The organism is Actinomadura harenae (assembly GCF_003696215.1).
Lineage (GTDB): Bacteria > Actinomycetota > Actinomycetes > Streptosporangiales > Streptosporangiaceae > Spirillospora > Spirillospora harenae.
In genome coordinates, this window is record NZ_RFFG01000025.1 from 1 (window position 1) to 54391 (window position 54391).

Annotated in this window: 58 protein-coding genes and 2 pseudogenes (1 of these 60 cut by a window edge); 33 read left to right on the top strand and 27 right to left on the bottom strand. The window is 73.5% G+C overall.

Features of this window, described 5'->3' with window-relative positions; translation table 11 throughout:
- Positions 1 to 253: pseudogene (locus EBO15_RS45285) on the bottom strand (serine/threonine-protein kinase); the annotation flags it as partial.
- Positions 254 to 653: 400 nt separating this feature from the next.
- On the opposite strand from EBO15_RS45285, the gene EBO15_RS15890 reads away from it, so the two are divergent.
- The 4 genes and pseudogenes from EBO15_RS15890 (at position 654) to EBO15_RS46050 (ending at position 3885) form a co-directional block, all read left to right on the top strand.
- Entirely contained in the window at positions 654 to 1904 is a 1251-nt protein-coding gene (locus tag EBO15_RS15890; protein WP_122195179.1) for a MurT ligase domain-containing protein, read from the top strand.
- Entirely contained in the window at positions 1894 to 2622 is a 729-nt protein-coding gene (locus EBO15_RS15895; RefSeq protein WP_122195180.1) for a type 1 glutamine amidotransferase, read from the top strand. Before EBO15_RS15890 ends, EBO15_RS15895 begins: the two co-directional genes overlap by 11 nt.
- Positions 2623 to 2713: 91 nt before the next feature.
- Positions 2714 to 3076 (top strand): annotated as a pseudogene (locus tag EBO15_RS46045) (fibronectin type III domain-containing protein); the annotation flags it as partial.
- Between the two features lie 26 nt (positions 3077 to 3102).
- Entirely contained in the window at positions 3103 to 3885 is a 783-nt protein-coding gene (locus EBO15_RS46050; protein ID WP_233616235.1) for a metallophosphoesterase family protein, read from the top strand.
- Positions 3886 to 3891: 6 nt separating this feature from the next.
- Here EBO15_RS46050 and EBO15_RS15905 read toward each other — a convergent pair whose 3' ends face one another.
- Complete coding sequence (locus EBO15_RS15905; RefSeq protein WP_122195181.1) at positions 3892 to 4254, bottom strand: DsrE family protein; 363 nt, start codon at positions 4252 to 4254, stop codon at positions 3892 to 3894.
- Positions 4255 to 4537: 283 nt separating this feature from the next.
- Between EBO15_RS15905 and EBO15_RS15910 the strand changes: the two genes are divergently transcribed.
- From EBO15_RS15910 to EBO15_RS15930, 4 genes are all read left to right on the top strand, one after another.
- Positions 4538 to 5038, top strand: a complete 501-nt coding sequence (locus EBO15_RS15910; RefSeq protein WP_122195182.1) for an FABP family protein — start codon at positions 4538 to 4540, stop codon at positions 5036 to 5038.
- A 360-nt stretch (positions 5039 to 5398) separates the two neighbouring features.
- Positions 5399 to 5815: a Fur family transcriptional regulator gene (locus EBO15_RS15915; RefSeq protein WP_122195183.1), complete on the top strand. Its 417-nt coding sequence runs from the start codon at positions 5399 to 5401 to the stop codon at positions 5813 to 5815.
- 121 nt (positions 5816 to 5936) lie between these two features.
- Positions 5937 to 6941 (top strand): CAF17-like 4Fe-4S cluster assembly/insertion protein YgfZ, encoded by a 1005-nt coding sequence (gene ygfZ, locus EBO15_RS15920; protein WP_122195184.1) that lies wholly within the window; start codon positions 5937 to 5939, stop codon positions 6939 to 6941.
- Between the two features lie 402 nt (positions 6942 to 7343).
- The gene (locus tag EBO15_RS15930; protein WP_199744568.1) at positions 7344 to 7799 is read left to right on the top strand and encodes a hypothetical protein; all 456 of its coding nucleotides are present in this window, start codon (positions 7344 to 7346) and stop codon (positions 7797 to 7799) included.
- A gap of 15 nt (positions 7800 to 7814) precedes the next feature.
- On the opposite strand, the gene dtd is transcribed toward EBO15_RS15930, so the two are convergent.
- Entirely contained in the window at positions 7815 to 8240 is a 426-nt protein-coding gene (dtd, locus tag EBO15_RS15935) for a D-aminoacyl-tRNA deacylase (RefSeq protein WP_122195185.1), read from the bottom strand.
- Positions 8241 to 8259: 19 nt separating this feature from the next.
- Between dtd and EBO15_RS15940 the strand changes: the two genes are divergently transcribed.
- A complete protein-coding gene (locus tag EBO15_RS15940) occupies positions 8260 to 9102 on the top strand; it encodes a BKACE family enzyme (protein ID WP_122195186.1) in 843 nt (280 codons plus the stop codon).
- 217 nt (positions 9103 to 9319) lie between these two features.
- Entirely contained in the window at positions 9320 to 10279 is a 960-nt protein-coding gene (locus tag EBO15_RS15945) for an asparaginase (protein ID WP_199744569.1), read from the top strand.
- A 99-nt stretch (positions 10280 to 10378) separates the two neighbouring features.
- On the opposite strand, the gene EBO15_RS15950 is transcribed toward EBO15_RS15945, so the two are convergent.
- The 3 genes from EBO15_RS15950 to EBO15_RS15960 all read right to left on the bottom strand — a co-directional run bounded on the left by EBO15_RS15950 (position 10379) and on the right by EBO15_RS15960 (position 14256).
- A complete protein-coding gene (locus EBO15_RS15950; protein ID WP_233616224.1) occupies positions 10379 to 11647 on the bottom strand; it encodes a CynX/NimT family MFS transporter in 1269 nt (422 codons plus the stop codon).
- Positions 11644 to 12345: a FadR/GntR family transcriptional regulator gene (locus EBO15_RS15955; RefSeq protein ID WP_199744570.1), complete on the bottom strand. Its 702-nt coding sequence runs from the start codon at positions 12343 to 12345 to the stop codon at positions 11644 to 11646. The genes EBO15_RS15950 and EBO15_RS15955 overlap by 4 nt, the downstream gene beginning before the upstream one ends.
- A 192-nt stretch (positions 12346 to 12537) precedes the next feature.
- Positions 12538 to 14256 carry a DUF2207 domain-containing protein gene (locus EBO15_RS15960; RefSeq protein ID WP_122195188.1) on the bottom strand — a complete coding sequence of 573 codons (1719 nt, stop codon included), beginning with the start codon at positions 14254 to 14256 and terminating at the stop codon, positions 12538 to 12540.
- Positions 14257 to 14297: 41 nt separating this feature from the next.
- On the opposite strand from EBO15_RS15960, the gene EBO15_RS15965 reads away from it, so the two are divergent.
- On the top strand, positions 14298 to 15509 hold the full coding sequence (locus EBO15_RS15965; RefSeq protein ID WP_233616225.1) for a neutral zinc metallopeptidase: 1212 nt from the start codon (positions 14298 to 14300) through the stop codon (positions 15507 to 15509).
- A 121-nt stretch (positions 15510 to 15630) separates the two neighbouring features.
- Here the strand turns inward: EBO15_RS15965 and EBO15_RS15970 are convergent, their stop codons facing one another.
- Complete coding sequence (locus tag EBO15_RS15970) at positions 15631 to 16392, bottom strand: SDR family NAD(P)-dependent oxidoreductase (RefSeq protein WP_122195189.1); 762 nt, start codon at positions 16390 to 16392, stop codon at positions 15631 to 15633.
- An 87-nt stretch (positions 16393 to 16479) separates the two neighbouring features.
- On the opposite strand from EBO15_RS15970, the gene EBO15_RS15975 reads away from it, so the two are divergent.
- From EBO15_RS15975 to EBO15_RS15995, 5 genes are all read left to right on the top strand, one after another.
- A complete protein-coding gene (locus tag EBO15_RS15975) occupies positions 16480 to 17091 on the top strand; it encodes a TetR/AcrR family transcriptional regulator (RefSeq protein WP_122195190.1) in 612 nt (203 codons plus the stop codon).
- Positions 17092 to 17189: 98 nt separating this feature from the next.
- On the top strand, positions 17190 to 17621 hold the full coding sequence (locus EBO15_RS15980) for a helix-turn-helix domain-containing protein (RefSeq protein WP_233616226.1): 432 nt from the start codon (positions 17190 to 17192) through the stop codon (positions 17619 to 17621).
- On the top strand, positions 17621 to 18193 hold the full coding sequence (locus EBO15_RS15985; RefSeq protein WP_122195191.1) for a hypothetical protein: 573 nt from the start codon (positions 17621 to 17623) through the stop codon (positions 18191 to 18193). Before EBO15_RS15980 ends, EBO15_RS15985 begins: the two co-directional genes overlap by 1 nt.
- Positions 18194 to 18378: 185 nt before the next feature.
- Positions 18379 to 18735 carry a DUF2516 family protein gene (locus EBO15_RS15990; RefSeq protein WP_233616227.1) on the top strand — a complete coding sequence of 119 codons (357 nt, stop codon included), beginning with the start codon at positions 18379 to 18381 and terminating at the stop codon, positions 18733 to 18735.
- A gap of 148 nt (positions 18736 to 18883) precedes the next feature.
- Positions 18884 to 19780, top strand: coding sequence for an oxygenase MpaB family protein (locus EBO15_RS15995; RefSeq protein ID WP_199744571.1), 897 nt, complete (start codon positions 18884 to 18886; stop codon positions 19778 to 19780).
- Between the two features lie 22 nt (positions 19781 to 19802).
- Here EBO15_RS15995 and EBO15_RS16000 read toward each other — a convergent pair whose 3' ends face one another.
- Positions 19803 to 20729, bottom strand: a complete 927-nt coding sequence (locus EBO15_RS16000) for a cytochrome d ubiquinol oxidase subunit II (protein WP_122195192.1) — start codon at positions 20727 to 20729, stop codon at positions 19803 to 19805.
- Positions 20730 to 20882: 153 nt separating this feature from the next.
- On the opposite strand from EBO15_RS16000, the gene EBO15_RS16005 reads away from it, so the two are divergent.
- Positions 20883 to 21263, top strand: a complete 381-nt coding sequence (locus EBO15_RS16005; RefSeq protein WP_122195193.1) for a BlaI/MecI/CopY family transcriptional regulator — start codon at positions 20883 to 20885, stop codon at positions 21261 to 21263.
- Entirely contained in the window at positions 21260 to 22168 is a 909-nt protein-coding gene (locus tag EBO15_RS16010; protein ID WP_122195194.1) for a M56 family metallopeptidase, read from the top strand. Before EBO15_RS16005 ends, EBO15_RS16010 begins: the two co-directional genes overlap by 4 nt.
- 19 nt (positions 22169 to 22187) lie before the next feature.
- Here EBO15_RS16010 and EBO15_RS16015 read toward each other — a convergent pair whose 3' ends face one another.
- Positions 22188 to 23642 (bottom strand): MFS transporter, encoded by a 1455-nt coding sequence (locus tag EBO15_RS16015; RefSeq protein ID WP_122195195.1) that lies wholly within the window; start codon positions 23640 to 23642, stop codon positions 22188 to 22190.
- A gap of 113 nt (positions 23643 to 23755) precedes the next feature.
- On the opposite strand from EBO15_RS16015, the gene EBO15_RS47060 reads away from it, so the two are divergent.
- Positions 23756 to 26401 (top strand): ATP-binding protein, encoded by a 2646-nt coding sequence (locus EBO15_RS47060; protein WP_122195196.1) that lies wholly within the window; start codon positions 23756 to 23758, stop codon positions 26399 to 26401.
- Positions 26402 to 26450: 49 nt separating this feature from the next.
- Positions 26451 to 27581: a type III PLP-dependent enzyme gene (locus tag EBO15_RS16025; protein ID WP_122195197.1), complete on the top strand. Its 1131-nt coding sequence runs from the start codon at positions 26451 to 26453 to the stop codon at positions 27579 to 27581.
- Here EBO15_RS16025 and EBO15_RS16030 read toward each other — a convergent pair.
- The 3 genes from EBO15_RS16030 to EBO15_RS16040 form a co-directional block, all read right to left on the bottom strand.
- Positions 27557 to 28024: a PPOX class F420-dependent oxidoreductase gene (locus tag EBO15_RS16030; RefSeq protein ID WP_122195198.1), complete on the bottom strand. Its 468-nt coding sequence runs from the start codon at positions 28022 to 28024 to the stop codon at positions 27557 to 27559. The genes EBO15_RS16025 and EBO15_RS16030 overlap by 25 nt on opposite strands.
- A 14-nt stretch (positions 28025 to 28038) precedes the next feature.
- Complete coding sequence (locus EBO15_RS16035) at positions 28039 to 29484, bottom strand: MFS transporter (protein WP_233616228.1); 1446 nt, start codon at positions 29482 to 29484, stop codon at positions 28039 to 28041.
- 145 nt (positions 29485 to 29629) lie between these two features.
- Positions 29630 to 30286, bottom strand: coding sequence for a CatB-related O-acetyltransferase (locus tag EBO15_RS16040; protein ID WP_122195199.1), 657 nt, complete (start codon positions 30284 to 30286; stop codon positions 29630 to 29632).
- Between the two features lie 43 nt (positions 30287 to 30329).
- On the opposite strand from EBO15_RS16040, the gene EBO15_RS16045 reads away from it, so the two are divergent.
- Positions 30330 to 30974, top strand: a complete 645-nt coding sequence (locus EBO15_RS16045; protein ID WP_122195200.1) for a TetR/AcrR family transcriptional regulator — start codon at positions 30330 to 30332, stop codon at positions 30972 to 30974.
- Positions 30975 to 31016: 42 nt separating this feature from the next.
- Here EBO15_RS16045 and EBO15_RS16050 read toward each other — a convergent pair whose 3' ends face one another.
- On the bottom strand, positions 31017 to 31505 hold the full coding sequence (locus EBO15_RS16050) for a MarR family winged helix-turn-helix transcriptional regulator (RefSeq protein WP_122195201.1): 489 nt from the start codon (positions 31503 to 31505) through the stop codon (positions 31017 to 31019).
- A gap of 217 nt (positions 31506 to 31722) precedes the next feature.
- Here EBO15_RS16050 and trpS point away from each other — a divergent pair, with 217 nt between their 5' ends.
- The gene (gene trpS, locus EBO15_RS16055) at positions 31723 to 32748 is read left to right on the top strand and encodes a tryptophan--tRNA ligase (protein WP_122195202.1); all 1026 of its coding nucleotides are present in this window, start codon (positions 31723 to 31725) and stop codon (positions 32746 to 32748) included.
- Positions 32749 to 32833: 85 nt separating this feature from the next.
- Here the strand turns inward: trpS and EBO15_RS16060 are convergent, their stop codons facing one another.
- From EBO15_RS16060 to EBO15_RS16070, 3 genes are all read right to left on the bottom strand, one after another.
- The gene (locus EBO15_RS16060) at positions 32834 to 33460 is read right to left on the bottom strand and encodes a TetR/AcrR family transcriptional regulator (protein WP_122195203.1); all 627 of its coding nucleotides are present in this window, start codon (positions 33458 to 33460) and stop codon (positions 32834 to 32836) included.
- Positions 33460 to 34302, bottom strand: a complete 843-nt coding sequence (locus EBO15_RS16065) for a class I SAM-dependent methyltransferase (protein WP_122195204.1) — start codon at positions 34300 to 34302, stop codon at positions 33460 to 33462. Before EBO15_RS16065 ends, EBO15_RS16060 begins: the two co-directional genes overlap by 1 nt.
- Positions 34303 to 34386: 84 nt before the next feature.
- A complete protein-coding gene (locus tag EBO15_RS16070) occupies positions 34387 to 35007 on the bottom strand; it encodes a TetR/AcrR family transcriptional regulator (protein WP_233616229.1) in 621 nt (206 codons plus the stop codon).
- A gap of 173 nt (positions 35008 to 35180) precedes the next feature.
- Between EBO15_RS16070 and EBO15_RS46065 the strand changes: the two genes are divergently transcribed.
- On the top strand, positions 35181 to 35372 hold the full coding sequence (locus EBO15_RS46065) for a rhodanese-like domain-containing protein (RefSeq protein WP_233616230.1): 192 nt from the start codon (positions 35181 to 35183) through the stop codon (positions 35370 to 35372).
- Between the two features lie 28 nt (positions 35373 to 35400).
- Here EBO15_RS46065 and EBO15_RS16080 read toward each other — a convergent pair whose 3' ends face one another.
- Positions 35401 to 35862, bottom strand: a complete 462-nt coding sequence (locus EBO15_RS16080) for a winged helix-turn-helix transcriptional regulator (RefSeq protein ID WP_122195206.1) — start codon at positions 35860 to 35862, stop codon at positions 35401 to 35403.
- Positions 35863 to 35961: 99 nt separating this feature from the next.
- Here EBO15_RS16080 and EBO15_RS16085 point away from each other — a divergent pair, with 99 nt between their 5' ends.
- From EBO15_RS16085 to EBO15_RS16095, 3 genes are all read left to right on the top strand, one after another.
- Positions 35962 to 37383, top strand: a complete 1422-nt coding sequence (locus EBO15_RS16085) for an MFS transporter (protein WP_122195207.1) — start codon at positions 35962 to 35964, stop codon at positions 37381 to 37383.
- A 62-nt stretch (positions 37384 to 37445) separates the two neighbouring features.
- The gene (locus EBO15_RS16090; protein ID WP_122195208.1) at positions 37446 to 37880 is read left to right on the top strand and encodes a GNAT family N-acetyltransferase; all 435 of its coding nucleotides are present in this window, start codon (positions 37446 to 37448) and stop codon (positions 37878 to 37880) included.
- Position 37881: 1 nt separating this feature from the next.
- Positions 37882 to 38979: a winged helix DNA-binding domain-containing protein gene (locus EBO15_RS16095; protein WP_122195209.1), complete on the top strand. Its 1098-nt coding sequence runs from the start codon at positions 37882 to 37884 to the stop codon at positions 38977 to 38979.
- Here EBO15_RS16095 and EBO15_RS16100 read toward each other — a convergent pair.
- The 4 genes from EBO15_RS16100 to EBO15_RS16115 all read right to left on the bottom strand — a co-directional run bounded on the left by EBO15_RS16100 (position 38969) and on the right by EBO15_RS16115 (position 41799).
- Positions 38969 to 39349, bottom strand: coding sequence for an MmcQ/YjbR family DNA-binding protein (locus EBO15_RS16100; protein ID WP_158628246.1), 381 nt, complete (start codon positions 39347 to 39349; stop codon positions 38969 to 38971). The genes EBO15_RS16095 and EBO15_RS16100 overlap by 11 nt on opposite strands.
- Positions 39350 to 39380: 31 nt before the next feature.
- Complete coding sequence (locus tag EBO15_RS16105) at positions 39381 to 40019, bottom strand: response regulator transcription factor (RefSeq protein WP_122195211.1); 639 nt, start codon at positions 40017 to 40019, stop codon at positions 39381 to 39383.
- Between the two features lie 169 nt (positions 40020 to 40188).
- On the bottom strand, positions 40189 to 40773 hold the full coding sequence (locus EBO15_RS16110) for a MarR family winged helix-turn-helix transcriptional regulator (protein WP_122195212.1): 585 nt from the start codon (positions 40771 to 40773) through the stop codon (positions 40189 to 40191).
- A gap of 192 nt (positions 40774 to 40965) precedes the next feature.
- Positions 40966 to 41799, bottom strand: coding sequence for an NAD-dependent epimerase/dehydratase family protein (locus EBO15_RS16115; protein ID WP_122195213.1), 834 nt, complete (start codon positions 41797 to 41799; stop codon positions 40966 to 40968).
- 358 nt (positions 41800 to 42157) lie between these two features.
- On the opposite strand from EBO15_RS16115, the gene EBO15_RS16120 reads away from it, so the two are divergent.
- Complete coding sequence (locus tag EBO15_RS16120) at positions 42158 to 42676, top strand: O-acetyl-ADP-ribose deacetylase (RefSeq protein ID WP_122195214.1); 519 nt, start codon at positions 42158 to 42160, stop codon at positions 42674 to 42676.
- Positions 42677 to 42707: 31 nt separating this feature from the next.
- Here EBO15_RS16120 and EBO15_RS16125 read toward each other — a convergent pair whose 3' ends face one another.
- Positions 42708 to 43346 carry a response regulator transcription factor gene (locus EBO15_RS16125; RefSeq protein WP_122195215.1) on the bottom strand — a complete coding sequence of 213 codons (639 nt, stop codon included), beginning with the start codon at positions 43344 to 43346 and terminating at the stop codon, positions 42708 to 42710.
- A complete protein-coding gene (locus EBO15_RS16130) occupies positions 43313 to 44509 on the bottom strand; it encodes a sensor histidine kinase (RefSeq protein WP_122195216.1) in 1197 nt (398 codons plus the stop codon). Before EBO15_RS16130 ends, EBO15_RS16125 begins: the two co-directional genes overlap by 34 nt.
- A 67-nt stretch (positions 44510 to 44576) precedes the next feature.
- Between EBO15_RS16130 and EBO15_RS16135 the strand changes: the two genes are divergently transcribed.
- Entirely contained in the window at positions 44577 to 44780 is a 204-nt protein-coding gene (locus tag EBO15_RS16135; RefSeq protein WP_122195217.1) for a hypothetical protein, read from the top strand.
- A 70-nt stretch (positions 44781 to 44850) separates the two neighbouring features.
- Here EBO15_RS16135 and EBO15_RS16140 read toward each other — a convergent pair whose 3' ends face one another.
- The gene (locus tag EBO15_RS16140) at positions 44851 to 45315 is read right to left on the bottom strand and encodes a universal stress protein (RefSeq protein ID WP_122195218.1); all 465 of its coding nucleotides are present in this window, start codon (positions 45313 to 45315) and stop codon (positions 44851 to 44853) included.
- 80 nt (positions 45316 to 45395) lie between these two features.
- Positions 45396 to 47924 (bottom strand): TIGR03084 family metal-binding protein, encoded by a 2529-nt coding sequence (locus EBO15_RS47065; protein ID WP_325051910.1) that lies wholly within the window; start codon positions 47922 to 47924, stop codon positions 45396 to 45398.
- Between the two features lie 163 nt (positions 47925 to 48087).
- Here EBO15_RS47065 and EBO15_RS16150 point away from each other — a divergent pair, with 163 nt between their 5' ends.
- Positions 48088 to 48897, top strand: a complete 810-nt coding sequence (locus EBO15_RS16150) for a class I SAM-dependent methyltransferase (RefSeq protein WP_122195220.1) — start codon at positions 48088 to 48090, stop codon at positions 48895 to 48897.
- A gap of 55 nt (positions 48898 to 48952) precedes the next feature.
- On the opposite strand, the gene EBO15_RS16155 is transcribed toward EBO15_RS16150, so the two are convergent.
- Complete coding sequence (locus EBO15_RS16155) at positions 48953 to 49714, bottom strand: SDR family NAD(P)-dependent oxidoreductase (RefSeq protein ID WP_122195221.1); 762 nt, start codon at positions 49712 to 49714, stop codon at positions 48953 to 48955.
- 218 nt (positions 49715 to 49932) lie between these two features.
- Between EBO15_RS16155 and mshA the strand changes: the two genes are divergently transcribed.
- The 3 genes from mshA to EBO15_RS16170 all read left to right on the top strand — a co-directional run bounded on the left by mshA (position 49933) and on the right by EBO15_RS16170 (position 52719).
- Positions 49933 to 51243: a D-inositol-3-phosphate glycosyltransferase gene (mshA, locus tag EBO15_RS16160; protein ID WP_122195222.1), complete on the top strand. Its 1311-nt coding sequence runs from the start codon at positions 49933 to 49935 to the stop codon at positions 51241 to 51243.
- On the top strand, positions 51240 to 51776 hold the full coding sequence (locus EBO15_RS16165) for a type III secretion system chaperone family protein (RefSeq protein ID WP_378238512.1): 537 nt from the start codon (positions 51240 to 51242) through the stop codon (positions 51774 to 51776). The genes mshA and EBO15_RS16165 overlap by 4 nt, the downstream gene beginning before the upstream one ends.
- A 163-nt stretch (positions 51777 to 51939) precedes the next feature.
- Entirely contained in the window at positions 51940 to 52719 is a 780-nt protein-coding gene (locus EBO15_RS16170) for a phosphoglyceromutase (protein WP_122195223.1), read from the top strand.
- 87 nt (positions 52720 to 52806) lie between these two features.
- On the opposite strand, the gene phoU is transcribed toward EBO15_RS16170, so the two are convergent.
- A complete protein-coding gene (gene phoU, locus EBO15_RS16175) occupies positions 52807 to 53469 on the bottom strand; it encodes a phosphate signaling complex protein PhoU (RefSeq protein WP_122195224.1) in 663 nt (220 codons plus the stop codon).
- A gap of 309 nt (positions 53470 to 53778) precedes the next feature.
- On the opposite strand from phoU, the gene EBO15_RS16180 reads away from it, so the two are divergent.
- Positions 53779 to 54391, top strand: partial view of a sensor histidine kinase gene (locus EBO15_RS16180; RefSeq protein ID WP_122195225.1) — the beginning only. Its footprint extends 689 nt past the window's final position; only the first 613 of its 1302 coding nucleotides appear in the window; its start codon is at positions 53779 to 53781; the stop codon falls past the right edge of the window.

Here is a 54391-nt window from a genome sequence, read left to right on the forward strand (position 1 = left end):
TGCCGGGCTGCCCGCCGCCGAAACCGGACGGCGCCGCCCCCGGCCCCGCGGGCGCCTGCCCGCCGGGCCCCGCCGCGAGGCCGCCGGGGCCGGGGACGACCATCGTCTGGTCGCCGAAGCCCCCGCCCGCGATTCCCGGAGGCGTCCCCGGCCCGCCGGGGTTCTGCGCGGCCGCGCCATGAGTCGGCGTTCCGCAGTTCGCGCACTTGTCGAGCGTCCCGGCCGTGGTGGACCCGCACGTCGGACACTGCATCGCTCAGACCTCGCTTGTCGCCGCTTCGCACGCCTCGCGGCCCACGCCCTCCACGGGGCGGACCTCCCCACACCGGCCGCGGGGTATTCGACAAAAGGTACTGCGTACCGTCGGTCGCGTACGCGGTGACGGGAATCCGCGGGGCCTTCCGTCGGCCGCCGTCGCAACGTCACCGGGGCTGGCACCGAATCACGACATGTCGTCCACGGTCAAGGTCCGCCGCCGAGGTTTACGCGGTCGCCGTGTGATGCTCGTCGCATTCTCCGTCCCGGCCGTGCCGCCCGTCCTCCCGCCGGGACCGGGCACGTGATCACACCCACGACGATCGCCGCCCGGCACCGACTACCCTCGGGAAGGTCGCTGAGCGCCCCAGAGACACGGAACAGAGAAGACGGAGTCCATGAGCGATCTTCCGCTGCGTTCGCAGCTGGCCGTCGCACTCGGCCGCACGGCCGCGAAGATGTCCCGGATGGCGGGCAAGGGGGACGGGTCGGTGATCGGCGGGAAGGTCGGCCTCCGGCTCGACCCGGAGCTGCTCACCCGGCTGTCCCGGGACCGCAAGCTCGTCCTCGTCTCGGCCACCAACGGCAAGACGACGACGACCCGGCTGATCACCTCGGCGATGACGCCGCTGGGGGAGGTCGCCACCAACGCGTTCGGCGCGAACATGCCCACCGGGCATGTCTCGGCGCTGGCGTCCGCGCCCGCCGCCCGGTACGGCGTGCTGGAGTGCGACGAGAAGTACGTCCCCATGGTGCTGCGGGAGACCGGCGCCAACCTGGTCGCGCTGATGAACCTGTCCCGCGACCAGATGGACCGCGCGGCCGAGATCTGGCTGCTGGCGGGCAAGTGGCGCAAGGCCCTGTCCGAGGCTCCGGGCACCCACGTCATCGCCAACTGCGACGACCCCCTGGTGACCTGGGGCGCGTCCACCGCCAAGTCGGTGACGTGGGTCGCGGCGGGCCAGCACTGGCGTGAGGACTCCTGGTGCTGCCCCGAGTGCGGAGGGCCCCTCGACCGGCAGGAGGCCGAGGAGAACTCCGACTGGGCCTGCCGGCAGTGCCACTTCCGCCGTCCCCGCCCCGACTGGGTGCTGCACAACGGCGCCGTCTACGACCCGCACGGCCGGGCGTACCCGCTGGACGCCGTCCAGCTGCCGGGCCGCGCGAACCGGTCGAACGCGGCCGTCGCGCTCGCCGTGGTCGCGCAGTTCGGCGTCCCGCCGGAGCAGGCGCTGCCGCTGCTGGCGACGGTGAAGTCGGTCGCGGGCCGGTACACCACCGTCGAGGCGCAGGGCCGGACGCTGCGGCTGCTGCTCGCCAAGAACCCCGCGGGCTGGCTGGAGGCGTTCGACGTCCTGAAGCCCGCGCCGTCCCCGCTGATCCTGACGATCAACGCGCAGGGCCCGGACGGCCGCGACACCTCCTGGCTCTGGGACGTGGACTTCCGCCTGCTGCGCGGACGCCCGGTCTGGGTCGGCGGCGAGCGCCGGCTCGACCTGGCCGCCCGGCTGGAGGCCGCCGACGTCCCGTTCACCCTGGTGGACGACGTGGAGCAGGCCATCCTCGCCGTCCAGCCGGGGCCCGTCGACGTGATCGCCAACTACACCGCCTTCCAGAGCATCCGAACGAGGTACGGCCGTGTCGTCTGACCGTTTGAAGATCGTCTGGATCTATCCGGACCTGCTGTCCACCTACGGCGACCAGGGCAACACGATCGTCCTGGAGCGGCGGGCCGCCCTGCGGGGCATCCCGACCGAGACCGTCCACCTGCGCTCGGACGAGCCGGTCCCGCCGGACGGCCACATCTACCTGCTCGGCGGTGGTGAGGACCGGCCGCAGATCCTCGCCGCGCAGCGGCTGCGCGCCGACGGCGGGCTGACCCGCGCCGTGGAGAACGGCGCGGTCGTGTTCGCGGTCTGCGCGGGCTTCCAGATCGTCGGCCACGAGTTCGGCGGCGACGAGGGCCAGCCGCTGCCCGGCCTCGGCCTGATGGACATCCGCTCGTTCCGCGGCCAGCAGCGCGCCGTCGGCGAGGTCGTCTCGGACGTGGCGTCCGAGCTGCGCGTCCCGCGCGTGACCGGCTTCGAGAACCACCAGGGCGCGACCAGCCTCGGCCCGAACGCGCGGCCGTTCGGCCGGGTCGTCTCGGGCATCGGCAACGGCGACGGGCAGGGCTTCGAGGGCGCCTACCAGGGGCACGTCCTCGGCACCTACATGCACGGCCCGGCGCTCGTCCGGAACCCGGCGCTCGCCGACCTGCTGCTGACCTGGGCCGTCGGCCGCGAGCTCCAGCCGATCGACGACTCCTGGGCCGGGCGCCTCCGCGAGGAGCGCCTCAACGCGGTCCTCGGCGCGTCCCCCGCGTAAGCGGTCCTCGTCACCGGCCGTCCCCCTTCCCGGGGGCGGCCGGTTTCGTTTGGGTCTGGTGGGGTTCGCGGGGCGCTGCGACAGTGCGTCCATGATCTGCTGCGCGGTGAGCCGCCGCGACCTGCTCCGGCTGGGCGCGGTCGCGGCCGGGTTCACGCTCGTCCCCGCCGCCGAAGGCGCCGTGTCAGCGTCCGCGTCCGGCGCCGTCGCGCCCGTGAACCTCGAACTGGTCACGCTGACCGAGAGCGGCGCCGTCCTGACCTGGTACACCGGCCTCCCCGGGACGGACGACGGGCTCGGCCGCATGAAGCCCGCCCCCGCCGACGCCGAGGTCCGGTACGGGACGCATCCCGCCCGGCTGACCCAGGTCGCGCACGGACCGTCCGGGACGCCGTATCACCACGTCGAGCTGCGCGGACTCGAACCGGGCCGCACCTATTACTACCGGGCGTCGTCTGGCCGGCGCGCGGCGCGACGCACCTGCTCGCCGCCGGGGACGTCAGCGCCGAGGCCGCGCCCGCCGACCTCGCCCGCGCCAAGGGCCTGCTCGACCGCTTCGGCGGCTACGGCACCGACTACCTGGTCACCCGCGGCAACCACGACCGCGCCCACGACGGCCACCCGTCCTGCACCCCCGGACGCCGGCAAGGCGGCGACTGCTTCGGCGACGCGTTCTTCCAGGGCCGTCCCACGTACTTCTCCCGCGAGCTGAACGGCCTGCGGATCATCGGCCTCGACACCTACGACAAGCCCGGCGACGGCGGCGACGCGGGCGGCCTCGGCCGCGACCAGCTCGCCTGGTTCCAGGACGAGCTGAAACGCGACCCGGACCGTCCGACGCTCGTGTTCGGCCACCACCCGCTCTTCACCGAGAACGACCCCCTGGCCGTCACCGGGACGCACTCGCTCGACGCGGGCCAGTCGCTGCGGATCCTCGCCGCCTACGACCGCACGCCCGGCGTCCTCCTGCACCACGCGGGCCACACCCACCGGAACCGGCGCTCGGTGTTCCCGCTCGCGCCCCGGGTCGTCCAGCAGGAGGTCGCGGCCGTGAAGGAGTACCCCGGCGGGTTCACGCTGCTGCGCGTCCATTCCGGCGGATACGCGCTGAACTTCTACAAGACGCGCGCGCCGCTCGCCCGCGAGTGGAGCGAACGCAGCAGGCAGGAACTGTCGGGCATGTGGCCGCGCCTGTCGTTCGGCGACCGGATCACCTACCGCAACAGCGTCGTCCACCGCGACCTGTCCGGCCTCGGCGCCTGAACCGCATCAGTAGACGAGGGCCTGGACGCCGTCCTGGGTGATCTCCTCGACGAACGTCGGGGCGCCCGCGATGCGGATGCCGGGGATCACGTCGTCCGGGCCGATGTCGCGGCGTCCGGCGCACTGCGTGCACAGCGTCACCTGGCCCCCCGCGAGGACGACCTGGAGCAGCTCGTCCAGCGGAGTGGCGAGCGGCAGGTTCAGCTCCGCGGCCCGTCCGGGCAGGGCGTACCAGGCGGACTCGCCGGTCAGCCACAACGAGACGGGAAGGCCGCTCGCGACGGCCGCCGCCGCGACCGTGAACGCCTGGTTCACCCGCTCCGGGCCGTCCGCGCCCGCCGTCGCCTTGATCACCAAAGAACGCGCCATACCGGGCACTGTAGCCGGGCGCGGCCTCCCGGCCGGGGACGTCCCCGGTGGTTAGGGTGGGGCGTCATGGGCGGACTGGTGAACGCGGGCGTGCTCGTCCTGGCCTGCGCGGGACTGGCGGTCGCCGCGCTGCTCCTCGTCGTGCGCCTCTTCCGCCTCCGCTGACCCCGCCCGCACGGGCCCGGGACACCCCGCGCGCGTGCCACGGCGGCGGCATTCGCGGCCGTGTCGGCGGTGGTGTTAGTGGCGGGCCGGACGGCGTCCAGCCGGTAGCCTTCCGGACATGGAGCCTGAGCTGCACGACGACCTCAAACCGCTGGAATTCCTCCTGGGCACCTGGAAGGGCGCCGGGGTCGGCGACTACCCGACGATCGAGGCGTTCAACTTCGGTCAGGAGATCTCGTTCGGCCACAACGGCAAGCCGTTCCTGATCTACTCCAGCCGCAGCTGGCTGATCGAGCCGGACGGCACCGTCGGCCGCCCGCTGGCGACCGAGACGGGCTACTGGCGCCCCCAGCCGGGCAACCGGGTCGAGGTGACGCTGGCGCATCCGACCGGCATCGTCGAGATCTACCTCGGGACGATCGCCTTCCACCAGATCGAGATCGGCACCGACGTGATCGCCCGCACCGACACCGCCAAGGAGGTCAAGGCGGGCAAGCGGCTGTACGGGCTGATGCCGGAGAAGAACGGCGCCCGCGACCTCGGCTGGGTCTACGAGATGGCCGCGATGGGCCAGCCGCTCCAGGCGCACCTCTCGGCACAGCTCAAGAAGGCCGACTAGCGGCCGAGAAAGGGACCTGGGGAGCTCCCCGAAAGGTCCCGAAAAGGTTCGACCCCCGGACCTTCCCCGCCGGGTGGCGGGGGACGCACAGGACTGATGCGTCGGTCCGGGGGCCGGGTAACTGCCTGGTATTCGCCGATCACCGTCCGGTGATCGGCCACCGCCGTGCGAACACGACGGCGCCGCGGCAGGACGGCGACTAGCTGACAGTCACCTCGCGAGTCCCAGAATCAACCATTTCTTGGACCACCTCCTTTCGCGCGTGCCGCCAAGCTATGCGAGCCTCCGGCCGAGGGGCAAACGCTTTTTCCGGACGGTTTCCTGCGACGGTCCACCCGTCCCGAGAAGTAGGATGCGGGCATGGCCGAGACGTGGCAGGAGGAGCTGCGGGCGAAGGGTTACCGGGTCACCCCGCAGCGGCAGCTCGTGCTGGAGGCCGTCACCAAGCTCGAGCACGGCACCCCCGAGGAGATCTGCACCGAGGTGCAGCGGACGGCCGGCGGCGTCAACATCTCCACCGTCTACCGGACGCTGGAGCTGCTGGAGGAGCTGGGCCTGGTCAAGCACGCCCACCTCGGCCACGGCCCGCCGAACTACCATCTGGCCGCCGAGGCCGAGCACATCCACCTGGTCTGCCGCGACTGCGGCCGGGTCAACGACGTGCCCCTGGACGCCGCGGCGGGCCTCGCCGCCGGACTCGACCGCGACCACGGCTTCGAGACCGACGTCCAGCACCTCACCGTCTACGGCCGCTGCGCCGACTGCCGCGCCCGCTGACCCCGGCTGATCACGCGCGCCCGGCAGCGTCCTGCCCGAGCGCGCCCGATCATCGCAACGTTGATCACTCGCGCCCGCCCGGCCGGGTTCAAGGGGCGGCGCGGCGCATAGTCTGGGCTGCATGGAGAGCCCGCTGCTGAAGGTGCACGGGGCCGTCGCCGCCGACGCCCCCGACCAGGAGATCGCCGCGCACTACGGGGACCCGGTCCGCGAACAACGACTGCTCGAGGCGGGCAGGGCGTTCGCCGACCGGAGCGACCGCGGCGTCCTGCGGGTCACCGGGCCGGACCGGCTGTCCTGGCTGCACAGCCTGCTCAGCCAGCACCTGGAGGCGCTCGCGCCCGGCGTCGCCACCCAGGCGCTGCTGCTGACGATCAACGGTCACATCGAGCACCACCTGCACCTCGTGGACGACGGCGAGACCGTCTGGATCCACGTCGAGCCCGGCACCGCGCCCGCGCTCGCCGACTTCCTCGACCGCATGCGGTTCTTCCTCCGCGTCGAGGTCGAGGACGTCTCCGACCGGTACGCCGTGATCACCGGCCCGTCCGGCGACGGCCCGGCGGACGGCGTGCCGTCCTTCCCGGACGTCGCGGGCCTGACCACCCGGATCGTCCCGCGCGCCGAGCTCGACGCGCTCGCGGCGGGCGACCTGCCCCCGGCGGGCCTCTGGGCCTACGAGGCGCTGCGGATCGCCGCGCACGTCGCCCGGTTCGGCCTCGACACCGACCACCGGACGATCCCGCACGAGATCGGCGTGATCGGGACGGCCGTCCACCTGGCGAAGGGCTGCTACCGAGGCCAGGAGACGGTCGCGCGGGTCGAGAACCTGGGCCGTCCGCCGCGCCGCCTGGTCTTCCTGCACCTGGACGGCAGCGTCGACCGGCTGCCCGCGCACGGCGACCCGGTCGAGATCCCCGGCGGACGGCAGATCGGTTTCGTCGGGACGGCGGCGCGCCACCACGAGCTGGGCCCGATCGCGCTCGCCCTGGTCAAGCGCAACGCCCCGGTGGACGTCGAGCTGCTGGCCGGGGGCGTCGCGGCGTCGCAGGAGGTGGTCGTCCCGCCGGACACCGGCGCGAACGCCAAGATCGAGCTGCGCCGCACCGCCGCCGACCGTCCCTAGCCGAACGGGCGCGGGGCGCGTAGAAACCGGGCCGCAGGGGCAGAATCGTTCTCACGGGAGAGGTGGCCGTCCGAGGGGCGGCCGCCCCCGGAGGAGGTGGTCCCCGTCGCCGCACACGAGGATCCACCGCGCCCCCTGCCCGAACCCGGCGACCGCCACGTGGCCGGCCCGGGCGCCCCTCGCCCCCAGAACTTCCCTCCCGAACCCCCGCCCCCTCCCGAATCCCCGCCCCCACCTGAGCCTCTGCCGCCGTCTGGGGCGGCGGCGCGGTCGACGGCGCCGTTGGGGCCCGGCGTCCCGCCGCGTCCGGAGCCGGCGACCGGGCCTGCCGCGCCGACCGCCGGGCGGCGGGGACGGCGGAGGGCCCGGCGGGAACCGCACGGGGTGTGGTGGGCCGCGCTCGTGCTGGGGGAGCTGCTGGCCTGGTACGCGGGGTCGTGGCGGCCGGCGCTGCTGGGACTGGCCGCGTGGTGCCTGTACGAGTTCCTGCTGATCCCGACGGTGTGCAGGGTCATGACCGAGCAGGGCTATCCGTGCCGGGAACCGGTGCGGGGCAGGCCCTTCGCGTGCCGTCCGGACCACCAGGCGCTCAAGAACGAGGGGATCCTGCGGCTGCTCGGCGTCCGGCCCCGGCTCCGCCGTCCGGTGCGGGGCGCCCGTCCCCTGTCGGCCCCCGTCCAGGACACGTCTCCGCCTGCTCCGCCCGTCCGGGACGCGTCCGGACGGGGCGAGGGGGTGGTGGTCCACTCGCGGGCGGTGCGGGCACGGCTGGCGCAGGCGGACCAGGCGCTCCTGATCCTCGCGGGGGCCGGGACGGTCGTGACGATCGCCGGGATGATCTACGGGATCCGCGGCTGATCCGGCCGGTCCGCGTCAGTACTCGAGCAGGACGGTGATGGGGCCGTCGTTGACCAGGTCGACCTGCATGTCCGCGCCGAAGATCCCGGTCTCGACCTTGGCGCCGAGGGCGCGGAGCCCGGTGACGACGGCGTCCACGAGGGGTTCGGCGACGGGGCCAGGCGCGGCGGCGGTCCACGTGGGACGGCGGCCCTTGCGGGCGTCGCCGTAGAGCGTGAACTGGCTGACGACCAGCAGCGGAGCGCCGAGGTCGGAGCAGGACCGCTCGTCCTCCAGGATCCGCAGCCCCCACAGCTTCGCGGCCAGCATGGCCGCCTTCTCGGGCGTGTCGTCATGGGTCACGCCGACCAGGACCATCAGGCCCGGCCCGTCGATCGCCCCCACGACGCGACCCGCCACGGTCACGCTCGCCCTGCTCACCCTCTGGACTACCGCACGCATGACACGACATTCTGCCTGCATGGGAGCAACGACGCTCATCACGGTGGCCCCGACCGGGGCGGAGTCGGCGAAGGCCGACGTCCCCGCCCTGCCCGTCACCCTGGACGAGCTGGTACAGACGGCCAAGGAATGCGAGGCGGCCGGAGCCGCCGTCATCCACGTGCACATCCGCGACGACGACGCGCGGCCCACCCTGGACCTCGCGCGGCTGCGCGACACCGTCCAGGCGCTGCGGGAGAGCACGGGGCTGATCGTCCAGTTGTCCACGGGCGGCGCGGTGACCGACCCCTACGAGCACCGGCTGCGGGTGCTGGACGCCGAGCCGGACGGCTGTTCGCTGACCTGCGGGACGGTCAACTTCGGCGACGACGTGTTCATGAACCCGTGGCCGTTCATGGTGGAGCTGTACCAGCGGACGCAGGCGCAGGGCGTCGTCCCGGAGTTCGAGCTGTTCGACCTCGGGCACGTCCGGGCGCTGCACCGGCTGCTGGACAAGTACGGGGCGCCGTTCGGCGGGCACGTCCACTGTGACCTGGTCATGGGCGTCCCGGGCGGGATGCCGGGGGACGCGCGGACGCTGGTCGCGGCGGTCGAGGCGCTGCCCGAGGGCGCGACCTGGTCGGCGACGGGCGTCGGCCGGACGTCGCTGCCGGTGATGTTCGCGGCGCTGTCGGCGGGCGGGCACCTGAGGGTCGGCATGGAGGACACGCTCACCCTCGCGAAGGGGCGGCCGGTGACGGCGAACGTCCAGCTCGTCGAGCGGGCGGCCGAGGCGGCCCGGATCGCGCAGCGGCCGCCGATGAGCCCCGCCGAGGCGCGCGCCCTCCTGGGCGTCCGCGGGTCCGAGGCCCCTTCCGCTTGATCGGACGCCCCTGACACACCCCCGGCGCACCCCGGCACACCCCCGGCGGCCCGTCCAGGTGGGCTGACGCCCAGGTCGGCGGCCTGTTCGGGTGATCCGGCGCCCGGGCCGGCCGAGAGGCCGGCGCGCGGGCGCCGGGGCCGGGGGACGCGCACTTCGCCCGGTCGGGTATGAGTGTGGGGTAAGTGTCTGACTTGTGGGGGTTGCTGTGACAACGGTGTCCACGCCTGTGCTGGTCGAGGTGGAACGTTCCGGGTTCGTGGAGTCGCGCCACCGCGGCAGCGCCGTGGGGCTGGCGGCCGACGGGACGACGGCGGTCCGCGCCGGGTTCCCGGACGAGCCGATCTTCCCGCGCTCGGCGAACAAGCCGATGCAGGCGGTCGCGATGGTCCGTTCGGGGCTCGGCCTCGAGGGCGAGCTGCTCGCGATCGCGGCGGGCAGCCATTCCGGTGAGGACTTCCACGTCGAGGGCGCCGAGCGGATCCTGGCGTCCGCCGGGCTGACGGCGGACGCGCTCCGGTGCCCGGAGCAGTGGCCGCTCGACCAGGAGGTCGCGCTGGACGTGGCGCGCCGCGGCGAGGGCCGCACGCGGCTGCGGATGAACTGCTCCGGCAAGCACGCCGCGATGCTCGCGACGTGCGTGGCCGCCGGCTGGTCGACCGACGACTACCTCGACCCCGCGCACCCGTTGCAGGCCGCCTCGCGCGAGGCGGTCGAGGACCTGGCGGGCGAGCGGGTCGCGGCGGTCGGCGTGGACGGCTGCGGCGCGCCGCTGTTCGCGCTGTCCACGACCGGTGTCGCGCGGGCTTTCCGGGCGCTCGTGACGGCCGACCCGGGCACGCCCGAGCGCAAGGTCGCCGACGCGATGCGGGCGTTCCCGGCCTGGACGTCCGGGACCCGGCGCGAGGAGCGCCTCCTGATGGACGCCGTGCCGGGCCTGCTGGTCAAGTGCGGCGCGGAGGGCGTGGACGCGTTCGCGTTCACGGACGGCCGGGCCGGTGCGATCAAGGTCGACGACGGGTCCATGCGGGCCCGGACGCCGGTCACCGTGGCCCTGCTGCGCGCGCTCGGCGTCGAGCCCGCCGACCCGGCGGTGCTGGACGAGCTGGCGACCGTCCGGCTGCACGGCGGCGAGGCGGTCGTGGGCGAGATCCGGGCCGTGCCGAACCTGTTCTGACCTCGGGGAACCGGAACCTGAGCCGGAACGGAGCCGGAAACGGCGGGAGGCGCGGGCCTGGAGTGTTCCAGGACCGCGCCTCCCGTCTCGTCCGGGGGGTCATTCGAGGACGCGGGCCCGGCCCGCGCCGAGGCCCGGCACGATCTCGGTCAGCGCGATCGCGACCACCAGCGCCACCGGGACCGTCCAGCCGGACGTCGCGTCGTGCAGCGCGCCGATCAGCAGCGGCCCGAACGCGGAGATCACGTAGCCGAGGCCCTGGACCATCCCGGAGAGCTGGGCGGCGGTCGCGGCGTCCGGGGAGCGCAGGCCGATCATGGACAGGGCGAGCGCGAAGGAGCCGCCCTGGCCGAGCCCGAGGATGACGACGAACAGCCACATCCCGCCGAGCGGGGCCCAGGTCAGCCCGGCGAATCCGGCCGCCGTGAACAGCCCGACCAGCAGCGCGATCGGACGCTGGTCGCGCAGCCGCGCGGCGAGCAGCGGCAGGCACATGTTCCCGACGATCTGGATCAGGCTGGACGCGGCGGTGACGAACCCGGCGGCGCTCTGCGACAGGCCCCGGTCGGTCAGCATGGTCGGCAGCCAGGCGAACAGGACGTACGCCAGCGACGACTGGAGGCCGAAGAACAGCGTGATCTTCCAGGCCAGCGGCGACCGCCACACCTTCCGCGCGACGTCCCGGTGCGATCCGGCGGCCGGGGCCGCGCCCGCCGCCGCCGCGGTGCGGCGCACCTTCAGCAGCCGGGGCAGCCACACCAGCGCGGCCAGCATGGCCGGGACGGCCAGCAGCGACAGCGGCACCCGCCAGTTCCCGCCGGTGGCGTCCTGGATCGGGACGGCGAGCCCGGACCCGAGGGCCGCGCCGCCGCTCAGCGCGACCGTGTAGAGCGCGGTCACGGCCGTGATCCGGTGCGGGTGGTCGCGCTTGATGATGCCGGGCACCGCGATGTTGCCGACGCTGATCGCCATTCCGGCGACCAGCGACCCGGCGAACAGGGCCGCCGTCACGGGGATCATCCGCAGCCCGATCGCGGCGGTGAGCGCGACCATGGCCGTCACCAGCAGCGCCTCCGGACGCGGCGGGCGGCGCAGGAACGCCGCCAGCAGCCCGTAGGAGCCGAGGAACATCAGCGGCAGCGTGGTGAGCGCGCCCGCCGCCGTCCCGGACAGGTGCAGGTCGTCGCGGACGGACCCGACGAGCGGGCCCACGGCGGTCAGCGCCGGCCGCAGGTTGACCGCCACCAGGATGATCAGCAGCAGCCCGGCGGCCGCTCCGGCCCGGTCGCGCGCCCCGGGCGTGCCCGAGGGGCTGGAGGGAGAGGTCATCGGCGTGGGGGCGGTCCCGGATTCCTCACGGACCGTCATGGGGTCTCCTCAGGGGTGTCGGGGGTGACCAGGGTGTCCAGCGTGGTCAGGGTGGGCTCGATGACCGCGCGGACGGCCCGTTCGGCCGCCTCGGGGTCGCGGGCGGCGACGGCGTCCAGGACGGCGCGGTGCGCGTCCTGGCTGGCCTCGGCGAGGTCGACGTCGGCGCGGAGCGCGGCCATCGCCTCGCCGAGCCGTCCGGTGAAGTACCGGTACGCCTCGACCAGCAGGGGGTTCTTCCCGGCCTCGACGACGCCGAGGTGGAAGCGGGCGTCGGCCTCGCCGAACCCGCGGTCGTCGGCGGCCTCGCCGCGTGCCGCGAGCAGATCTTCGAGCCGGGCCAGGTCGGCGTCGGTGCGGCGGCGGGAGGCGAGCCGGGCGGCCTGGACGTCGTAGGCGAGCTGGACCTCGAACACGTCGATCAGGGTCGAGCGCGCCACGCCCGCGAGCATGGGCCGGGGGTCGACGCGGCTGCGCACGTACGTCCCGTCGCCCCGGCGGACCTCGAGGACGCCGATGTGGGTGAGGGCGCGGATCGCCTCCCGGACGGCCGGGCGGCTCACCCCCAGCTCGCCCGCCAGCCGGTGCTCGCCGGGCAGCCGCTCGCCGACCTCCCAGCCGCCGCCGGTGATCTCCGACTGCAACTGGTCGAGCACGGCGTCCACGGTGGAGCCGGTGGGGACCGGGCTGAGGGACATGCCACCTCCATTGGTTAGATGTCAGACATCTTACCAAAACCGGCAAAAGGGGTTTTGCCGGGGTGGATGTCCCAGAGAAGCACAACGCCCCGCCCTCCGGAGAATTCCGGCGGACGGGGCGTCGATGATCACGCCGTGCCGCTCACACGGCGTGCCGCTCACACGGCGTGCCGCTCACAGGGCGAGGGGCGCCTACATGCCGCGCGACTGCGAGATCGACCCGGACGTCGCGAGCGTGAAGGTGCGCATCGACTCGGCGAACCGGGACAGGTCCCACTCGGCCGGACCCTCGTACCAGTAGAGGTTGTCGGCGCCCTCCGCGCGGACGCCCGCGTCCTCCACGGTGCGGGCCCACCGGTCCACGACGTCGAAGACGACCGCGTACGGCAGGAACCGGGAGAACAGGGCGATGCGCTGCTGGGACGGCATGCCCTCGTCCGGCAGGACGCCCCGCTCCAGGAACGCCCGGAACCCGATGGTGTGCGCCAGGACGGTCGACCCGCGCGCGGTCTTGGCGGGCATGTACTGGCCGCCGTAGGCGAGCGCCGCGCCCGCGACGATCGCCCCCAGGCCGACCAGTGCCAGGTCCGTGGTGACGGCGAGGACGACGGTGGCGATGATCCCGAGCCCGGTCACCCCCATGCCCGCGATCGTCCAGCGGGACCGGACGGTGTCGGGGCGCCGCGCGAACCAGCCCTGCTCCACCACGTCGTCGTACATCGCCGACCGGACGCGCTGGAGCTGCGTCGCGAAAGTCCCGCCGAGCGCGGACAGCTTGACCGCCTCCCGGCCGTCGAACAGCGCGCCGAGCAGGATCCGCTCGTACCGCAGCAGGTCGGCGTCGCCGCCGGGACGCTGGAGGCGGCGCAGCGTCCAGTCGAGCCGGCCGGTGGTGCCGCGGTCGTCCTCCTCGATCAGCAGGTGCCCGCGGACGGCGAGGTCGACGATGGTGGCGGTCACGTCGATCACGTCCGCCTGCTCGTCGATCAGCGTGCCGACCTGGCCGGGGCGGACGCCGTTCGGGGGCTCGAACTCCTCGCCGGTGACGTGCCCGTGGTCGCCCTCCGCGGCCCGCTTGCCGACCACCCGGGCGTCCCGCCCGCGCAGCATGTAGAGGCCGACGACGCCGCCGACCAGCAGCAGGAGCAGCGCGCCCAGCGCGGACGCGGTGACGCCGTTGACCGAGAACGCGGTCGCGGCGGTGTGCCTCCGCTCGAAGATCGCCTTCCCGCCGGTGACCCCGGCGGGGAGCCCGACGACGACGGTGAGGTTGTCGTCCGGCAGCATCTGGCTCTGGCTGAACACGCCCTGCGTGTGCGTGTGGTTCGTGTAGAACTGCGTGCACCCGATCGTGCTGTCGAGGGCGCCCGCGAAGCAGTTGACGTTCTGGACCATGGCGGGCGTGTCGACCGTGGCGTGCGCCTGGGCGACGGGGACCTTCCAGCCGCCGATCGCCGTCCAGCGGAACTCCTCGGCGCCCCGCATCGGGTTGACCGCGCCGCGCACGTCGTACTCGAGGACGACGGTGTGCTGCCCGGACGCCGCACCGCCGGTCAGCTTCACCTCCGTGGTCGTCCCGGACGAGGAGACCGCGGCCTTCGCGGGCCCGCCGTCCGGGCTGGACGCCTTGAGGTTCTCGATCTTCCAGACCCGGTCCCGCGTGACGCTGGAGTGCGTCCGGGTGGTGAAGGTCCGCTCGAAACCGGCGCTGGTGAACTGGTAGACGATCGTCTCGCGGACGTGCGCGACGCCGCCCTTGCCGAGGGTGATCGCCGCCTCGTCCTTGACGACGCGGTCCGACACCCGCAGGCCGTTCACGCCCTGCGCGGCCTGCGCGGGAAGCGCGAGACCGGCGGACAGAACGGCGGCGAGCGGCAGGGAGGCGACCAATGGCCGCAGGCGACCCAACATGGCGGCAAATGGTAGCGGGCCCGCCCGTATAGTTCTGCCCTATGGCTGGTCACTACCCCCCTCCGGCCGGACGGCCGGGGCAACCGCCGTACGGTCCGCCGCAGCAGCGGCCGCCCTACGGCGGGTCTCCGCACGGCGCGCAGCCCGCGCAGCCGTACGGCGCGCCGCCCCGTCCGCCGTACGGTGCGCCGCCTCCGCAGGGACCGCCGCCGCAGGGACCGCGCCCGCAGGGACCGCCTCCGATGGGGCCGCCGCAGGGGCCGCCTCCGCAGGGGCCGCCTCCGCCGTACCGGGGAACGCCGCAGCCGTACCCGCAGGGCGGGCCGGTCGCGTACCGGTACATGGCGCCGCGCCGTCCGCCGCGCCGCAGCGCGGGCGGGACGATCGCGGGGGTCATCGGCGGGTTCGCCGCGCTCGGCGTCGTCCTGATCGTCGTGCTGTCGGCGATGTCGTCCCACCGCACGACCGTGGACACGGGCGGGAGCGGCGTGACCGCATCCGGCCGGGGCTCCGGGAGCGGCGCGCCGCAGAACGTGACCCGCTCGACCGCGACGAACAGCAAGCTCTACACGAGCGGCGCGCTGAACTCGGTGAGCTGCCACCTGCCCGCGCTGGACCAGACGTCCGACTCGATGCGCCGGTTCATGAACGACCTGAGCGACTGCCTGGACTCCACCTGGAAGGCGCAGTTCGGCAAGATCGGCATGTCGTTCGCGCCGCCCAACCGGGTGTTCTGGCTGTCGCCGGGCAGCAGCCCGTGCGGCCAGTACCCGGCCCCGGGCTCGTCGGCGTTCTACTGCCCGGCGAACAACACGATGTACGTCGGCCTCAAGCACGTCATCGAGACGTCCGGCGGGGAGTCGGTGGCGCACTTCGCGGTGTTCGCGCGGGTCATCGCGCACGAGTACGGCCACCACGTCCAGGACCGGGCGGGCATCCTGCTCTACGGCGACCGCCTCATGGACCAGAGCGACCCGCTCGGCCGCGCCGAGGCGAGCCGCCGCATCGAGTTGCAGGCGCAGTGCTTCGCGGGCGAGTTCCTCGGCGCGAACCGCACCTCGCTGCCGCTCGACCAGGAGCAGTACACGGCGCTGGTCGTGGACGTCCAGGGCCGCGGCGACGAGCGCCAGCCCGCCGACAAGCGCGACCACGGCTCCGGCAAGCACTACGCGGGGTGGGTCGTCCGGGGCATCCGGACGCAGAGCCTCTCCGTCTGCAACACGTGGACGGCCCCGCCCAGCGCCGTCTCCTGACCGTTCGGTTCCACCGCCTCGAACGCCCGACGGGATCGCTCCCGCCGGGCGTTCGCGCGTCCGGGGCCGAGGCCGGGGCCGGGGGCAGGGCCGGGGCAAGGTGGCAGGGGCGATCGGCCGGTCAGAGCTTCGATCCGCCGGTCGCGTCGAGGACACTGCCGGTCACCCAGCGGGAGTCGTCGGACGCGAGGAACGCGACGATGTCCGCGACGTCCTCGGGCTCCCCGACGCGTCCGAGGGCCGCCATGGCCGCGGACGCGTCCCAGGCCGCCTGGTTCCCGCGCAGCCAGGCCGCGTTCACGTCGGTGTCGATGATCCCGGGCCGGACGGAGTTGACCGTGATCCCGCGCGGCCCGAGCTGGACGGCCAGGTTCATCGTGAAGTTGTCCAGCGCCGCCTTCGACGCGCCGTAGGCCATGATCTCGGGCATCGCGATCCGGGACACGCCGCTGGACACGTTGACGATCCGCCCGCCGTCGTTCAGCCGCGGCAGCGCCTGCTGGACGATGAAGAACGGCGCCCGGACGTTCACCGCGAACACCTCGTCGAAGCCGTCCTCGGTGAGGTTCTCCAGGTCCGCGCTGCGGCCGATGCCCGCGTTGTTGACGATGACGTCGACGCGCGCCCCGCCGGTGGCCGCGTCGTAGGCGGCCCAGAGGCGCTCGGCGTCGCCGTGCGCGCCGACCTCGGCCTGGATCGCGATGGCCGTGCCGCCGTCCTTCTCGATCCGCGCGACCGCGTCGGCCGCCGACTCCGCGTCCCGCGCGTAGGTGAGGACGACGGTCGCGCCGTCCTCCGCGAGGCGCTGCGCGACGGCCCGCCCGATGCCCCTGCTGCCCCCGGTGACCAGCGCGAACTTCCCGTTCAGACGTCCAGTGCCCATGGTCGTGCGACCGCCTCTCATTTATTGAATGATCGCTCAAGAAAGAACCTAGCACAGATTCTTGAGCGTTCGATCTAGAATTGGGCCATGACCGAGAACCGACGGGGCCGTCCCCGGGCCTTCGACCGCGACGCCGCCCTCGCGTCCGCCACCCGGCTGTTCTGGGAGCGCGGCTACGAGGCGACGTCCATCGGCGACCTGACCGAGGCCATGGGCATCCGCCCCGCCAGCCTCTACGCCGCGTTCGGCGACAAGAAGGCCCTGTTCAGGGAGGTCGTCGAGGAGTACCAGCGGACGGAGACGGCGGGCTTCGCGGGCCGGGCGCTCGCCGAGGAGCCCACCGTCGCCCGCGCGTTCGCCCGCGCCCTGCGGGACGCCGTCGACATCTACACCGACCCGTCCCACCCGGCGGGCTGCCTGATCATCCGGGCGGCGACGAACGTCGCGCCGCGCGACGCCGAGATCGAGACGTACCTGCGGGACATCCGCAACGCCAACGTGGACGGCTTCGCCGAGCGGGTGCGCGAGGCGGTCGGCCGGGGTGAGCTGCCGGACGGCACCGACCCCCGGGCGATGGCCCAGCTCTTCGCCACCGTCCTCCAGGGCCTGTCGCAGCGCGCGGGGGACGGCGCGACCGCCGCCGACCTCCGCCCGGCGGTCGAGATGGCCCTCGCGGCGTTGCCCGGGAGCCGGGATTGAGCGATGTCGACGCAGGTCATGACGGTTGTGAGCAGTCTCACCGGCAAAGTGCTAGCAAGCCGCTTGCAATTGCAAGCACCGTGACGGAGGGTGGAGACATGGCAGGTTCGAAGGTCGGCTCCCTCGGGGAGTACATCCGGGAGCAGCGCACGCGGGCGAAGATCTCGCTGCGTCAGCTCGCGGACGTCTCGGGCATCTCGAACCCGTACCTGAGCCAGGTCGAACGCGGCCTGCGCAAGCCGAGCGCGGAGATCCTCCAGCAGATCGCGAAGGGTCTGCGGATCTCCGCCGAGGCGCTGTACGTCCAGGCGGGCATCCTCGAGGCCCGCGAGGCCGAGAGCGACGTGCAGGCCGCGGTCCGGGCCGACCTCATCCTCACGGAACGCCAGAAGCAGGTGTTGCTCGACATCTACGACGCGTTCCGGAGGGAGAACGAAGCAGCCGGAGTCGTCCCCGGGGGCGCCCCAGCGGGCGCGGCCGCGGCGGACGGCGAGCAGGCACACGCAGCGAAGGAAGGGAAACAGGTCTGATGACGCTTGCCGACACCCTCCGCGACAACAAGGTCGTCCACACCGTCGCCGGCGCCGGTGACCTCGCGGTCGAGAAGCTCCGCGAGGCCCCCGAGCAGGTCGGGAAGGCGCGCGAGACGGCCGCCAAGGTCCAGGGCGAGGTTCGCGAGAACCTCGGGAAGTACCGCGGCGAGGTCCGCGAGAACCTGGACAAGTACGGCGACGAGATGCGCGAGAACCTCGGGAGGTACCGGGGCCAGGTCCGCGAGGCCGTCGTGAGGTACCGCGGCCAGGTCCGCGAGAACGTCGACCGGTACCGCGGCGAGGCCCGCGGGAACGTCGGGAAGATCCAGGAGAAGGTCGAGGTCAAGGACCTTCCGGGCGCGGCCGTCGCGTACGTGACGCACGTCGGCACCCGCGCCGTCGGGTTCGTGGACGAGCTGGCCGAGCGCGGCAAGAAGGTCGTGCACGGCGCGGCGCCCGAGGTCACGGCGTCCGAGGTCACTGCCGCTGACACGCCCGCGGCCGAGCCCAAGGCGGTCAAGGCGGCCAAGACGGCCAAGACCAACCGCGCGCGCAAGTCCGACTCCTGATCGCCGGCGTCCGGCTCCGCGCCGCGCGGAGCGGCCGGGACGGGGCCCGTCCGGGAACACCCGGGCGGGCCCCGTCGTCGTTCGGAGTACCGGCTGGACAGGCCGCATAGGGTGGGAGTTCCACTCGCCGAACACGCGGCGCCGGCCCCGGCGCCGCCCGGGACGGACAGGAGCGTCGATCGTCGGTGACCGGCTTCGGTGTGCTCGACTACTTCTTCTGGATCTTGCTGATCATCGCGTTCGTGATGGAGGCGTGGGCGCTGATCGACGCGCTGACCGTGCCGCCGAACGCCTACGCCGCGGCGAGCAAGCAGAGCAAGAAGCTCTGGATGATCATCCTGATCGTCGCGGCGGTGGTGGGGCTCGCGGCGGCCGTCCTGCCGCTCCAGGGCTCCTCGCCGGTGGCGGTCCTCTTCGGGATCCTCCCGGTGGCCGCGTTCATCGCCGCCGCCGTCTACCTCGCCGACGTCCGCCCGGCGGTCAAGCAGTTCAAGGGGCGTGGCGGCGGCCGCTCCAACATGGGCCCCTACGGTCCCTGGTAGGCCGCCGACGTGGGAGAGGGGCGCGCGCCGGGTTCCCGGCGTGAGCCCCGAGGGTTGCAAGTAAGTCCTTACTTGAGGCAGTGTGGGCGCGTCCGCCGATCCGTGCGACGGGCGCCGTCCGGACGGTGCCGTGCGAAGTGAGGCTCCCGTGACCCAGGCCGCCGCCCTCCCGCCGCCCGCCGACCCCGCCCCGCAGGACGGGCCCGCCCCGCAGGACGGACCGGACGCCGCCGAAGCGATCCCGCCGGTCGTCCGCGGCCTGGTCAGCGGGCCGTCCCTGGTGGCGGGCGGCGCGAACGTGATCATGCAGCTGTCCCGGCTTCCGGTCGGGCTCGGCGTCGTGGAGTCCACCGTCGAGTCCGGACGCGTCGACCGGCACCCGGTCAAGCGCGCCCGCACCACGCTCACCTACCTCATCGTCGCGATGCTCGGCAGCTCCGCGGAGCGCGCCTGGATGCGCGAGGAGATCAACCGGCAGCACCGCCAGGTGCGCAGCGCGCCCGGCGCGGACGTCCGGTACAACGCGTTCGACCGCGAGCTCCAGCTGTGGGTCGCCGCCTGCATCTACTGGGGCATGGAGGACGTCTACCGCCGCTTCTACGGCGAGCCGTCCGGGGCCGTCCTCGACGAGTTCTACCGGCACGGACGCCGGTTCGCGACGACGCTCCAGGTGCCGGACGACATGTGGCCCGAGGACCGCGCGGCGTTCGAGGAGTACTGGCGGGACGGCCTCACCAAGATCGCCAGCACCCCCGAGACCCGCGCCTACCTGCGCGGGATCGCCAAGGCCGGGTTCCTGCCGAGGTCCGTCCGCCGGGTCGTCGGTCCGGCGAACCGCCTGCTCACCGTCGGGTTCCTGCCCCCGGAGTTCCGCGAGGAGCTGGGCTTCTCCTGGACGCCCCGGGAGCAGCGGGCCTTCGACGCGGCCGTCCGCGCGCTCGCGTTCGCCAACCGGACGATGCCGAAGCCGATGCGCGAGTTCCCGTACAACGCCTACCTGTGGGACTTCCGCCGCCGCATGCGCACCGGCCGTCCCTTCGTCTGAGCGCCCGCGAGGGACCGCCCGGTCACGCCTTGGTGGCGGACTGCCGCTGGAACAGGACGTGCAGCCAGGCCATCGCCACGGCGAACGCGGTCGCGCCCACGGCGAGAGCCGTGAACTCGGCGTCCAGCACGGAGCCGTGGGCGAGCGCGCCGTCCAGGTCGAGGTGGGCCATCGACGCCGCGCCCCACAGCACGCTGACCACCGCGACCGCGCCCGACACCCGGACGGCCAGGTACCGCCGCCGGACGACCAGGACGATCGAGAGCAGCCCCGCCGCCGCGGACACCAGGATCAGCGGCGACCGGACGCCGAGCGCCAGCGCGCCCGGCATCGCGAACAGCCCGACCGCGACGCCGGAGACGATCGCGTAGCCCTGGAAGTGCAGCAGGACGTCCCGGTCGCCGGCCTTCCGGGCGTTCCAGATCAGGTGGACGGCGGCGAAGTAGGCGCAGAGCATCGTGGTCAGCGCGCCGCCGTAGATCCCGGTGACGCTCATCCAGCTCGCCTCGCCCGTGGCGATGGTCGTGGCGACCGCGCCCAGGCAGAACGGGGTGAGCAGCGACGCGGGCCCGAGCAGCGGCTCGATCCGGAACCGGCGGGACAGGAACCGGCCGACGGCGGTCCTGCGCGGCCCGAACCGGTCGAGGGCGGACGTCGCGCCGCGGGCGGCGATGCCCGCGGCGGCGATCACCAGGGGGACCCGGTACGCGTCCACCATGTCGTTGAAGATCGGCGGGAACGCCGTCCAGGCGAGCAGCAGCGCCAGGGCCAGCCAGGCGTGATGTGCCTCCCACATCGGCCCGACGGCACGCTCGATGACCCTCCGGTCACCCGGCCGGTCGCGGGACAGCAGGTGCCACAGTCCGGCGCCGAAGTCGGCCCCGCCGAACAGCAGGTAGGCCGACAGGCCGGCCAGGATCAGCCCGAAGGCGAGGTCGGCGCGCGTCATCGGGCGCCGCCCGTCCGGTGCCGCGCGGACGCGGCGGTCGAGAGCTGGAGGGTGCTCATGTCGACTGAATGTAGTACTACGAGCCGTAGTACTTGACTCGGTAGTACTACCCCGCGTGGTGATCTGTCTCACCCGTCGCTTACAGTGGACGGCGTGAAGGGTCTGGGAGAGCTTGAACGCACCGTCATGGAGGTCTGCTGGGCGCGCGAGGAGGCGGGTGTCGTCCCCGCCACCGCACGCGATGTGAGCCGCGCGCTCGCCGATGAGCGCGACCTCGCGCACACCACGGTCATGACCGTGCTGGACCGGCTGGCCAAGAAGGGTTTCCTTGATCGTGAGCGGGACGGTCGCGCGTGGCGGTACCGTCCAAGTGCGAGCAGGGAGGGATATGTGACCGAGCTCATGCTGGGCGCGCTGAACGAGACCGGCGACCGTGACGCCGCGCTGGCGCATTTCGTCCGGTCGGTGTCCCAGGACGAGATCGACGCCCTCCGCCAGGCCCTCGACGAGCTCACGCAGGAGCCACCCGCATGACCGGTCCGGCCCTGCTCGCGGTGGCGGCTCTCCTGACCGTCCTCGGCGCGCAGGGGCTGTCGAAGGCCCGCTGGACGTGGCGCACCCCCCGCATCGCGATCGGACTGTGGCAGGCGCTCGGCCTCGGCTGGGGCATCGCCACGATCGGCGCGCTGCTCGGCGTGGCCCTGCTCCCGTACCACCGCGGCATCGTGCACGGCGTCCCCGGCCTGGTGGCCGACAACGCCGCGCGGCTCGACGTCGTCCACATGGGCGCGCTGCTCGCCGCCGTCGCCCTCACCTTCGTCCTGCTGACCATGCTCGCCACCGCGGTCGTCCGCGTGGTGCGGGCCCGCCGCCGGCACCGCGCGCTGCTCGCGCTGGTCGCCCGCGGCGACTCGGCCGCCCCCGACGCGCTGGTCCTCGACCACCCGGGAGCGGCCGCGTACTGCGTACCGGGCGTCCGGTCGTCCAAGGTCGTGGTGAGCGCCGGAACGCTGGCGCTGCTCGACGACAAGGAGCTGGCCGCCGTCCTCGCGCACGAGCGCGCGCACGCGCGCGAGCGGCACGACCTGGTCCTGCTGCCGTTCTACTCGCTCCGCCAGGTGTTCCCGCAGATCCGCCTCGTCGGACGATGTCTGGACGCGGTGGAACTGCTCATCGAGATGGCCGCCGACGACCGCGCCCGCCGTCACCGCCCCGCGAAGGAGCTGGCGACGGCGCTTCTGCGTTTCGCGGCGGCCCGTCCGGCGGCGGCCCCGTCCGGCACCCTCGGGGTCGCGGCGGCCGACATCCCGGTGATGGCCCGCGTGAACCGGCTGCTCCGCCCCGAGCCGCAGCCCCGCCGCATCCGCGTCGCCGCCAGCGTCGCGATCCCGGTGGCGATCGTCATCCCGGCCCTCCTCTGGACCCTGCCGCCCTTCTAGACCCCGAGAGCCCCACCCCTCACAAGCGCCGGTCCAGGATCCGACCCCCGGACCGGCGTTCCGCTGTCTCCACCCTCTCGCCCGCCGTCTCGCCCGCCGTCTCGTCCGCCTTCGCCGCCCTGGCCCGCCGCGGCCCGCCGGGGAGCAGCAGCGACAGCGGGACGGTGAGCAGCGTGAGCGCCAGGTCGCCCAGCAGGGTGAGCCGCGCCGCCCCGACCAGGCCGTGCCGTCCGGCCAGCGAGAAGAACACCGCGCCGAACACGGCGACGCCGATGGCCGCGGAGAACTGCTGGAACGTCGTGAGCAGCCCGGCCGCGGCCCCGGCCCGCTCCGGCCGCACCCCGCCCAGCGCCGCGCCGATCACGCCCGGGAGCGTCAGCCCGCTGCCGAGTCCCAGCAGCGTCAGCGGCAGGAGCAGCTCCACCGGGCCGCCGCCCGCCCGCAGCGCCACCTCGATCCCGACGATGCCGGACGCGGTGATCACGCAGCCCGCCGTGAGCGCCCGCCGTCCGTACCGCGCCGTGACCCGCCGTCCGCCGAGGGACGCCGCCATCGTCGCGAGCGCGAGCGGCCCGAACGTCAGCCCGGACCGGACGGGGCTCAGCCCGAACCCGTACTGGAGCAGCAGGGTGTTCACCAGCATCAGGCTGCCGAACGACATCATGAACGCGACGTTGAGCGCGGACCCGACCGAGAACGAGCGGGCGCGGAACAGCGTGAGGTCCACGACCGGCTCGGCCGTCCGGCGCTCCCAGAGCAGCGTCGCGGCCAGCACCGGGACGCTCGCGGCCAGAGACGGCCAGGCCCACAGCGGCCAGCCCTCCTGGCGTCCCAGCACCAGCGGGACCAGCGCCAGCCCGAGACCGGACGAGACGCCGAGGACGCCGACCAGGTCCAGGCGCGGTCCCGTGCGGGTCCCGGCGCCGGGCAGGACGCGGGTCGCGAGCAGCGTCGCGACGACGCCGACCGGGACGTTCACGAGGAAGATCGTCCGCCAGCCGAGGCCGAACACGCCCGCCTGGAGCAGCAGCCCCCCGAACACCTGCCCGCAGACGCCGCCGAGCCCCATGACGACGCCGAACCAGGCCATCGCCCGCGCCCGCTCCTCCGCCCCGAACGACGCGGTGATCAGCGCGAGGACCTGCGGCACCATCGCCGCCGCCGTCAGGCCCTGAAGCAGCCGCGCGGCGACCAGCGTCCCGGCGTCCGGCGCGATCCCGCACAGCAGCGACGCCAGCGTGAACGCGGCCATGCCGAGCGCGAACATCCGCCGGTGCCCGAACAGGTCGCCGAGCCGTCCGCCCGTCACCAGCCCGGACGCGTACGTGAACGCGTAGCCGCCGATCACCAGCTCCAGCGCGGCGGACCCGGCGTGCAGGTCGCGTTGCAGCGACGGCGCGGCCACGTTCACGACCATGTAGTCGAACGAGGCCATGAACGTCGCCGACAGGATCACCGGCAGGGTGAGTCTCATCGGATCCTCCTAAGATCGCCTTCGTGTCGAAGGTGGCCTTCTGAAGAGGTCCGCCGCATCTGCCGGAATACCTACGCCCGTTCCACAGGCTCTTCAGATCCGGAGGTGGTCCTGTGGTCTTCGTCGGGCGGACGGCCGAGCTCGCGGCCCTGGACGAGGCGTTCGCGGCGCCCGGCGTCACGGCCGTGCTCGTCGGCGGGGACCCGGGCATGGGCAAGTCGGCGCTGGTCGCGGAGTTCGCCGCCCGGCACGCCCCGCGCGCCCGGACGGTCTCCGGCGACTGCCTGGAGCTGGACGGCCTGCCCTACGCGCCGCACGTCACGGTCGCCCGCCGCCTGGTCGCGGACCTGGGCGCCGAGCGCGTGGCGCGGCTCGTCCCGGGCGGTGGACGGCGCGGCCTCGCCCGGTGGCTGCCCGCGCTCGGCCGCCCCGAGCCCGCATCCGATCCGTCGCCGGGCCGGACCGCGCTGTTCGAGGACGTCCTGGCGCTGGTCGAGGCCGCCGCGGCGGACCGTCCGCTGATCGTCGTCCTGGAGGACCTGCACTGGGCCGATCCGTCGAGCCGGGACCTGCTGACCTTCCTCGTCCGGAACCTGACCGGCGCGAACCTGCTGCTCGTCGGCACGTACCGGCCCGTCCCGGACGGCCATCCGCTGCGCGCCGTGATCACCGCCCTCACCCGTTCGCCGTCCGTCCGGACGGTCGAGCCCGCGCCGCTCGGCGCCGCCGACCTGCGCGTCCTGCTGGCGTCCCGGCTCGGCCACGCCCCGGCGGGACGGGTCGCCGCCGAGATCCACCGGCGCAGCGCGGGCAACCCGCTGTTCGCCGAGGCGCTCGCCGACGCCGGTCCGGGTGGCACCCCGGCGCCGCTCCGCGACCTGCTGCTGACCGGCTTCCGCACGCTGCCGGACGCGTCGCGCCAGGTCGTCCGGGCGCTGTCGGCGGCCGAGGGGCCGGCCGGGATCGCCCTCCTCGGCGCCGCCACCGACCTGCCCGAACCCGACCTGGAGGCGGCGCTGCGGTCCGCGATCGAGCAGGGCGTCCTCGCGCGCCCGGACCGCGACTGCCACGCCTTCCGGCACGATCTCGTCCGGCAGGCGGTGTACGAGGACCTGCTGCCGAGCGAGCGCGCCCGCCTGCACCTGCGGTTCGGGCGCGCGCTCCACGCCGAGCCGTCCCTGGCGTCGCCCGACCGCGTGCTTCCGCTCCTCGCCGCGCATTGGCAGGCCGCGGGTGAGCGCGAGCGGGCCCTCGCCGCCTGCTGGCGTGCCGCGCAGGCCGCGGCCGACATGCACGCCTACCCCGAGCAGCTGCGGATGCTCGAACGGGCCCTGACGCTCCTGCCTCCCGACGCGGACCGTTCGCTCGCGCTGTCCCACGCCGCCGCGGCGTGCCTCCACGCGGGCGAGGCCCGGCGCGGCGTCGAGCTGGCGACGGAGGCCCTGTCCCTGGTCGACCCGCCGCGCCGCCGGGCCCTCCTGCTGGACCTGCGCAGCACGCTGGCGCACCGCCTCGGCGAGGACGGCCTGTCCGACCTGCGCGAAGGAGCCGCCCTCCTCCCGGACGGCCCGGACCGCGCCCGCCTGACGTCCACGCTGGCGAACCGCCTCTTCCTGATGGCCCACTTCGACGAGGCGCGGACGCTCGCGCACCGCGCGCTGGAGATGGACGGCGACGCGCGCGTCCGGGCCTGGGCCGAGCTCACCCTCGCCGCCCTCGCGGCGCTGTCCGGCGACCTGGACGAGACCGCGACCCGCACCGCCGAGGCCGAGCGCCTGGCCCTGGCCTCGGGTGACGCCACGTCCCGGTGCATCGCGATCATGTGCGAGGCGGACGCCCTGCACGCCATGGGCCGGGACGAGCGGGCCTGGGAGCGGGCCCGGGAGGGCATCGAGGCGGCCCGCGAGCACGGCCTCGCCCGCGACCAGGGAGCCGGGCTGACCGCGTTGTCGGCCGAGGCCCTCGTCGCGCTCGGCCGCTGGCCCGAGGCCCGCGCCGTCCTCACGGCCTGCCTGGACCGGGATCCGCCGCCGCTGTTCCGCACCCTCGCCCTGACCACGCTCGGGTGGATCGAGCTGGCCGAGGGGAACGCGGAGGCCGCCGCCTCCGCCGCCGACGAGGCGCGCCGGAACCTGAGCGCCACCTATCGCGGACGCATGTTCCAGCTGCGCCTGCTCGACCTCGAATGCGCCGTGGCGTCCGACTCGGACGCGCGTCTGGCGGACGTCCTGTCCGCCCTGGACCTGCCGAAACACCCCCGCCAGGTCTGGCCGCTGCTGGCGACGGCGGCCCGGCGGACCAGGAGGCACCGCCCGCGCATCCGGGCGCTGGCCGCGGAGCTTCCCGTCGTAGGGCCCGTCCAGGAGGCGCATCGGCTCACCGTCCTGGCCGAGTTGGGCGACGGTCCGTGGCAGCGCGCCGCCGACGCCTGGCGCGCGCTGAACCACCCGTACCGTCTGGCGTACTCCCTCATGCGCGCGGGCGCGGTGGGGGAGGCGACCGAGCTGACCACGTCCCTGGGCGCGGCCCCGTTCGCGTCCCTGTTCGCGTCCCAGGAGTCGCCCGCGTCGCTGACGCCGCGCGAGGTCGAGGTGCTCCGACTGGTGGCGCTCGGCTTCAGCAATCGCCGGATCGGCGAGCAGCTGTTCATCTCGGGCCGGACGGCCGGAGTCCACGTGTCCAACATCCTCGCGAAACTCCAGGTCGCGTCGAGGACCGAGGCGGCGGCCGTGGCACACCGGCTGAACCTGGTCGGATGATTCGGCGGACGACCGGCGATCATCCATGCGGCCCGGTGAGAATGGCGGGATGGTCACCGACCGGCTCCGGACGTGGATCGGGGAAACCCCGAGGCTGCCCGCTTTCGTGTACGACCTGGACGCGCTGAGCGCCCACGCGCGCCGGATCCGGGACGCGGTCCCGATCGAGGTCTTCTACGCGGCGAAGGCCAACCCGGACGCGCCGGTCCTGCGGACGCTCGCGCCGCATGTGGACGGGTTCGAGGTGGCGTCCGGGGGCGAGTTCCGGCACGTCAGGGACGTCCTGCCGGAGGCGCGGCTCGCGTTCGGCGGCCCCGGCAAGACCGACGCCGAACTGGACCTGGACGCCGACCGCGTGCATGTGGAGTCGCCGTTCGAGCTGGTCAGGCTGGCCGCGAAGCGCCGCGAGGCGGACGTCCTGCTGCGTGTGAACCTGGCGGGGGAGCGCGAGGGGGCCGCGCTCGCGATGTCCGGTCCGTTCGGCATGGATCCCGCGCTGATCGAGGAGTGCCACGCGACCCTGGCGTCCGCGCCGTGGCTGCGGCTGCGCGGCGTCCACGCCCATCTGGCCTCGGGCCTGGACGTTCCGGAGGCGGTGGCGCTGTCGGGGGAGATCCTGGAGTGGGCGCGCCCCTGGGCGGAGAAGGCCGGGGTGGACGCGCCGGAGTTCGGCCTGGGCGGCGGGATGGCCGTGGACTACGCGTCCCCGGCCCGGACGTTCGACTGGGAGACGTACGGGCGGGAGATCGCGAGGCTCGCGCGTCCGGGGGAGACCCTGCGGATCGAGCCCGGACGGGCCGTCACCGCCTACTGCGGCTGGTACGTCACCGAGGTCCTGGACGTGAAGCCCGCGCACGGACGCTGGTACGCCGTCCTGCGCGGCGGCACCATGCATCTGCGGACCCCGGTGACGAAGGGCCACGACCAGCCGTTCGAGGTGTTCCCCGGACGCCGAGGGAACGCGGGCTCTCCGTCGGTCCGCGACGCGGAGGTCACGCTGGTCGGGCAGTTGTGCACGCCCAAGGACGTCTTCGCGCGCGATGTCCCCGTCGCCGGGATCGGCGTCGGGGACATCGTGGCGTTCGCCCTGTCAGGCGCTTACGGCTGGAACATCTCGCACCGCGATTTCCTGATGCACGAGCCGCCGGGATTCCACTATTTGGCCAGCGAGGTCCCGTAAAGCCGTTCGACGTGGAGGCGGATGACGACGCGGCGGTCCTTCACCATCTGCTCGAGGAATGCCGGCGCGTCCTCCGGGTTCAGCGAGCCGCCCAGCATGTCCAGCAATTCGCGGGAGACCGCGTCTCCCGGTTCCGAGGCGACCTCCGACAACTCCGCCGTCCCCTCCGCGACGGCGAACGACAGGAAGTCCTCGCTGGAGGCATAGAGCGCGGCGCGCGGGTCGTTCCGCAATTGCCGGACCTTCAGCCGGTCCGCCGTGGTCGAGATCCGGACGATGCGGCCGGCCTCGTCCCACGAGAAGACGACCGTGGACATGTGCGGGTGCCCGCTGCGCTTCACCGTGGCCAGCGTCCCGAAGGCGGTCTTGCCGATCAGCTCGGACACCTCGTCGTCCGAGAGGGGGGTGGGGGCGGGGCCTTGGCCGGGGCCGTAGGTGGTCATCGTGTCGTCCTTCTCTAGAGCTGAACGGTTTCCGGGGCCGAGACATCGGCCGAGGACGGGGAGGGGACAGGGGCGGGGGCGGTGGCTGGGCCGACCCGGCGCAGGACGACCAGGGCCACCACGATCCCGGTGACCAGCAGCCCGGCGCCGGCCCAGAACGCGACGTGGTACCCGTGTGTGAGCGCCTCGGGAGACGTCCCGGGCGAGTTCGCGGCCGCGACGGCGGACAGCGCCGCGACGCCGAGCGCCCCGCCGATCTGCTGGGTCGAGTTGAAGACGCCCGACACGACGCCGGCGTCCTCGGGCTTCGCGCCGGACATGCCGAGCCCGGTGAGCGAGGTGATGGCCAGCCCGAACCCGCCGGTCAGCAGCATGATCGGCAGCAGGTCCAGGACGAAGTCGCCGTGCACGGGGACGCGGGTGAGCAGCAGCCGCGCCGCGAGCAGCAGCACGAGGCCCGTCACCAGGACGGTCTTCGGCCCGAACCGGCCGATGAGCCGCGCCGCGACGAAGAGCGACACGACGGCGTTCGCGGCGGCCGCCGGGAGCATCGCGAGCCCGGACTCGGACGCGCTGTAGCCCAGCACCCTCTGCAGGTAGAGCGCGGCCATGACCTGGAAGCTGAACAGCGAGGCGACGACGACCAGCTGGACGAGGTTCGCGCCCCACACGTTCCGGTCGCGCAGCACTCGCAGCGGCATCAGCGGGACGGACGCGGTGGCCTGCCGGACGACGAACCCGCCGAGCAGCGCCAGCGCGCCGGCGCCGAGCCCGAGCGCGCGGAGCCCCCAGCCGTGCTGCTCGGTCTGGACGATCGTGTAGACGGCGAGCATGCTCCCGGCGGTCACCAGGGCCCCGCCGAGCGCGTCCACGCCCGCCGCGAACCCGGGCCCCCGCTCGGACGGCAGGTACCGCAGCGCCGCGAGCGCGGTGGCGAGGCCGAGCGGCAGGTTGATGAGGAAGATCCAGTGCCAGCTCAGCGCGTCGGTGAGGATCCCGCCGAGCACCTGCCCGAGGGACGCGCCGACCGCGCCGGTGAACGCGAACGCCGACAGCGCGCGGGTCCGCTCGGCGGGCGCGGTGAACAGCGTGGTGATCATCCCGAGCGCGACGGACGAGGTCAGCGCGCCGCCGACGCCCTGCGCGAACCGCGCGGCGATCAGCGTCGGCGCGTCCGGGGCCAGCCCGCAGACGACGGAGGCGAGCGTGAACACCGCGATCCCGGTGACGAACGCGGCCCGCCGTCCGAGCAGGTCGCCGAGGCGCCCGGCGAGCAGCAGGAGCCCGCCGAACGCGATGACGTAGCCGTTGACGACCCAGGTCAGCCCGGCGTCGCCGAGCCCGAGGCCGCGCTGCATCGCCGGCAGCGCGACCGTCACGATCGACCCGTCCAGGATGATCATCAGCGGCCCGGCGCACAGCACGGCCAGCGCCAGGCCCCGCGATCGAACGCTTCCCACAAACTTCTCCTCCGCCTTGGCGCGGGCGCGGCGCGAACGGCCGGACCCGGCCGCGCCCTGGAGGGCACGACGGAAAGAACGTTAACAGATAGTTCCGTTGCGGACTATATGTATCCGATCTAGATGATCCGCGAGATGACGAGATTCAGGAGCGGGGCGGCGCGGCGGCCTCCAGGGCGTCGACGGTGCCCGACATGATCGCCCGCAGGTTCGCGGTGATGTGCTCGACCGGCCAGTCCCACCAGGCGACGTCGAGCAGGCGCACGACGTCCTCGGGTGCGAAGCGGGTGCGCAGGAGGCGGGCGGGGTTGCCGCCGGCGATCCCGTAGTCCGGGACGTCCGAGGTGACGACGGCGCCGGACGCCACGATCGCGCCGTGCCCGATCCGGACGCCCGGCATGACCGTCACGCCGTTCCCGAGCCAGACGTCGTTGCCGACGACGGTGTCGCCGCGGTTCGGCAGGTTCGTGATCAGGTCGAAGTGCTCGGCCCACGCGCCGCCCATGGTCGGGAACGGGAAGGTGGACGGGCCGTCCATCCGGTGGTTGGCGCCGTTCATGATGAAGCGGACACCGGTCGCCAGCGCGCAGAACCTCCCGATGACGAGCCTCTCGGGCCCATAGTGGTACAGGACGTTCCGCGTCTCGAAGGCGGTCGCGTCGTCGGGGTCGTCGTAGTACGAGTACTCGCCGACCTCGATCAGCGGGGACGTCACCAGCGGCCGGAGCAGGACCACCCGCGGATGCCCGGGCATCGGGTGCAGGACGTCCGGGTCGGTCGGCAGAGGGTTCGCGGCGGTCATCGGCACTCCATTAATGCGACAAGTGATGCATTAAGATGCTGGCATGGCCTCGTCTCCTGAGCAAACCACCCACGACGACCCTCCCCCCGGGGACGGCGCGCCACCCCGCCGCCGTCCGGGCGGGCGGACCGGCCGCGTCCGCGAGCAGGTGCTCGCCGCCGTCCAGGCCGAGCTGGCCGAACGCGGCTACGACGCGCTCACCGTCGACGGCGTCGCCGCCCGCGCGGGCGTGCACCGCGCCACCGTCTACCGCCGCTGGCGCGACGTCGGCGGCCTGCTCGCGGACGTCTTCGCCGCGGCGAGCGACGACGACTGGCAGCCCGCCGACACCGGCACCGTCCAGGGCGATCTGACCGCCCTGAACGAGGAGAGCCAGACCGCGCTGACCGCGCAGCCGCCGCTCGTGTCCGCGCTGATCGCGGCGTCCTTCCGGTCCGACGAGGCCGCGCGGGGCGTCCGCGAGCTCTGGGAGGACCGGTACACCCGCTGCGAGGTGATCGTCACGCGGGGCGTCGAGCGCGGCGAGATCCCGCCCGGCACGGACGCGCGGCGGCTGCTCGTCGCGGCCACCGCCCCGGTCTACCACCAGCTCGTCCTGCTCGGGACGCCGCCCGACCCGGACCTGCCCGGGCAGGCCGCCCGCACCGCCGTCCTCGCCGCCTCCGCCGGAGCCTTCGCCACCGGCTGAGACCCCGCGCACCCCGGCGCGGGGAGGGGCGTCAGAAGGGCGTCAGAGAGCGCGTTCGCGGGTGCGGCGGGTCGCGGTCGTCGCGACGGGCTCGGCCAGCAGGCCCGTGGCCAGCCGGTTCAAGGCGCGCAGGAAGACCTCGCGCTCGTCCTCGGGCAGCGCGTCGAGCACCTCGCCGTGAACGGCGTCCACGATCTCCTGGCTGCGCGCCGCGACCTCGGCGCCCTTGCCGGTGACGGCGATGACGCGGGCCCGGCGGTCCCGGGAGGACGGGCGCCGCTCGGCGAGCCCGTCGCGCTCCAGTGCGTCCACGGTGACGACCATCGTGGTCTTGTCCATGTCGCCGATCTCGGCCAGCTGGTTCTGGGTGCGTTCCTCCTCCAGGGCGTGGACGAGGACGCAGTGCATGCGCGGGGTCAGGCCGATCTCGGCGAGCGCCGCCGACATCCGGCTCTTCAGGACGAACCCGTTGTGGTCGAACAGGAAGGAGACGTCGCGACCGACGCGGGAGGCGGGTGCGAGAGAGGTCATGCCCCCAGTCTAGTTCCGTTGTGGATTATCTGTTATGGAGTTGATCAATCGCTTCCGGGCGCGGACGGGTACGGTGGTGCCATGCATCGCAGCGTCTGTCTTGGCTGGTGGCCGTCCTCGGACGGCTGACCTCGGCATACGCGCAGGCCGTCCGCTCACCGGGCGGCCTTTCTCCTTCCTGGGGGTCGCCCGAGACCCGACCACGAAGGAGCAGGGCATGACCCTCACCGCCCCCGAACTCTCCGCGCTCGTCGCCCAGGACGCCGCGCGGCACCGCGTCCTCACCGGTGACCGCCCGACCGGGCCCCTCCACCTGGGCCACTATTTCGGCACCCTCGAGAACCGCGTCAGGCTCCAGCGCGCGGGCGTCGAGGTCTTCGTGATCATCCCGGACTACCAGGTGATCATCGACCGGGACGTGGCCGAGCGGCTGGAGGAGAACGTCCTCGGCCTGGTCGCCGACTACCTCGCCGTCGGGATCGACCCGGCCACCGCGATGATCTTCACGCACTCGGCCGTCCCCGCGCTCAACCAGCTGTTCCTGCCGTTCCTGTCGCTGGTCTCGGTGCCGGAGCTGAGCCGCAACCCCACCGTCAAGGACGAGATCAAGCACTCCCGGCAGGACGCGGTGAGCGGGCTGATGTTCACCTACCCCGTCCACCAGGCCGCCGACATCCTGTTCTGCAAGGCCGACCTCGTGCCGGTCGGCCGCGACCAGGTCCCGCACCTGGAGATCACCCGGACGGTCGCGCGCCGCTTCAACGAGCGCTACGGCGACGTCTTCCCGGTGCCGGAGTGCCTGCTGTCGGACGCGCCGCTGCTGCTCGGCACGGACGGCCAGAAGATGAGCAAGTCGCGCGGCAACGCGATCGCGCTGTCGTCCACGGCGGACGAGGTCGCGCACCTGGTGAAGCGGGCCAAGACCGACGCGGACCGGACCATCGCCTACGCGCCGGAGACCCGTCCCGAGGTGTCGAACCTGGTGCTGCTCGCCGCCCTCGCCCAGGGGCGGGCGCCCGAGGACGTCGCGGCGGAGATCGGCGACCGCGGCGCGGCCGAGCTCAAGCGGGTCGTCACCGAGTCGGTGAACGCGTTCCTCGACCCGATCCGGGTGCGCCGGGCCGAGTTCGCCGCCGACCCGGGACAGCTCCAGGCCGTCCTCGCGTCCGGCAACACGCGCGCGAACGAGATCGCCGACGCGACGCTCGCCGAGGTCCGCGAGGCCATGGCCATGACCTACTAGACCACCACCGGTGTCAGGCGATCGGGCTGGTCAGGCGGTATGGGACTGGTCAGGGGGTCGGGCTGGTCAGGCGGTATGGGACTGGTCAGGCGATGGGGCTGGTCAGGGCCGGGAGGACGGCCTTGACCAGCTCGTCCGGCCCGACCCCGGACGGCGGCTCCGGCGTGGCCGGGATCCCGCGCAGCAGGTGGTTCAGGACGGTCTCGTGGCACACGCCGACCATCATCGCGGCGATGGCGTCCACCGGCGCGGACGCCGCGACCCGGCCCAGGTCCCGCTCGGCGCGCAGCCAGGCGGCCAGGCGGTCACGCCAGCCCTCGCCGGGCGGGTGGGCGGCGGCGATCCGGGCCAGGAACTCGGGCCGTCCGAGCAGCCCGGACAGCGCGGGCACCACGGCCCGGTGGAACGCCAGGCCGTACTCGAGGTGGGCGCGCACACCGTCCGCGAGCCGGCCCTCGCCGGACACGGGCAGCGCCGGAAGGCCGCGCTCGACGTCCTGGACCCACGCCCACCATGCCTCGGTGAGCAGCTCGTCCTTGTCGGAGAAGTGGTTGTACAGGACGCCGTCGGCGACCCCGGCGGCGCGGGCGATCGCGCGGACCGTCAGGTCGGCCATGCCGCGCTCGGAGATGAGGCGCTCGGCCGTCGCCACCAGGTGGTCGCGCAGGCTGCGGTCGCCGTCACGCACCGCCGCCGCTGTTCTCGGGGACATCAGCTCCCATCGTAGTGCGCGGTCACCAGCCAGGCCGTCCCGCGCGTCGTGACGCCGTCCGGCCTCTCGAAGCGGGCCATCTCGCGGTGGACGGCCTCGCGCGCGGCGGCGACGGCCCCGGGTTCGGCCTTCGAGAACGCGAACGCGATCGGGCCCCAGCCGCAGAAGAACTCCGTCGCGTCCGCGGCGTCCCGGCCCCAGATCTGCGGCGCCTCGACGTGCCGGATGCCGATGCCCGTGTAGCCCGCCCTGGTCAGGACGTCCTCGGTGTGCGCAGGGTCGGCGAACGAGGTCGGGCCCGTGCCGTCCGCGCCGGTGGCCGGCCGGACCGCGCCCAGCGCCTGCGTCGTCGCCTTCAGGAGCGTCCCCATGTCGGTGCCCGCCAGGGACGTCAGGCAGGCGAAGGCGAGCCGTCCGCCGGGCCGGAGCGCGGTGCCGATGTTCGCGAACGCGGCGACGGGGTCGGTGAAGAACATGATCCCGAACCGGCTCAGCATGAGGTCCGCGGACGCCGGGGCGAAGGGGTGGACCTGCGCGTCGCCCCGCTCGAACCGCGCGTTCGCGACGTCCTCGGCCCCGGCCCGTTCGCGCGCCCGCGCGAGCATCGGCTCCGAGAGGTCCACGCCGAGCGCGCTCGCCCCGCGCCGCGCGGCCAGCCGGGTGAGCTGCCCGTTCCCGCAGCCGATGTCGAGGACGTCGTCGCCGTCCCGGACGTGCGCGAGGAGAGGGTCGTTCATGCCCTGGTTGAGCCGGTCATAGCGGTCGTGGTGCGCGGCCCAGTGCTCGCCCTCGCCGCCGTTCCACGCCTCGGACTGCGCGGTGTTCACGATCTGCCCGGTCATGTCGTCCTCCTTATGAACATGTGTTCATGAACGTATGTTCATAATGAGACGGCGTCAAGGACCGGACGTCCCGGTGGGCCGGCCTCAGGCCGGGGACGCCGCGTTCGCCAGGCGGATCAGCGCCGCGCGCAGACGGTCCTCGCCCAGCTCGGGGAGCAGGGCGGAGACGTGCTCGGCGCTGAGGGCGGCGAGGAGCCCGTGGGCGGCGGCCTCCGGGTCCGGGTCGCCGTCCAGCAGGAGCGTCAGGTGGCGGTGCCAGAACCGGTACGCGCCGATGCGGTACCGCGCGCCGGGGGAGGCGGTCTCCGACATCCGCACCAGCGACAGGTGTTTCAGCAGGTGATCGAGGTAGGCGAGGAGGAACGCCTCGACCCGCTTGCCCTGTGCCGCCCCCTGCCCGAGCGGCGGCGGGCCACTCAGGATCGCCTCCTGGAGGTCGCGCTCGCGGGCGTCCAGCAGCGCGACGGCGAGGCCCGCCTTGTCGCCGAAGCGGCGGAACAGCGTCCCCTTGCCGACCCCGGCCGCCGTGGCGACCTGGTCCATGGACACGCCCTCGGGGCCGTGCTCGGCGAACAGCCGGGCCGCGGCCTCGAGCACGGCCGCGCGGTTGCGCGCGGCGTCCGCGCGCTCCCTGGGCGGCGGCGTGCGCAGCAGCTCCAATGGCGTTGCATAACCGGACCGTGGTCCGTTACTGTCCTCAGGCACGAAACGGACTATAGTCCGATTCTCGAGAGGACGTGGCATGACCGCACTCATCACCCGCGACGAGCTCAGGGCCGCCATCGACGGCGGCGAGGTCACGGTCGTGGACGCGCTGGGCGGCGAGTACTGGGCGAAGCGGCACCTGCCCGGCGCGATCCCCCTGAACCCGGGGCGAGGTGGACGCCGAGGCGCCGAACCGCCTGCCCGACCGCGACGCCGCGATCGTCACCTACTGCTCGAACGAGGCGTGCCCCAACAGCGGCCAGGTCGCCGACCGGCTGACCGCGCTCGGCTACCGCGACGTCCGCAAGTACAAGGAGGGCATCCAGGACTGGACGGAGGCGGGCCTCCCCACCGAGTCCGCCTGACCGCCGTCACTAAGGACGTTCTCGCAGGTCAGGGGGCCGGGGTCGTGGCGGCGATCTCGGCCTCCTCGGCGGCGCGCCGGTCGTAGGCGTCCCGCGCGGCGGCGATGGCGCCCTTGTGGGTCTCGGTCCAGTCGACGAGGGCCTTGATGGTCGAGTGCAGGCTCGCGCCCAGCGGCGTCAGCGAGTAGTCGACGCGCGGCGGGACGACCGGGTGGACGGTCCGGTGGACGAGCCCGTCCCGCTCCAGGTGCCGGAGCGTGCGGGTGAGCATCCGCTGGCTCACGCCCTGGACCGCCCGGCGCAGCTCGGTGAAGCGCAGGCTGCGCTCGTCCAGCAGCGCGATCACCAGCAGCGACCACTTGTCCGCGACGCGGTCGAGGATCTGCCGGGTCTCGCAGTCCTCCCGCGAGTCCCAGTGCGAGATGTCGAAGCCCTGGTCGGGGGCGGTATCCGCGCAGTAACCGGGGGACTTTGAAGTGCCGTCTTCCATGGACGTCGATGGTGCCTCACGATGCTGTCGGTATCAAGAGGTAACCGACGGGCCCATGGGGAACCGTCGTTCACGCTGCCGGAAGAGGTGTCGGGACCGATGAGTACGACTGCGCGCCGCTGGGGCGCGCTCCTGGTGTTGTCCGGGGCGATCTTCCTCGAGGGGATCGACATAGCGATGCTGAACGTCGCCCTGCCGTCGATCCGGGAGGATCTGGGGCTGTCCTCCGCCGCGCTGAGCGGCGTCGTCAGCGCCTACGTCCTCGGGTACGGCGGGTTCATGCTGCTCGGCGGCCGCGCGGCCGACCTGTTCGGACGCCGCCGCATGTTCCTGTCCTGGCTCGTGGTGTTCGTGGTGTTCTCCGGGCTCGGCGGCCTGGCGACCGAGGGCTGGATGCTGCTCGCCGCGCGTTTCGCGACCGGCGTCGCGGCCGCGTTCCTCGCCCCCGCCGGACTGTCGCTGGTCACCGCCGCGTTCCCCGAGGGCCCCGAGCGGACCCGCGCGCTGTCGGTGTACGCCGCGACGGCCGCGGGCGGCTTCACGCTCGGCCTCGTCGCGGGCGGCCTGCTCACCCCGCTGGGCTGGCGCTGGGTGTTCTTCGCGCCGGTCATCCTGTCCCTCGTCATCCTGGCCGCCGCAGTCCCGCTCGTCGGGGACGACGCGGAGAACGACCGCGGACGCCTGGACGTCCCGGGCGCGCTGCTCGCCACGACCTCGATGTCCGCGCTGGTCTACGGGGTCGTCCGGCTGGAGCACGCCGCGGACGGCCCGCTGGTCACCGCCGCCGTGTTCGCCGCCGGGATCGTCCTGCTGACGGCGTTCGTCCTGGTCGAGCGGCGGGTCAAGGAGCCCTTGGTGAGGCTCGGCGCCCTGCGCTCCGCGCCGCTCGTGCGCGCGAACCTGACCGCGCTGCTCTTCGTCGGCGCGTTCGGCGGCTTCCAGCTCCTCATGACCATCTACCTTCAGGAGATCCGGGGCTGGACGCCGATGCAGACCGGCCTCACCATGCTCGTCGCCGGGCTGGACCTCGTCCTCGCGCCCACCCTGACGCCCCGCCTGGTCAACCGGTTCGGCGTCGCCCCGGTCATCCTCGGCGCGATGCTCCTGGCCGCCGCCTGCTACGCCATCTTCCTGGGCGCCGGCCTGCACTGGACCTACGTCACGATGCTCCCCGGGCTGGCCCTCCTCGGACTGGCCTTCACCTTCGGCTACGGCCCCCTGACCATGGCCGCCACCGAAGGCGTGGACGAGTCGGAGCAGGGCCTCGCGGGCGGACTGCTCTACACGTCCATCCAGTTCGGAACGGCACTGGGCGTCTCCATCGTCACCGCGGTCAACGTCGCGTCCCTCACCGGCACCACTCCCGGCGAGGCGCTCGACGCCCTCCACACCGCCATGACCGTCCCCGTGGGCGCCGCCGTCGCCGGAGCCGTCGTCATCTCCCTCGGCCTCCGCCGCCGTCGCGCGACCGCCGAGGCCGGATCGGCGCCTGTCCCCGAGCCCGTCCGATCCGAGGTCTGATCTGGGTGCCTCGCGTGCGGGCGGGGCCCCGGATCGTCGGTGGCACATGGCAGGATGCGGGAATGATCGAGATTGGTGCGCTTCGTCCCGACGACCGTGACGCCTGGGAGGTGCTCGCGCGTGGGTACAAGGCCTTCTACCGCACCGAGGTCCCCGACGAGGGGTACGACCTCGCGTGGGAGCGGCTCCTGAAGGGCGACGAGGTGTTCGGGCTCGGCGCGCGCCTCGACGGACGCCTCGTCGGCATCACGCACTACCTGTTCCACGTCACGGTCTGGGACGAGGGCGGCTGCTACCTCCAGGACCTGTTCGTCGACGACACGGTCCGCGGACGCGGCGTCGCGCGCAAGCTCATCGAGGCCGTCGCCGAGGCCGCGCGCGAGCGGGGCATGGCGCGCCTGTACTGGACGACACAGGAGCACAACGCGACCGCACGGCACCTGTACGACAAGGTCGCCCAGTACAAGGGGTTCCTCCGCTACGACTACCCGCTCTGACATGGCCGCCACCCTCGGACGACGTGAACTGAACCGGGCCCTCCTCGCCCGGCAGATGCTGCTGCGCCGCCACCGCGCGGGCGTGCTGGAGACGATCGAGCACCTGGTCGGGATGCAGGCGCAGGCGCCGAACCCGCCCTACCTCGGCCTCTGGACGCGCCTCGAGGAGTTCGACTTCGACGAGCCCGGACGGCTGCTGCACGAGCGCCAGGCCGTCCGCATGGTGCTCATGCGCGGCACGCTGCACCTGGTCAGCGCCCGTGACGCGCTCAGGATCCGGCCGCTCACCCAGACCGTCCTCGACGGCTACCTGCGCGGCCGGCGCTCGCCGCACGGCCTGGACGGCGTCGACCTCGACGCGCTCCGTGAGGCCGCTCGCGACCTGGTGACCGCCGAACCCCTGTCGGACAAGCAGGTGCGGGAGGCGCTCGCCGAGCGCTTCCCCGGGCACGACGCCGCGGACCTCAACTGGGCGGCGCGCTGCATGCTGCCGCTCGTCCAGGTGCCGCCGCGCGGGGTCTGGGGATCGTCCGGCCTGGCCCGGCACACCGTTCTGGACGCCTGGCTCGGCGAGCCCCTGGCCGAGCCGGACGTCGAGGCCCTCGTGCTGCGCTACCTGGCCGCGTTCGGGCCCGCGAGCGTGGCCGACGCGCAGCACTGGTCCGGCCTGACCAGGCTCGGCGAGGTCTTCGGACGGCTCGGACCGCGCCTGCTCACCTTCAGGGACGAGAACGGCCGCGTGCTGTACGACGTGCCGGAGGCGCCCCGCCCGGACGCCGGAACGCCCGCGCCCGTCCGGTTCGTCCCGGAGTTCGACAATCTCACCCTGGCGCACGCCGACCGGACCCGGATCGTCAGCGAGGAGCACCGCAAGCGGCTGTTCACGGTGAACGGGATCATCCGCGCGGCCGTCCTCGTGGACGGATTCGTGCGCGGCATGTGGAAGGCCGAGGCCAAGCGCGGCTCCGCGACGCTCCGGATCGAGGCGTTCGCCCCCATCCCGGACGCCACGCGCGAGGAGCTCACGGCCGAGGGCCTGCGCCTGCTCGAGGCCGCCTACCCGAAGGCCGCCGACCGCGGCGTGGTCTTCACAACGTGAGCCGGTCGGAGAGGCGTTTCGGGGCCAGCAGCCGGTAGCTCTCGGTGGCCAGCTCGGCGATCTCCTCCCAGTCGATGTCGGGGAGGTCGAGCCGGACGCCGACCCACCCGTGCTGGCCCATGTAGGGCACGCTGAAGAAGCGCTCGGGATCGGACCCGAGGAGCGCCTGCTGCTCGTCCAGCGTGACCTTCAACCAGAGCGACACGCGATCGTCGCCCTGGTGCCCGTCCAGGTACCAGCCGAACGTCTTCCTCCGCACGCGGAAGGTCACGTACGGGCCGTGCCCGGACTCGGTGGCGCTCGCTTCCGGGAGGCCCGCGCAGATCTCGGTGAGCCGGGCCTTGCGCCGCTCGGTCTCCTTCTCGTCCATGCCCGCCATCATGCGCGACGGCACCGACAGTTCAGGCGTCCAGGTACCGCAGAACGGCCAGGACGCGCCGGTGGTCGCCCGGCGCGGGCGGGAGGCCGAGCTTGCTGAAGATGTTCGCGACGTGCTTCTCCACGGCGCGTTCGGACACCACCAGGGCCCCCGCGATCGCGGCGTTCGAGCGTCCCTCGGCCATGAGCCCGAGCACCTCGCGCTCGCGCGGCGTCAGGCCCGGCAGCTTCCGGCGCTCCCCGCCGAGCAGGTGCGCGACGACCTCGGGGTCGAGCGCCGTCCCGCCGTCCGCGACGCGCCGCAGCGCCGTCTCGAACTCGTCGAGATCGGACACGCGTTCCTTGAGCAGGTAGCCGACCCCGGACGGCGTCCCCGCGAGCAGCTCGGCCGCGTACCCGGGCACGATGTGCTGCGAGAACAGCAGGACGCCGACGGACGGGTGGTCGCGGCGCAGCGCGAGCGCGGCCCGCAGGCCCTCGTCGGTCCAGCCCGGCGGCATCCGGACGTCGACGACCGCGACGTCCGGGGCGTGCTCGGCGACGGCCGCGACCAGGGCGTCCCCGTCGCCGACCGCCGCGGCGACCTCGTGCCCGCGCATCCGCAGCAGCTGGACGAGGCCGTCCCGCAGGACCACCGCGTCCTCGGCGATCACGAGGCGCATCGGCGTCACGGCGTACGCGGGGAAAAGGGCATGGTCACGGCGGGGGCCTCCGGGGCGGGCTGTGCACGATCGTTCGCGCTCCACGGTAGCGATCCGCCGAGACGGCCCGCACGACACTCCACCTTCGGACGGGCGGGAACAGGGTTCGGACGGCCCCGGCGTTCGGGTCTCAGGCGGCGTCGCAGTCCGGGGCGCCGGGACCGTCGTCCAGACCGGCGTCGCTGGGGCAGAGGCCGACGGTGGGCACGGCCGGCTCGGCGTCGGTGGGGCAGACGGGGGTGTCCGGGCAGACCGGGACGTCCGGGTCGAGGCCGGTGAGCAGGGTGGTGAGGACGTCGTCGAAGGACACGAGCTGCTCGGGAGTGAGCCGGTCGAACACCAGGCGGCGGACCTCGCCGACGTGCCCCGGCGCGGCCTTCTCGACGACCGCCATGCCCTCGTCGGTCAGGGACGCGATGATCGCGCGCCGGTCCTCGGGGTGGCGGCTGCGCTCCACCCAGCCGTTGGCCTGGAGCTTGTTGACCGCGTGCGACAGGCGGCTCGGGGACGCGCGGACGACCGTGGCCAGCTCGGTCATCGTGAGCGACCGGCCGGGCGCCTCCGAGAGCATCGCCAGGATCAGGTAGTAGCTGAAGGGCAGGCCCTCATCGCGGCCGAGCTGCCGCTCCATCGCCTCCGACAGCAGCCGGGAGAACGCGACGAAGGCGCGCCAGGTCCGCTGCTCCTCCTCGTCGAGCCACCGGGTGTCCGTCATGGCCCCATCGTACTTGAAGTTTCAATGATTCGGCCGCACTGCTCCCGGGAAAACCCTCGAAGGCGGACGGAGGGTGCAGATCGGACGTCCGGGGGCCGCGCCGCCCCCGGCGTGTCGCACCAGGCCGGTCCGGCCCGGCGGGCGGATCGACGGGCGGATCGGCGGATCAGGGCCGGACCCGGCCCGCCCGGCTCAGTCGATCTCGGCGAAACCGTCGCGCCAGGACTCCAGGCGCGGCTTCCAGCCCAGCTCACGCGCCCGCGTGTTCGACACCGGACGCCCCTGCTTCGCGGCGTGCCGCGCGGTCGGCGGGGTGGGCGCCCCGAGCGCCGAGCTGTAGACCGGCAGCCACTCGGCGGCCGTCGCGGGCTCGTCGTCCACGATGTTCACCGGGCCCGCGGGCCAGTCGAGCGCCGCGACGGCCGCCGAGGCGGCGTCGTCCACGTGCACGAAACAGGTCCAGGTCGGGGTGAGCGACAGGGCTCCCGCGTGCACCCGCTCGGCGATCGCCCCTCCCGGGGCGTACCAGGTGCCGGGGCCGTAAAACGCTCCATAACGGAGCACGACGCCGTGCGGCATCTCGCCGACCGCCTCCTCCAGCGACGCGACGGCGGGGTGCGGCTGGAGCGACGGGTCGAGCTCGTCGTCCTCGGTGGCGGGCTCGGCGCCGGGCCGGTAGACCCAGGCGATCGACTGGGCGATCATCCGCTCCACGCCGGCCGCGCGGGCCGCGTCCACCAGGTTGCGCGTGCCGTCGATCCGCAGCCGCGAGTTGGCCGCGAAGTCCTCCGCGGACAGGTCGGTGAGCTGGTGGATCACCACGTCCGGCGCGTGCTCGGCGAGCGCGGCGGCCAGGGCCGCGGCGTCGAGGACGTCGACGACGACCGGTGTGGCGTGCTGGTCGGCGACCAGTTGCGCGCGCTCGGGACTGCGGGTCGTTCCGACGACCTCGTGACCGGCCTGGACCAGCAACGGGACCAGCCGCCGCCCGACCACGCCGGTCGCGCCCGCGACGAGAATCTTCAAGGGGGGCACCTCCACGACTTTCACACCATTGTGGTCGCTGTAGCGGCAGGATAGTGCCGCCTGTGACGACGTTTTCTCCGGCGGTTCGCTCGTTCGTGACCTGGGCGCCACCACGGGCCCAGCGGTTCGGCCGGGGAACGGCCGCCGTTTTATCGGTACTTTCCGGTATTCCATGAAACCCGATGCCGCCCGGTCGTGCCCGCCGTTTGGCCCCTCCCGGCCCGGATTTCGCGTTCCGGCACCGTGTTTAACGTTCCGGACCCCCGAGCAGGGTTCCCGGCGGGATCAGAGAGCGGCTCGTCGTCCGGAAATGAGTATTTTCGACTGGACACTCCGCTGGTGAGGTGAAGGGGAAGCGATGAAGATCACGCTGGTGCGCGGCGACATCACCGGGCAGGAGGTCGACGCGGTCGTGAACGCCGCCAACTCCTCACTGCTCGGCGGGGGCGGGGTGGACGGCGCGATCCACCGCCGCGGCGGACCGGAGATCCTCGACGCGTGCCGCAGGCTGCGGGCCGCGCACTACGGCGGCGGCCTGCCGACCGGACAGGCGGTCGCCACCCCGGCCGGACGCCTCCCCGCGCGCTGGGTCATCCACACCGTCGGGCCCGTCCACTCGGCCGCCGAAGACCGCTCGGCCCTGCTGGCGTCCTGCTACCGCGAGTCCCTCCGCACGGCGGACGAGCTGGGGGTCTCCTCGATCGCCTTCCCCGCCGTGTCCGCCGGGATCTACGGCTGGCCGGTGGACGACGCGGCGCGCATCGCCGTGACGACCGTCGCGTCCACGCCGACCACGGTGGAGGACGTCCGGTTCGTCCTGTTCACCGAGGAGGCGTACACGGCCTTCGAGCAGGCCCTGAAGGCACTGGGCGGATAGTTCGGGCGGATGGTTCCTCCCCGCGCGCCGGTCAGGGCCGTCCTTCTCCGGAGATGAGGCCGCGGCGCATCGCGGCCATCACGGCGGACATCCGGTCCGAGACGCCGAGCTTGGCGAACACGCGCAGCAGGTGCGTCTTCACCGTCGCCTCGCCGATGTGCAGTTCCCCGCCCACCTCGGCGTTGGTGAGGCCCCGCGCGACCAGTTCGAGCACCTGCGCCTCGCGCTCGGACAGGGCGGGGGCCGACTCCGCCGCCGCGAGCCGGTCCGCGGCGTCCCGGCACAGGGCCCGCCCGCCGGCGGCGACCGTCCGCACGGCCAGCGCGAGCTCACCGCGCGACGCGTCCTTGAGCAGGTAGCCGGCGGCCCCGGCGGCGATCGCCTGCGCGATGTCGCCGTGACCCGCGAACGTCGTCAGCACGATGATCCGGTACTCCGGGGCCAGCAGCCGCAGCGCGTTCAGCCCGCTGCCGCCGGGCATGCGCAGGTCCATGAGGATCACGTCCGGACGCAGCCGGGGCACGACCGCGACCGCCTCCGGCCCGGACGCCGCCTCGCCCACCACCGTCAGGTCCGGCTCCGCGACGAGCATTCCACGCAGCCCCTCCCGCACGATCGGATGGTCGTCCACGATCATCACGCCGATGGTGCCGTCGTTCTGGCCGGACATGGGATCACCGCCTCAACGGTCGTTCCTTCACCGGGCGCACTGGTGAGGACCAGTTCACCTCCGGCCTGCTCCACCCGCGTGCGCATCCCGCCGAGCCCGTAGCCGCCGCTCGTGCGCGCGAGGTCGAAGCCCGGACCGTCGTCGGTCACGGTCAGACGCGCGTCGTCCGGTGTGAACTCGACGCTGACGGCCACTTCACGCGCGCACGAGGCGTGCCGCCGGACGTTCGCCAGCGCCTCCTGCGCGACGCGCAGCAGCACCGTCTCCACGTTCGTGCCAAGCGAACGCGGCGGACCGTCCGTCGCGAGGCGGGCGGGGAGCGCGGAGTCGTCCACGAGCCGCCGCAGCGCCTCGACCAGGGATCCCGTGGTCAGGGACGGCGGGGCGAGGGCGGCGACCACGGCGCGGGTCTCGGCGAGGTGATCGCGGGCGGTGCGCGCGGCCAGCTCCAGCCGGGGATCGGGCCCGAGATCGGCCATCGCGGCCTGGACCAGCATCCCGATGCTGGTCAGCCCCTGCGTGAGGGTGTCGTGGATCTCGCGCGCGAGCCGCTCGCGCTCGTTCAGCGCGCCCCGCTCCCGGCTGATCTCGGCGAGGTCCGCGCGGGTGCGGCGCAGCTCGTCGATCAGCTCGGCGCGTTCCGCGCTCTGCCGGGCCGTCCGGTCGATCCAGCCCAGCAGCGCGTCGCAGGCCAGCAGCCCGAGCATGATCGAGACGGTCAGCACCCACGGGAAGCCGGTCTCCCGCAGGATCCCCACGATGACGCCGATCGTCAGCAGCCCGGCCAGGGCCGCGGCGCGCACCGGGCGCAGCAGCAGGAAGGACAGCGGGGCGAGCGCCCCCATGATCGTCGCGGCCGCCGGGGCCAGCAGGACCGCCGGGACGAACAGCGCCACCATGATCGCGGCGAACGGGTACGTCCCGGGCCCGGGACGCCTCGGAAGCCGGATCGCCCGCCGTCCGAGGGCCGCGTACGCGACCCCCAGCGCCACCAGCAGGCCCGCCGCCACGGTCCGCTTGAGGTCGCCGCGGTCGTCCTCGGGGAGCGAGGTGATCGTCACCAGCGTCAGGAGGAGGAGAAAGGCGAAGTAGGCGTCCCAGTTGCGGAACGACCCGCGCCGGACGTCGTCGGCGCCCGAGTCCGCCTGGTCGCCGGCGCCCATCGCCGCCCTCACGTGTCCACCGATCGGTGGATACTACCCGGGCGTACCGGGCCAGAACATGCTTGGTATGGACAGAAGCGCCGCTTTCCGGCTGATGACGGCCGCCAGTGTGATCTACGGACTCGCGGTCGGCCTCGTGGCCTCGATCTCCGGCGGCCTGACCGCGCCCGTCGCCTCGGTCGGCGCCGCCCTCATCGGCGTCGGCTGGGCGCTCGCCGCGTTCTTCGCCCGCCCGTCCGGAGGCGGTCGCGACCGGTCCCGGAACCGGTAGTCCCGCGGCCGGCCGGAGGCCGCCTCATCATCGCCGCCCCGACGGGGGCGGATCGTTCGGGAACGGCGGGTCAGTCCTCCTTCTTGGCGTGCGGGACGACCAGCACGGCGCGGTGGGTCTTGTGCAGCACGCGCGTGGACACGCTGCCGAGGATCACCGAGCGGGCGCCGCCGAGACCGCGCGAACCGGTGACGATGACGTCGGCGTCGAGCTCCTCCGCGACGTCCACGATGCCCGCCCAGATCGGGCCGGTCGTCCGCGCGGAACGCGCCTCGACCTGCTCGAACCCGGCCTTGCGGGCGATCTCCGCACCGGCCAGCGCGAGCTGCCGGGCCTGCTCCTCCTCGGGCCACTGCTCGGAGTCGGGGTCCACGGCGAGCGCGCCGGCGGCGGCGAGCGGGGCCCAGTTGATCTGGCTGAGCAGGGGCTCCCAGACGGTCAGGATGGCGACGGGTTCGTGACGGAGCGTCTTGGCGGCGAACTCGATGGCGGTGCGCGCGTCCTCGGAGCCGTCGAAAGCGATCAGGATGGTCATGCTTCAGTCCTATCCCTTGATCGCCCGATTTCAACCCAAGGTGCCGAAGATCACCCCTGTGTGGAGGCCGTTCTCCGAGGTCAGGCGCGGGGCGGGCGGTCCTCGCCGGGCGGGCCGGCGAACGTCTGGACGACGTCCAGCCAGCGCTCGGCGTCGGCCCCCTCGGCGGTGACGGCCACGTCGGCCCGGTTCCGGCGGCGGGTCGCCAGCAGGGCGAAGTCGAGCGCCGGGCCGGTCACGCGCTGCGCGGCGTCCGCCGGTCCCCACGTCCAAAGGTCGCCGCCGTCCGGCGGGATGATCTCGACGCGGAACTCCTTCGCGGGCGGGGCCAGGCCGCGGTTGTGGAAGGCGAAGTCGCGCGCGCGGACGGCGATGTGCGCGACGTGCCGCAGCCGGCGCGTGGGCGCGCGGGTCACGCCGAGGGCCTCCGCGACGTCCTCGCCGTGCGCCCAGGTCTCCATGATCCGCGCCGTCGCCATGGACCCGGCCGCCATCGGCGGGCCGAACCACGGCAGCCGCGTCCCGGGCGGCAGCGCGGCGAGCGCCGCGCCCAGCTCCGCCAGGCCCTTGCGCCAGCGGTCCAGCAGCTCGGCGGGGTCGAGCCGCGCGCCGTCGGCGGCGGCGAGGTCCACGTCCTCGATCCGGGGCAGGTTCGCGAGGAACGCGCGGGGATCGGTGGCGGAGCGCAGGGCCGCCTCCTCCGTCCAGGTCAGGTGCGCGATCTGGTGGGCGACGGTCCAGCCCTCGGCGGGCGTGGGCGTGGCCCACGCGGCGGCGTCGAGGGGCGCGACGAGCGCGTCGAGGGACGCGCCCTCGTCGGCCATGTCGGCGAGCAGCGCGTTGAGATCCGGCATTCCGCCAGCATCACCCGCCGCACGGCCGGACGGAAGACCCCGGCCGAGCAGGATCCGGGCCGCCGCGTAGTCGGCCTTGCCGTTGGGCAGCCGGAGCGACGCGTCCGTCCGGACGAACGCCTTGGGGATCTTGTACCGGGCGAGGCGGGCGGCGCAGCCCTCCCGCAGGTCCGCGTCCGTGGGGACGCCGTGCGCGGCGGTGCTGTTCGGGGCGGTGCTGTCCGAGACGGTGCCGTCCAAGGCGGTGCCGCTCGTGGCGGTGTTGTTCGCGGCGGGACGCACGACCGCGACGATCTCGGTGCCCCAGCGCTCGCTCGGACGGCCGACGACCAGCGCGTCCGCGACCCCGGGCAGGCCCCGCAAGACGGTCTCGACCTCCTCGGCGAACACCTTCTCGCCGCCGGTGTTGATCGTGGTCGCCTCGCGTCCGTGCACGTGGACGGTGCCGTCCGGGAGGATCCGGGCACGGTCTCCGGCGACCACGACGCGCGCCCCGTCCACGGTCACGAACGTCTCGGCGGTCTTGACCGGGTCGTTCAGGTAGCCGAGCGGGATCGTTCCGCCCTTGGCGAGCCAGCCCAGCTCGTCCTCACCGGGCGCGAGCGCGCGGGACCGGTCGGCGCTCAGCACGACCGCGCCGGGCGAGATCGCGAACGGCCGGTCGTCCGCGCCCTGCCGGGTCACCTGGAACCCCGTCTCGGACGACCCGAGGACGTCGACGATCCGCGCGCCGGGAAGCAGCTCCAGCAGGCGCCTCTTCACGCCCGGACTGATCCCGGCGGCCGAGTTCAGCAGCGTCCGCAGCCCGTCCAGGGCGTGCTCGCGGCGTTCCAGCTCCGCGACGATCGGACGCGCGAACGCGTCGCCCACCAGCGGAAGCCTGGTGATCCGCTCGCGCTCGGCGACGGCCAGCAGGTCGGCCGCGTCCAGGCCGTCCACGCGCGCCGGGAACACCACGCACGCGCCCCCGCACCAGCCGCCGAGCGCCGACCATGTCCCGGCGCCGTGCATCAGCGGCGGCCCGACCAGCACCCTCGCCGTCGACCGGACGGCCCGCGCGACCGCCTCGTCCAGGTCGGTGATCGCGGTGTGGTCGCGCCGCCGCATGCCGAGCGGGCCGAGCATGAGGTCGCCGATCCGCCACAGCACGCCCTTGGGCAGCCCCGTCGTCCCGCCTGTGTAGAGGATGTGCAGGTCAGCAGGGGAGGGGGCGACGTTCAGGGGGGCGTCCGACGCGTCCTCTAGGGCGTCCTCGTATGCGCGCGCGTTGGGCGGCTGGGCGGTGCCGGACTCGTCGTCCACAGGAAGGAGCAGAGGTTGGAGGCCGGTGCGTTCGAGGACTTCAATGATTCGCGGGGCGTACCGGGCGTGGTAGATCACCGCGCTCGGGCGGGCGTCCTCGAAGAGCCGCGCCAGCTCGTCGCCGGTGTAGCGGTAGTTGACGTTGAACGGCGCGACGCGGGCCATGTGCGCGCCGACCAGGCCCTCCAGGTACTCGGGGCCGTTGTGCAGACAGAGAGCGAGATGATCGTGTGAGGACTCCCAGGGTTCCGTCTCCCGGACGTGCCGTCCGAGCCCCTTCCCCCGCAGCACCCGCGCGAGCCGCCGGCTCCGCTCGACCATGCTCCGCCACGTCCGCGCGTGCCGCCCGTCCGCGTCGTGCCAGACCAGGCACTCACGCTCAGGCACCGCCTCCGCGATCCCTTCGAGCAGCGCGACCAACTCGAGCTGCTCCTCCGGCGAGGGCTCTCCCACATCCCCCTCCCTACCCGCCCGACGCTCGGGCTCGTTCGCTCGGGCCTGGGCGGAATCGGGCATCACGGGCTCCCTCGGGCGCGCACGGACGGGAGATCACCGTAACCGAACACTTACGGAAGCAGAATCCAATTCGGTCTTTCGGGCGGCGACAATCGACGGCGTGGCACGCGCGACCAGACCCCAGGGGGAGGTGACCCGGGGGACGACGAACCCCAACCGGCTCCGCCGAGCGGACCGGTGGACGGCCGCCACCCAGGGACGCCTGCTGCGCGCGGCGCCGCGCCCGCTCGCCGTCGACCTCGGCTACGGCGCGACCCCGATCACCACGATCGAGCTCTACACGCGCCTGCGCGCCGTCGCGCCCGCGGTCGAGGTCGTCGGCATCGAGATCGAGCCCGACCGCGTCGCCGCTGGCCGGGCCGTCCAGGCGCGGTATCCGGGGCTCTCGTTCCGGCGCGGCGGGTTCGAGCTGCCCGTCGACCGTCCGCCGACGCTCGTCCGCGCGTTCAACGTCCTCCGGCAGTACGACGAGGACGCCGCCTGGCGGGCCTGGGACGACCTGACCGCACGGCTCGACCCGTCCGGCGTGCTGATCGAGGGCACCTGCGACGAGGTCGGCCGCCGCGCCGTCTGGGTGACGCTCGACCGCACCGGCCCCCGGACGATCACGTTCGCCGCGCACCTGCCGTCCCTCGACCGGCCGTCCGACCTCGCGCCCCGGCTGCCCAAGACCCTGATCCACCGGAACGTCGAGGGCGAGGCCGTCCACACCCTGCTCGCCGACTTCGACCGCGCGTGGGCCATCGCCGCGCCGCAGTCGGTCTTCGGCGCGCGCGCCCGCTGGACCACGGCCGTCGAGCACCTCGCGGCGACCCACCCGATCTGCGCGACCCCTCCCCACGGCGGAAGAGGCCGCTGGCGCCTGGGCGAGCTCACCCTCCCCTGGTCAGCGGTCGCCCCCACCCGCTGACCCGGGCGAGGCGCCGTGACGCACCAGGGTCGGGCTTCCGGGAGGGGCCGCGGGGTCAGGCCTCGCGGTGGAGCTTGTACGGGGCGGCCTGGACGCGCGGCTGGACGTCGATGCGGTCGATGTTGACGTGCGCCGGGCGCGTGACGGCCCAGGCGACGCAGTCGGCGATGTCCGCGGCGACCAGCGGTTCCGGCACGCCCTGGTAGGGCTTCTCGGCGCGCTCGGTGTCGCCGCGGAACCGGACGAGGCTGAACTCCTCGGTCTTGACCAGGCCGGGAGCGATCTCGGTGATCCGCACCGGCTGGTCCACGAGCTCCAGCCGCATGACCTCGTTCACCGCGTAGGCGGCGTACTTGGCGGCGTTGTAGCCGGCGCCGCCCTCGTACGCGACGTGCGCGGCGAGCGAGGTGATGTTCACCACGTGCCCGGCCCCGGACGCGATCATCTTCGGCAGCAGCGCCTTGGTCACCCGCAGCAGGCCGAGGACGTTCGTGTCGTACATCGCCTGCCAGTCGGCCGGGTCGGAGTCCGCGACCGACTCCAGGCCGACCGCGCCGCCCGCGTTGTTCACCAGGACGTGGCAGGAGTCGAGCGCGCCCGCCAGCGCGTCCACCGACTCCTGCGAGGTCACGTCCAGGGTGATCGGGACGACCTTGCCCGCGCCCGGCACCTCCTCGGCGATCTCCGCGACGAGGGCCTCCAGCCGGTCGCGGCGGCGCGCGGCCGCCACGACGTTGAACCCCTCGGCGGCCAGACGCCGCGCCGTGGCCGCTCCGATCCCGCTGCTCGCTCCGGTCACCACCGCCGTTTTACGCATGCCGCACAGCTTCCCAGACCACCCCGGGAACGCAGGCCACAGGGGCACCCCCGGAGGCCGCGAACCCCCTCGGGGCGGAAGGAAACGCCCTTCCCGGGCACGCGCGAGGAACCGCTTTCCGGGGCGGGGAGGGCCCTGACCGGCCGCGGGAAGACTCGTCTCCCGAGGCGGGAACAGTCGAACCGGTGGATAGGTTGCACTACCGGAGGTGGTGTCCGGTGTCGGGTCGTATCAACCGAGTTGCGACGATCAGCCTGCATACTTCGCCCCTGGATCAACCGGGCACGGGCGACGCGGGCGGCATGAACGTCTACGTCGTCGAGACCGCGAAACGGCTGGCGGAGCGGGGTGTCGAGGTCGACGTCTTCACCCGCGCGACCTCCCGGGCCCTGCCGCCCGTCACCGAGCTGGCCCCCGGCGTCCTCGTCCGCAACGTCGTCGCCGGGCCGTTCGAGGAGCTGGACAAGGGTGAGCTGCCCCGCCACCTCTGTACGTTCACATCCGGCGTCCTGCGCGCGGAGGCCGCCTACGACCCCGGTCACTATGATCTGATTCACACCCATTACTGGCTTTCCGGCCAGGCCGGATGGGCCGCCAAGCGCCGCTGGGGCGTCCCGCTCGTCCATTCCATGCACACCATGGCCAAGGTCAAGAACGCCGCCCTCGCCGCCGGGGACGCCCCCGAGCCCGCCCTCCGCGTGAACGGCGAGCAGCAGATCGTCGACACCGCCGACCACCTCGTCGCCAACACCGCGAAGGAGACCCGCGAACTCGCCGGTCTCTACGCCGCCGACCCGTCCCGCATCGCGACCGTCAGCCCCGGCGTGGACCTGTCCCTGTTCCGCCCCGAGTCGCCCGTGATCGCCCGCGGCACCGGCCTGCTCCCGCACCGCACCGGGCCCGCGCGCCGCCGCCTCGGCCTGCCCCGGGACGCCTTCGTCCTGCTGTTCGTCGGCCGGATCCAGCCGCTCAAGGCCCCCGACGTGCTGCTTCGCGCCGTCGCGCTCATGCTCCACCAGGAACCGGCGCTGCGCTCCAAGATCGTCGTCGCGGTCGTCGGCGGGCCTTCCGGGTCCGGACGGTCCCGTCCCGAGGGCCTCCAGCGGCTCGCCGCCGAGCTCGGGATCGCCGACGTCGTCCGGTTCGAGCCGCCCTGTCCGCAGCGCGAGCTCGCCGAGTGGTACCGGGCCGCGGACGTCACGGTCGTGCCGTCCCACAACGAGTCGTTCGGGCTGGTCGCGGTCGAGTCGCAGGCGTGCGGGACGCCCGTCGTGGCCGCCGCCGTCGGCGGATTGCAGACCGCCGTGAAGAACGGCGAGTCCGGCGTCCTGATCGACGGGCACGACCCCGCCGACTACGCGTCCGTCCTGCGCCGCCTGTACGCCGAGCCCGGCACCCACCTCCGGCTCGCGCGCGGCGCGGTCCGGCACGCGCAGGCGTTCGGCTGGGACGCGACCGTGGACCGCCTGCTCGAGGTGTATACCGGTGCGACGACCCGCGAGGCGATGGTGAAGGAGATGGCCCGTTGAGCCACGGCGAGCAGCCGACCCCGGCGGACGACCCGACCCCGGGGGACGACCCGGTCACGGTGATCGAGGAGGCGCTCCGGTCCTCCGAGCTGGAGTACAGCGTCCCGCGCGAGGGCGCGTTCTTCGTGAAGCTGCCCGGCCAGCACAAGCTCGCCACCATGACGTGGCTGATCGTCGGCGACCACAGCCTGCACGTCGAGGCGTTCTTCTGCCGCCAGCCGGACGAGAACCACGCCGACTTCTACCGGTTCCTCCTCGAGCGCAACGGCCGCATGTACGGCATGTCGTTCGCGCTGGACGAGACCGGCGACGTCTACATCGTCGGCCGCCTCCCGCTCCACTCGGTCACCGCGGACGAGATCGACCGGCTCCTCGGCTGCGTCCTCACCTACTCGGACGAGAACTTCGACAAGGCCCTGGAACGCGGCTTCAAGACCTCCATCCAGAAGGAGTGGGACTGGCGGGTCAAGCGAGGCGAGTCCCTGGCGAACCTGCGCGCCTTCGCGTCCTTCGCCGACCCCGCCAACCGCTGACCCCACCCGCACCCGCACCGTGCCCGCCGACCCGGGCGGGCCGTGCCCGCCGATGGCCGCCGACCGTTGATCTTCCGGCGGCCGCGGAGCGCCTGACCTGCGGGCCTCCGGCCTCCGGCCTCGCGGACGGACCGCCCGGAGAGGCCCGCTAGGCTCTGATGCCATGGCGACCCTGGTTTTGCTGCGGCACGGCGAGAGTGTGTGGAACGCGGAGAACCTGTTCACCGGCTGGGTGGACGTGGACCTCTCCGCCAAGGGCGAGAGCGAGGCGACGCGCGGCGGCGACCTGCTGCTCGACGCCGACATCACCCCTGACGTGGTGCACACCTCACTGCTGAAGCGGGCCATCCGCACGGCGAACATCGCGCTGGACGTCGCGGACCTGCTGTGGATCCCGGTCCGCCGGTCCTGGCGGCTCAACGAGCGCCACTACGGCGCGCTCCAGGGCAAGAACAAGGCCCAGACGCGCGACGAGTACGGCGAGGACCAGTTCATGGTCTGGCGCCGCTCGTACGACACCCCGCCGCCGCCGATCAAGGACGACGACCCGCTGTCCCAGGTCAACGACCTGCGGTACGCGTCCCTGCCGTCCGAGTTGATCCCGCGCACCGAGTGCCTCGCGGACGTCGTGGACCGCCTGCTGCCCTACTGGTACGACGCGATCGTCCCGGACCTGGCGAACGGCGGCACCGTCATGGTCACCGCCCACGGCAACTCGCTGCGCGCCCTGGTCAAGCACCTGGACGGCGTCTCCGACGAGGACATCGTCGGCCTGAACATCCCCACCGGCATCCCGCTGGTGTACGAGCTCGACGACGACTTCGCCCCGCTGAAGCGCGGCGGCGAGTACCTCGACCCGGCCGCCGCCAAGGCCGCCATCGAGGCCGTCAAGAACCAGGGCGCGAACAAGAACAAGAACCAGGGCGCGAACAAGAAGAAGTAGCCGGAGAACGTCGAAGCCCGCCGCATCCTGCAAGAGGACGCGGCGGGCTTCTTCACGCCGGACCCCACCCGGGGACCGGCGGATCCGTCAGCCGGCGTCGATGATCTCCTGGGGACGCTGCCCCGTGACCAGGTAGACGACGTTCTCCGCGACGTGGACGGCGTGGTCGGCGAACCGCTCGAAGTACCGTCCGGCCAGGGTGATGTCGACCGCGGGCTCGACGCCGTGCTTCCACTTGGGGGAGAGCAGCAGGTCGAACAGGCGGCGATGCAGCCGGTCCATGGCGTCGTCGTCGGCGTCGAGCTCCAGGCCCATCTCGACGTCCCGGGACGCGATCACCGAGCCCGCCTTGGCGATCATGCGCTCGGCGACCTGGCCCATCTCCAGCACCGTGGACTGGAGCTCCGGCGGGACGGCCGACTCCGGGTGCCGGCGGCGGGCCGTCTTGGCGATGTGCGCGGCCAGGTCGCCCATGCGCTCCAGGTCGCTGCTCATCCGCAGCGTGGTGACCAGGGTGCGCAGGTCGCCGGCGACCGGCTGCTGCCGGGCCATCAGGTCGAACACCGTCTCCTCGATGTCCGCGTCGATCTTGTTGATCCGCTCGTCGGCGGTGATGACCTCCTCGGCCAGCCGGAGGTCGGAGTCCAGCAGCGCGGTCACCGCGCGGGACATCGCCGACCGGACCAGGCGGGTCATCTCGACCAGCTTGTCGGCGAGGGAGTCGAGTTCCTCGTGGTAGACGTCACGCAATTGAAGATCCTCGGGTTTCGGGGAGGGCCGGGCCCGCGGGGGTCCGGCCGGGTCGTGCAGGGGGCGGTGGCGCCGCCCGCTCGGGTGTCTCGGGCGTCTGCGCGGAGTCCCGGAGCGGGTCTCCGCCGGGTGCCGCGCACGGGTCCCGTCCCCCGGACGGTCCGAGGCGCGGGGCGTACTCGCCCACGCCACACCCTGCCCGATCGGTGTGAACCCATACGGATGAAGAGGTGAACATTGGGCTAACGGCTCACGCGGCGGCACCCCCATGGTGTGGGGCGGCCTCGTTCGCCACCTACGATCCAAGATGTGGAGGTCGAGGTTGTCGCAGGTCTGACCGGGCTCGCCGGGCTCGCGATCGGACTCGCGACGGGATTGGCGGTACGGGTGAGCGAGCGTGCCCAGCGGACCGTGCCCCCGGCGCAGCCCCAGGGTGGGCTGCCGCCGGGGATAGCGTCGGTGCTGAGCGTCCTGAGATCGTCGGCGGTCGTCGTGGACGCCGAGGACCGGGTGGTGCGCGCCAGCTCGGCCGCCCGCGCGTTCGGGCTGGTCAGTGATGACCGGCTGGTCGTGGACGAGTTGCTCGCGATGGCCCGGCTCGCCCGGCGCGACGGGGAGATCCGGGAGACCGAGATCCAGGTCGGGCCGTCCCGGTCGCGCTCGCGCGCCGAGGGCCGCTGGTTCGCGGTCCGGGTCGCGCCGCTGGGCTCGCACGGCCTGGTGCTCGTCCTCGCCGAGGACCTCACCGAGATGCGCCGCGTCGAGGCCATCCGCCGCGACTTCGTCGCCAACGTCAGCCACGAGCTGAAGACCCCGGTCGGCGCGCTGTCGCTGCTCGCCGAGACCGTGGACGCCGCGGCCGACGACCCCGAGGCCGTCCGCCGGTTCGCCGGGCGGATGCAGCACGAGTCGGTCCGCCTCA

What these genes read in the sequence shown, in the direction of transcription:
- EBO15_RS16045 (WP_122195200.1), top strand. Translation starts at nt 30,330, where the DNA reads ATGGCCTCGTCTCCTGAGCAAACCACCCACGACGACCCTCCCCCCGGG.
- EBO15_RS15970 (WP_122195189.1), bottom strand. Translation starts at nt 16,392, where the DNA reads ATGGGCACTGGACGTCTGAACGGGAAGTTCGCGCTGGTCACCGGGGGC.
- EBO15_RS15940 (WP_122195186.1), top strand. Translation starts at nt 8,260, where the DNA reads ATGGGAGCAACGACGCTCATCACGGTGGCCCCGACCGGGGCGGAGTCG.
- EBO15_RS15955 (WP_199744570.1), bottom strand. Translation starts at nt 12,345, where the DNA reads ATGTCCCTCAGCCCGGTCCCCACCGGCTCCACCGTGGACGCCGTGCTC.
- EBO15_RS15960 (WP_122195188.1), bottom strand. Translation starts at nt 14,256, where the DNA reads ATGTTGGGTCGCCTGCGGCCATTGGTCGCCTCCCTGCCGCTCGCCGCC.
- EBO15_RS16155 (WP_122195221.1), bottom strand. Translation starts at nt 49,714, where the DNA reads ATGCGTAAAACGGCGGTGGTGACCGGAGCGAGCAGCGGGATCGGAGCG.
- EBO15_RS16125 (WP_122195215.1), bottom strand. Translation starts at nt 43,346, where the DNA reads ATGTCCGGCCAGAACGACGGCACCATCGGCGTGATGATCGTGGACGAC.
- ygfZ (WP_122195184.1), top strand. Translation starts at nt 5,937, where the DNA reads ATGGAGAGCCCGCTGCTGAAGGTGCACGGGGCCGTCGCCGCCGACGCC.
- EBO15_RS15910 (WP_122195182.1), top strand. Translation starts at nt 4,538, where the DNA reads ATGGAGCCTGAGCTGCACGACGACCTCAAACCGCTGGAATTCCTCCTG.
- EBO15_RS15985 (WP_122195191.1), top strand. Translation starts at nt 17,621, where the DNA reads ATGACGCTTGCCGACACCCTCCGCGACAACAAGGTCGTCCACACCGTC.
- EBO15_RS16065 (WP_122195204.1), bottom strand. Translation starts at nt 34,302, where the DNA reads ATGACCGGGCAGATCGTGAACACCGCGCAGTCCGAGGCGTGGAACGGC.
- EBO15_RS16060 (WP_122195203.1), bottom strand. Translation starts at nt 33,460, where the DNA reads ATGTCCCCGAGAACAGCGGCGGCGGTGCGTGACGGCGACCGCAGCCTG.
- EBO15_RS16000 (WP_122195192.1), bottom strand. Translation starts at nt 20,729, where the DNA reads ATGACGCGCGCCGACCTCGCCTTCGGGCTGATCCTGGCCGGCCTGTCG.
- EBO15_RS16110 (WP_122195212.1), bottom strand. Translation starts at nt 40,773, where the DNA reads ATGACGGACACCCGGTGGCTCGACGAGGAGGAGCAGCGGACCTGGCGC.
- trpS (WP_122195202.1), top strand. Translation starts at nt 31,723, where the DNA reads ATGACCCTCACCGCCCCCGAACTCTCCGCGCTCGTCGCCCAGGACGCC.
- EBO15_RS16140 (WP_122195218.1), bottom strand. Translation starts at nt 45,315, where the DNA reads ATGACCATCCTGATCGCTTTCGACGGCTCCGAGGACGCGCGCACCGCC.
- EBO15_RS16090 (WP_122195208.1), top strand. Translation starts at nt 37,446, where the DNA reads ATGATCGAGATTGGTGCGCTTCGTCCCGACGACCGTGACGCCTGGGAG.
- EBO15_RS15915 (WP_122195183.1), top strand. Translation starts at nt 5,399, where the DNA reads ATGGCCGAGACGTGGCAGGAGGAGCTGCGGGCGAAGGGTTACCGGGTC.
- EBO15_RS16015 (WP_122195195.1), bottom strand. Translation starts at nt 23,642, where the DNA reads ATGAGACTCACCCTGCCGGTGATCCTGTCGGCGACGTTCATGGCCTCG.
- EBO15_RS16100 (WP_158628246.1), bottom strand. Translation starts at nt 39,349, where the DNA reads ATGGACGAGAAGGAGACCGAGCGGCGCAAGGCCCGGCTCACCGAGATC.
- EBO15_RS16025 (WP_122195197.1), top strand. Translation starts at nt 26,451, where the DNA reads ATGGTCACCGACCGGCTCCGGACGTGGATCGGGGAAACCCCGAGGCTG.
- EBO15_RS16080 (WP_122195206.1), bottom strand. Translation starts at nt 35,862, where the DNA reads ATGGAAGACGGCACTTCAAAGTCCCCCGGTTACTGCGCGGATACCGCC.
- EBO15_RS15980 (WP_233616226.1), top strand. Translation starts at nt 17,190, where the DNA reads ATGGCAGGTTCGAAGGTCGGCTCCCTCGGGGAGTACATCCGGGAGCAG.
- EBO15_RS16105 (WP_122195211.1), bottom strand. Translation starts at nt 40,019, where the DNA reads ATGCGCCTCGTGATCGCCGAGGACGCGGTGGTCCTGCGGGACGGCCTC.
- EBO15_RS15950 (WP_233616224.1), bottom strand. Translation starts at nt 11,647, where the DNA reads ATGACGGTCCGTGAGGAATCCGGGACCGCCCCCACGCCGATGACCTCT.
- EBO15_RS16135 (WP_122195217.1), top strand. Translation starts at nt 44,577, where the DNA reads ATGGACAGAAGCGCCGCTTTCCGGCTGATGACGGCCGCCAGTGTGATC.
- EBO15_RS15905 (WP_122195181.1), bottom strand. Translation starts at nt 4,254, where the DNA reads ATGGCGCGTTCTTTGGTGATCAAGGCGACGGCGGGCGCGGACGGCCCG.
- EBO15_RS16040 (WP_122195199.1), bottom strand. Translation starts at nt 30,286, where the DNA reads ATGACCGCCGCGAACCCTCTGCCGACCGACCCGGACGTCCTGCACCCG.
- EBO15_RS16170 (WP_122195223.1), top strand. Translation starts at nt 51,940, where the DNA reads ATGGCGACCCTGGTTTTGCTGCGGCACGGCGAGAGTGTGTGGAACGCG.
- EBO15_RS15965 (WP_233616225.1), top strand. Translation starts at nt 14,298, where the DNA reads ATGGCTGGTCACTACCCCCCTCCGGCCGGACGGCCGGGGCAACCGCCG.
- EBO15_RS16095 (WP_122195209.1), top strand. Translation starts at nt 37,882, where the DNA reads ATGGCCGCCACCCTCGGACGACGTGAACTGAACCGGGCCCTCCTCGCC.
- EBO15_RS15890 (WP_122195179.1), top strand. Translation starts at nt 654, where the DNA reads ATGAGCGATCTTCCGCTGCGTTCGCAGCTGGCCGTCGCACTCGGCCGC.
- EBO15_RS16010 (WP_122195194.1), top strand. Translation starts at nt 21,260, where the DNA reads ATGACCGGTCCGGCCCTGCTCGCGGTGGCGGCTCTCCTGACCGTCCTC.
- EBO15_RS16085 (WP_122195207.1), top strand. Translation starts at nt 35,962, where the DNA reads ATGAGTACGACTGCGCGCCGCTGGGGCGCGCTCCTGGTGTTGTCCGGG.
- EBO15_RS16120 (WP_122195214.1), top strand. Translation starts at nt 42,158, where the DNA reads ATGAAGATCACGCTGGTGCGCGGCGACATCACCGGGCAGGAGGTCGAC.
- EBO15_RS15975 (WP_122195190.1), top strand. Translation starts at nt 16,480, where the DNA reads ATGACCGAGAACCGACGGGGCCGTCCCCGGGCCTTCGACCGCGACGCC.
- EBO15_RS16050 (WP_122195201.1), bottom strand. Translation starts at nt 31,505, where the DNA reads ATGACCTCTCTCGCACCCGCCTCCCGCGTCGGTCGCGACGTCTCCTTC.
- dtd (WP_122195185.1), bottom strand. Translation starts at nt 8,240, where the DNA reads ATGCGTGCGGTAGTCCAGAGGGTGAGCAGGGCGAGCGTGACCGTGGCG.
- EBO15_RS16130 (WP_122195216.1), bottom strand. Translation starts at nt 44,509, where the DNA reads ATGGGCGCCGGCGACCAGGCGGACTCGGGCGCCGACGACGTCCGGCGC.
- EBO15_RS16030 (WP_122195198.1), bottom strand. Translation starts at nt 28,024, where the DNA reads ATGACCACCTACGGCCCCGGCCAAGGCCCCGCCCCCACCCCCCTCTCG.